The sequence below is a fragment of the Shinella zoogloeoides genome, assembly GCF_003574625.1.
GTDB lineage: Bacteria > Pseudomonadota > Alphaproteobacteria > Rhizobiales > Rhizobiaceae > Shinella > Shinella zoogloeoides_A.
In genome coordinates this window covers 1-54,171 of sequence record NZ_QNUJ01000013.1, presented here as the reverse complement: position 1 = coordinate 54,171, position 54,171 = coordinate 1, and the positions used below count along the sequence as shown (strand labels likewise).

At 64.2% G+C, this 54,171-nt stretch carries 57 protein-coding genes, 3 tRNA genes and 2 pseudogenes (1 of these 62 only partly in view); 27 read left to right on the top strand and 35 right to left on the bottom strand.

The genetic code is table 11. The features are described from left to right. The 3 genes in view from DSD28_RS22560 to topA are tightly spaced (at most 29 nt apart) and all read right to left on the bottom strand, a layout consistent with a single transcriptional unit that may run on beyond the window. Positions 1-425 carry the 5' portion of a DUF983 domain-containing protein gene (locus DSD28_RS22560; RefSeq protein WP_119258682.1) on the bottom strand. 46 nt of this gene lie to the left of the window's left edge, so the window shows 425 of its 471 coding nt (coding positions 1-425); its start codon is at positions 423-425; its stop codon lies off the left edge, out of view. Between the two features lie 29 nt (positions 426-454). After that, the gene (rnr, locus tag DSD28_RS22555) at positions 455-2,806 is read right to left on the bottom strand and encodes a ribonuclease R (protein WP_119258681.1); all 2,352 of its coding nucleotides are present in this window, start codon (positions 2,804-2,806) and stop codon (positions 455-457) included. A gap of 4 nt (positions 2,807-2,810) precedes the next feature. Then, positions 2,811-5,468, bottom strand: a complete 2,658-nt coding sequence (topA, locus tag DSD28_RS22550) for a type I DNA topoisomerase (RefSeq protein WP_119258680.1) — start codon at positions 5,466-5,468, stop codon at positions 2,811-2,813. Between the two features lie 259 nt (positions 5,469-5,727). Between topA and DSD28_RS22545 the strand changes: the two genes are divergently transcribed. Beyond that, a complete protein-coding gene (locus tag DSD28_RS22545; RefSeq protein ID WP_119258679.1) occupies positions 5,728-5,982 on the top strand; it encodes a hypothetical protein in 255 nt (84 codons plus the stop codon). On the opposite strand, the pseudogene DSD28_RS22540 reads toward DSD28_RS22545, so the two are convergent. Further along, a pseudogene (locus tag DSD28_RS22540) lies at positions 5,914-6,516 on the bottom strand (DNA-processing protein DprA); the annotation flags it as partial. The gene DSD28_RS22545 and the pseudogene DSD28_RS22540 sit on opposite strands and share 69 nt — an antisense overlap. Positions 6,517-6,707: 191 nt before the next feature. Here DSD28_RS22540 and DSD28_RS22535 point away from each other — a divergent pair. The 6 genes from DSD28_RS22535 (at position 6,708) to DSD28_RS22510 (ending at position 11,989) form a co-directional block, all read left to right on the top strand. Then, positions 6,708-8,117, top strand: a complete 1,410-nt coding sequence (locus DSD28_RS22535; protein WP_432430876.1) for a recombinase family protein — start codon at positions 6,708-6,710, stop codon at positions 8,115-8,117. Between the two features lie 892 nt (positions 8,118-9,009). Further along, on the top strand, positions 9,010-9,438 hold the full coding sequence (locus tag DSD28_RS22530) for a hypothetical protein (RefSeq protein ID WP_205536229.1): 429 nt from the start codon (positions 9,010-9,012) through the stop codon (positions 9,436-9,438). Positions 9,439-9,440: 2 nt separating this feature from the next. Continuing rightward, complete coding sequence (locus DSD28_RS22525) at positions 9,441-9,941, top strand: hypothetical protein (protein ID WP_119258676.1); 501 nt, start codon at positions 9,441-9,443, stop codon at positions 9,939-9,941. Further along, positions 9,917-10,426 (top strand): virion core protein, T7 gp14 family, encoded by a 510-nt coding sequence (locus DSD28_RS22520; protein ID WP_119258675.1) that lies wholly within the window; start codon positions 9,917-9,919, stop codon positions 10,424-10,426. Before DSD28_RS22525 ends, DSD28_RS22520 begins: the two co-directional genes overlap by 25 nt. Positions 10,427-10,480: 54 nt before the next feature. After that, positions 10,481-11,161: a hypothetical protein gene (locus DSD28_RS22515; protein WP_119258674.1), complete on the top strand. Its 681-nt coding sequence runs from the start codon at positions 10,481-10,483 to the stop codon at positions 11,159-11,161. A gap of 210 nt (positions 11,162-11,371) precedes the next feature. Beyond that, positions 11,372-11,989, top strand: coding sequence for a hypothetical protein (locus tag DSD28_RS22510; RefSeq protein ID WP_119258673.1), 618 nt, complete (start codon positions 11,372-11,374; stop codon positions 11,987-11,989). A gap of 123 nt (positions 11,990-12,112) precedes the next feature. Here the strand turns inward: DSD28_RS22510 and DSD28_RS22505 are convergent, their stop codons facing one another. From DSD28_RS22505 to DSD28_RS22485, 5 genes and pseudogenes are all read right to left on the bottom strand, one after another. Next, entirely contained in the window at positions 12,113-13,807 is a 1,695-nt protein-coding gene (locus tag DSD28_RS22505) for an AAA family ATPase (protein ID WP_119258672.1), read from the bottom strand. Between the two features lie 170 nt (positions 13,808-13,977). Beyond that, positions 13,978-14,532, bottom strand: a pseudogene (locus DSD28_RS22500) (DNA-processing protein DprA); the annotation flags it as partial. 2 nt (positions 14,533-14,534) lie between these two features. Continuing rightward, entirely contained in the window at positions 14,535-15,179 is a 645-nt protein-coding gene (plsY, locus tag DSD28_RS22495; RefSeq protein WP_119258670.1) for a glycerol-3-phosphate 1-O-acyltransferase PlsY, read from the bottom strand. A 133-nt stretch (positions 15,180-15,312) separates the two neighbouring features. Next, entirely contained in the window at positions 15,313-16,605 is a 1,293-nt protein-coding gene (locus tag DSD28_RS22490) for a dihydroorotase (protein WP_119258669.1), read from the bottom strand. Then, positions 16,602-17,543 carry an aspartate carbamoyltransferase catalytic subunit gene (locus tag DSD28_RS22485; protein ID WP_119258668.1) on the bottom strand — a complete coding sequence of 314 codons (942 nt, stop codon included), beginning with the start codon at positions 17,541-17,543 and terminating at the stop codon, positions 16,602-16,604. Before DSD28_RS22485 ends, DSD28_RS22490 begins: the two co-directional genes overlap by 4 nt. A gap of 172 nt (positions 17,544-17,715) precedes the next feature. Here DSD28_RS22485 and DSD28_RS22480 point away from each other — a divergent pair, with 172 nt between their 5' ends. Further along, on the top strand, positions 17,716-19,362 hold the full coding sequence (locus tag DSD28_RS22480) for an acyl-CoA dehydrogenase family protein (protein ID WP_119258667.1): 1,647 nt from the start codon (positions 17,716-17,718) through the stop codon (positions 19,360-19,362). Here the strand turns inward: DSD28_RS22480 and DSD28_RS22475 are convergent. Further along, complete coding sequence (locus DSD28_RS22475) at positions 19,344-20,279, bottom strand: AEC family transporter (protein WP_119258666.1); 936 nt, start codon at positions 20,277-20,279, stop codon at positions 19,344-19,346. The genes DSD28_RS22480 and DSD28_RS22475 overlap by 19 nt on opposite strands. Positions 20,280-20,461: 182 nt before the next feature. Between DSD28_RS22475 and DSD28_RS26065 the strand changes: the two genes are divergently transcribed. Next, positions 20,462-20,620, top strand: a complete 159-nt coding sequence (locus DSD28_RS26065) for a hypothetical protein (protein ID WP_162911518.1) — start codon at positions 20,462-20,464, stop codon at positions 20,618-20,620. Next, complete coding sequence (locus DSD28_RS22470) at positions 20,617-20,940, top strand: DUF6105 family protein (RefSeq protein WP_119258665.1); 324 nt, start codon at positions 20,617-20,619, stop codon at positions 20,938-20,940. The genes DSD28_RS26065 and DSD28_RS22470 overlap by 4 nt, the downstream gene beginning before the upstream one ends. Here DSD28_RS22470 and ruvX read toward each other — a convergent pair. Together ruvX and DSD28_RS22460 are read right to left on the bottom strand one after the other, a co-directional pair. Further along, positions 20,889-21,371 carry a Holliday junction resolvase RuvX gene (gene ruvX / locus DSD28_RS22465; protein ID WP_119258664.1) on the bottom strand — a complete coding sequence of 161 codons (483 nt, stop codon included), beginning with the start codon at positions 21,369-21,371 and terminating at the stop codon, positions 20,889-20,891. The two genes, DSD28_RS22470 and ruvX, sit on opposite strands and share 52 nt — an antisense overlap. Before the next feature lie 8 nt (positions 21,372-21,379). Continuing rightward, the gene (locus tag DSD28_RS22460) at positions 21,380-21,676 is read right to left on the bottom strand and encodes an alkylphosphonate utilization protein (RefSeq protein WP_119258663.1); all 297 of its coding nucleotides are present in this window, start codon (positions 21,674-21,676) and stop codon (positions 21,380-21,382) included. Positions 21,677-21,808: 132 nt separating this feature from the next. Here DSD28_RS22460 and DSD28_RS22455 point away from each other — a divergent pair, with 132 nt between their 5' ends. The 4 genes from DSD28_RS22455 to DSD28_RS22440 all read left to right on the top strand — a co-directional run bounded on the left by DSD28_RS22455 (position 21,809) and on the right by DSD28_RS22440 (position 25,058). Then, positions 21,809-22,513: a metal-dependent hydrolase gene (locus DSD28_RS22455; RefSeq protein WP_119258662.1), complete on the top strand. Its 705-nt coding sequence runs from the start codon at positions 21,809-21,811 to the stop codon at positions 22,511-22,513. Positions 22,514-22,617: 104 nt separating this feature from the next. Further along, a complete protein-coding gene (gene gatC, locus DSD28_RS22450) occupies positions 22,618-22,905 on the top strand; it encodes an Asp-tRNA(Asn)/Glu-tRNA(Gln) amidotransferase subunit GatC (protein ID WP_119258661.1) in 288 nt (95 codons plus the stop codon). 45 nt (positions 22,906-22,950) lie between these two features. Then, positions 22,951-24,432, top strand: a complete 1,482-nt coding sequence (gene gatA, locus DSD28_RS22445; protein WP_119258660.1) for an Asp-tRNA(Asn)/Glu-tRNA(Gln) amidotransferase subunit GatA — start codon at positions 22,951-22,953, stop codon at positions 24,430-24,432. A 113-nt stretch (positions 24,433-24,545) separates the two neighbouring features. Further along, the gene (locus DSD28_RS22440) at positions 24,546-25,058 is read left to right on the top strand and encodes a GNAT family N-acetyltransferase (RefSeq protein WP_119258659.1); all 513 of its coding nucleotides are present in this window, start codon (positions 24,546-24,548) and stop codon (positions 25,056-25,058) included. Positions 25,059-25,090: 32 nt separating this feature from the next. Here the strand turns inward: DSD28_RS22440 and DSD28_RS22435 are convergent, their stop codons facing one another. The 4 genes from DSD28_RS22435 to DSD28_RS22420 all read right to left on the bottom strand — a co-directional run bounded on the left by DSD28_RS22435 (position 25,091) and on the right by DSD28_RS22420 (position 27,333). Continuing rightward, entirely contained in the window at positions 25,091-25,351 is a 261-nt protein-coding gene (locus DSD28_RS22435; protein WP_119258658.1) for a YjhX family toxin, read from the bottom strand. A gap of 188 nt (positions 25,352-25,539) precedes the next feature. Then, a complete protein-coding gene (locus tag DSD28_RS22430; RefSeq protein ID WP_119258657.1) occupies positions 25,540-26,442 on the bottom strand; it encodes an NAD(P)/FAD-dependent oxidoreductase in 903 nt (300 codons plus the stop codon). Positions 26,443-26,526: 84 nt separating this feature from the next. After that, complete coding sequence (locus tag DSD28_RS22425; protein ID WP_119258656.1) at positions 26,527-26,970, bottom strand: Rrf2 family transcriptional regulator; 444 nt, start codon at positions 26,968-26,970, stop codon at positions 26,527-26,529. A 57-nt stretch (positions 26,971-27,027) separates the two neighbouring features. Then, complete coding sequence (locus DSD28_RS22420; protein ID WP_119258655.1) at positions 27,028-27,333, bottom strand: DUF1294 domain-containing protein; 306 nt, start codon at positions 27,331-27,333, stop codon at positions 27,028-27,030. A gap of 129 nt (positions 27,334-27,462) precedes the next feature. Between DSD28_RS22420 and gatB the strand changes: the two genes are divergently transcribed. Together gatB and DSD28_RS22410 are read left to right on the top strand one after the other, a co-directional pair. Beyond that, positions 27,463-28,965 carry an Asp-tRNA(Asn)/Glu-tRNA(Gln) amidotransferase subunit GatB gene (gene gatB / locus DSD28_RS22415; RefSeq protein WP_119258654.1) on the top strand — a complete coding sequence of 501 codons (1,503 nt, stop codon included), beginning with the start codon at positions 27,463-27,465 and terminating at the stop codon, positions 28,963-28,965. 4 nt (positions 28,966-28,969) lie between these two features. Then, positions 28,970-29,464: a GNAT family N-acetyltransferase gene (locus DSD28_RS22410; protein ID WP_119258653.1), complete on the top strand. Its 495-nt coding sequence runs from the start codon at positions 28,970-28,972 to the stop codon at positions 29,462-29,464. Between the two features lie 119 nt (positions 29,465-29,583). Here DSD28_RS22410 and DSD28_RS22405 read toward each other — a convergent pair whose 3' ends face one another. Genes DSD28_RS22405 through DSD28_RS22395 form a run of 3 tightly spaced genes read right to left on the bottom strand, consistent with a single transcriptional unit; the run spans position 29,584 to position 30,397 of the window. After that, the gene (locus tag DSD28_RS22405; RefSeq protein WP_119258652.1) at positions 29,584-29,829 is read right to left on the bottom strand and encodes a hypothetical protein; all 246 of its coding nucleotides are present in this window, start codon (positions 29,827-29,829) and stop codon (positions 29,584-29,586) included. A gap of 38 nt (positions 29,830-29,867) precedes the next feature. Then, a complete protein-coding gene (locus DSD28_RS22400; protein WP_119258651.1) occupies positions 29,868-30,113 on the bottom strand; it encodes a hypothetical protein in 246 nt (81 codons plus the stop codon). Positions 30,114-30,151: 38 nt separating this feature from the next. Next, positions 30,152-30,397, bottom strand: a complete 246-nt coding sequence (locus DSD28_RS22395; protein WP_119258650.1) for a hypothetical protein — start codon at positions 30,395-30,397, stop codon at positions 30,152-30,154. Positions 30,398-30,773: 376 nt separating this feature from the next. Here DSD28_RS22395 and DSD28_RS22390 point away from each other — a divergent pair, with 376 nt between their 5' ends. Both DSD28_RS22390 and DSD28_RS22385 read left to right on the top strand, forming a co-directional pair. Further along, the gene (locus tag DSD28_RS22390) at positions 30,774-31,169 is read left to right on the top strand and encodes an NADH:ubiquinone oxidoreductase subunit NDUFA12 (protein WP_119258796.1); all 396 of its coding nucleotides are present in this window, start codon (positions 30,774-30,776) and stop codon (positions 31,167-31,169) included. 76 nt (positions 31,170-31,245) lie between these two features. After that, positions 31,246-31,686 (top strand): DUF2155 domain-containing protein, encoded by a 441-nt coding sequence (locus DSD28_RS22385; RefSeq protein WP_119258649.1) that lies wholly within the window; start codon positions 31,246-31,248, stop codon positions 31,684-31,686. A gap of 211 nt (positions 31,687-31,897) precedes the next feature. Here DSD28_RS22385 and aat read toward each other — a convergent pair whose 3' ends face one another. The 5 genes from aat to DSD28_RS22360 form a co-directional block, all read right to left on the bottom strand. Beyond that, complete coding sequence (aat, locus tag DSD28_RS22380; protein WP_119258648.1) at positions 31,898-32,512, bottom strand: leucyl/phenylalanyl-tRNA--protein transferase; 615 nt, start codon at positions 32,510-32,512, stop codon at positions 31,898-31,900. A gap of 15 nt (positions 32,513-32,527) precedes the next feature. Then, a complete protein-coding gene (gene accC, locus DSD28_RS22375; protein ID WP_119258647.1) occupies positions 32,528-33,874 on the bottom strand; it encodes an acetyl-CoA carboxylase biotin carboxylase subunit in 1,347 nt (448 codons plus the stop codon). Between the two features lie 10 nt (positions 33,875-33,884). Further along, the gene (gene accB, locus DSD28_RS22370) at positions 33,885-34,349 is read right to left on the bottom strand and encodes an acetyl-CoA carboxylase biotin carboxyl carrier protein (protein ID WP_119258646.1); all 465 of its coding nucleotides are present in this window, start codon (positions 34,347-34,349) and stop codon (positions 33,885-33,887) included. Positions 34,350-34,371: 22 nt separating this feature from the next. Next, positions 34,372-34,809 (bottom strand): type II 3-dehydroquinate dehydratase, encoded by a 438-nt coding sequence (gene aroQ / locus DSD28_RS22365; RefSeq protein WP_119258645.1) that lies wholly within the window; start codon positions 34,807-34,809, stop codon positions 34,372-34,374. Between the two features lie 145 nt (positions 34,810-34,954). Then, positions 34,955-35,716 (bottom strand): DsbA family protein, encoded by a 762-nt coding sequence (locus DSD28_RS22360; protein WP_119258795.1) that lies wholly within the window; start codon positions 35,714-35,716, stop codon positions 34,955-34,957. 208 nt (positions 35,717-35,924) lie between these two features. Between DSD28_RS22360 and DSD28_RS22355 the strand changes: the two genes are divergently transcribed. Then, positions 35,925-37,064 carry a pyridoxal phosphate-dependent aminotransferase gene (locus tag DSD28_RS22355; protein WP_119258644.1) on the top strand — a complete coding sequence of 380 codons (1,140 nt, stop codon included), beginning with the start codon at positions 35,925-35,927 and terminating at the stop codon, positions 37,062-37,064. Positions 37,065-37,138: 74 nt separating this feature from the next. Here the strand turns inward: DSD28_RS22355 and DSD28_RS22350 are convergent, their stop codons facing one another. Continuing rightward, positions 37,139-37,903 carry an SDR family oxidoreductase gene (locus tag DSD28_RS22350; RefSeq protein ID WP_119258643.1) on the bottom strand — a complete coding sequence of 255 codons (765 nt, stop codon included), beginning with the start codon at positions 37,901-37,903 and terminating at the stop codon, positions 37,139-37,141. A gap of 128 nt (positions 37,904-38,031) precedes the next feature. Then, positions 38,032-40,890, bottom strand: a complete 2,859-nt coding sequence (locus DSD28_RS22345; protein WP_162911517.1) for a ribonuclease E/G — start codon at positions 40,888-40,890, stop codon at positions 38,032-38,034. A 652-nt stretch (positions 40,891-41,542) separates the two neighbouring features. On the opposite strand from DSD28_RS22345, the gene DSD28_RS22340 reads away from it, so the two are divergent. The 3 genes from DSD28_RS22340 (at position 41,543) to prfB (ending at position 46,730) form a co-directional block, all read left to right on the top strand. Continuing rightward, positions 41,543-42,763 carry an N-acetylmuramoyl-L-alanine amidase gene (locus DSD28_RS22340; protein WP_245424913.1) on the top strand — a complete coding sequence of 407 codons (1,221 nt, stop codon included), beginning with the start codon at positions 41,543-41,545 and terminating at the stop codon, positions 42,761-42,763. Between the two features lie 284 nt (positions 42,764-43,047). Then, the gene (locus tag DSD28_RS22335) at positions 43,048-45,498 is read left to right on the top strand and encodes a penicillin-binding protein 1A (RefSeq protein WP_119258641.1); all 2,451 of its coding nucleotides are present in this window, start codon (positions 43,048-43,050) and stop codon (positions 45,496-45,498) included. A 100-nt stretch (positions 45,499-45,598) separates the two neighbouring features. Continuing rightward, positions 45,599-46,730 (top strand): peptide chain release factor 2 gene (gene prfB / locus DSD28_RS22330; RefSeq protein ID WP_119258640.1). Its coding sequence is split into 2 segments (ribosomal slippage): positions 45,599-45,667 and positions 45,669-46,730, totalling 1,131 coding nucleotides; the frame shifts between segments, so codons are not numbered across the junction. 46 nt (positions 46,731-46,776) lie between these two features. Here the strand turns inward: prfB and DSD28_RS22325 are convergent. From DSD28_RS22325 to DSD28_RS22300, 8 genes are all read right to left on the bottom strand, one after another. Then, positions 46,777-47,241 (bottom strand): hypothetical protein, encoded by a 465-nt coding sequence (locus DSD28_RS22325; protein ID WP_119258639.1) that lies wholly within the window; start codon positions 47,239-47,241, stop codon positions 46,777-46,779. A 31-nt stretch (positions 47,242-47,272) separates the two neighbouring features. Continuing rightward, on the bottom strand, positions 47,273-48,046 hold the full coding sequence (locus tag DSD28_RS22320) for an NAD kinase (protein ID WP_119258638.1): 774 nt from the start codon (positions 48,044-48,046) through the stop codon (positions 47,273-47,275). Between the two features lie 210 nt (positions 48,047-48,256). Continuing rightward, positions 48,257-48,448 (bottom strand): hypothetical protein, encoded by a 192-nt coding sequence (locus DSD28_RS22315; RefSeq protein WP_119258637.1) that lies wholly within the window; start codon positions 48,446-48,448, stop codon positions 48,257-48,259. Positions 48,449-48,650: 202 nt separating this feature from the next. Continuing rightward, the gene (locus DSD28_RS22310; protein WP_119258636.1) at positions 48,651-48,839 is read right to left on the bottom strand and encodes a hypothetical protein; all 189 of its coding nucleotides are present in this window, start codon (positions 48,837-48,839) and stop codon (positions 48,651-48,653) included. Continuing rightward, entirely contained in the window at positions 48,836-49,003 is a 168-nt protein-coding gene (locus DSD28_RS26060; RefSeq protein ID WP_162911516.1) for a hypothetical protein, read from the bottom strand. The genes DSD28_RS22310 and DSD28_RS26060 overlap by 4 nt, the downstream gene beginning before the upstream one ends. A 92-nt stretch (positions 49,004-49,095) precedes the next feature. Beyond that, positions 49,096-49,221, bottom strand: a complete 126-nt coding sequence (locus DSD28_RS26420; RefSeq protein WP_281048115.1) for a hypothetical protein — start codon at positions 49,219-49,221, stop codon at positions 49,096-49,098. A gap of 794 nt (positions 49,222-50,015) precedes the next feature. Further along, a tRNA-Thr gene (locus DSD28_RS22305) sits at positions 50,016-50,091 on the bottom strand. A gap of 54 nt (positions 50,092-50,145) precedes the next feature. Further along, positions 50,146-51,093 (bottom strand): LysR family transcriptional regulator, encoded by a 948-nt coding sequence (locus tag DSD28_RS22300; RefSeq protein ID WP_119258635.1) that lies wholly within the window; start codon positions 51,091-51,093, stop codon positions 50,146-50,148. Positions 51,094-51,223: 130 nt separating this feature from the next. Here DSD28_RS22300 and DSD28_RS22295 point away from each other — a divergent pair, with 130 nt between their 5' ends. Further along, entirely contained in the window at positions 51,224-51,847 is a 624-nt protein-coding gene (locus DSD28_RS22295) for an FMN-dependent NADH-azoreductase (protein WP_119258634.1), read from the top strand. A 71-nt stretch (positions 51,848-51,918) separates the two neighbouring features. Here the strand turns inward: DSD28_RS22295 and rlmB are convergent, their stop codons facing one another. Continuing rightward, positions 51,919-52,794 (bottom strand): 23S rRNA (guanosine(2251)-2'-O)-methyltransferase RlmB, encoded by an 876-nt coding sequence (gene rlmB / locus DSD28_RS22290; protein WP_119258793.1) that lies wholly within the window; start codon positions 52,792-52,794, stop codon positions 51,919-51,921. Positions 52,795-53,041: 247 nt separating this feature from the next. Between rlmB and DSD28_RS22285 the strand changes: the two genes are divergently transcribed. The 4 genes from DSD28_RS22285 to DSD28_RS22270 form a co-directional block, all read left to right on the top strand. Then, positions 53,042-53,126: transfer RNA gene (locus DSD28_RS22285), tRNA-Tyr, on the top strand. Between the two features lie 26 nt (positions 53,127-53,152). Beyond that, positions 53,153-53,226: transfer RNA gene (locus tag DSD28_RS22280), tRNA-Gly, on the top strand. A gap of 156 nt (positions 53,227-53,382) precedes the next feature. Then, positions 53,383-53,748 carry a hypothetical protein gene (locus DSD28_RS22275; protein WP_162911515.1) on the top strand — a complete coding sequence of 122 codons (366 nt, stop codon included), beginning with the start codon at positions 53,383-53,385 and terminating at the stop codon, positions 53,746-53,748. Positions 53,749-54,052: 304 nt separating this feature from the next. Then, a partial coding sequence (locus DSD28_RS22270) for a GTP-binding protein (protein ID WP_162911514.1) occupies positions 54,053-54,171 on the top strand: 119 nt, incomplete at its 3' end.

The following is a 54,171-nucleotide window of genomic DNA, read 5'->3' as shown; positions in this document are numbered from 1 at the left end:
CGCTTGTCGCCGAAGCCGTGCATCTTCAGCGCCCATTGCAGGCCGATGGCGCCGCCCTTGATGGGCTGCAGCAGGAGGAGGGACAGGATGAGCGTGATCGGTGTCCAGATCGCGAGGTGCTGCCAGGTGCTGAGCGGCCAGATGAGGTCCGTCGCCATGTAGCCGCCGACGACGATATGGCCGACGATGGTGATGACGAGATAGGGCGGCAGGTCGTCGGCGCGCTGGTGTGTGTAGTCCTCGCCGCAGGCGGCGCAATGATCGACCGGCTTGACGTAGGAGCGGAAAAGCTTGCCGGTGCCGCAGGCCGGGCAGCGGTTCAGCATGCCGCGCTTGATGGCGCGCCCGAGCGGGCGCTCGGCGGGGGCAGTGGCCGGCATGTCGCCGAAATGCTGTGTGCTGCCGTCGGTTTCGTTCGTCTGCATGTCGTGTCTCCTGCCGGCCGCTGTATGGCCTAGCGTTTGCCGCGGGGCGGGCGCGTGCCCGGCTGGCGTCTCGGCGCGCCAGCCTTGCGCCGGCCCGACTTGTGGAAGGAGCGCACCGCCGTCGGCATCTTGCGTCCCTCGCTGATCACGTCGAACCGGAGCGAACCGGCGAGCGGCACCGCTTCCGCGAGCCTCACACGCACTTCATCCCCGAGACGGTAGCCGAGCCCGGTCTTTTCGCCGGAAAGCGCCTGATGGGCCTCGTCGTAGATGTAGTAGTCGCGTCCGAGCAGGGATATAGGCACGAAACCGTCGGCGCCATACTCCGGCAGGGTGACAAAAAGTCCCGCCTTGGTGACGCCGGAAACGCGGCCGTCGAATTCCTCGCCGATGCGGCCGGCAAGGTGATGGGCGATCAGCCGGTCGACCGTATCGCGCTCGGCCGCCATGGCGCGGCGCTCGAAGGTGGAGATTTCCGCCGCGATATCGTCGAGCACGGCTTCTTCGTCCGGCGTGATGCCGCCTTCGCCGAGGCCGAGCGAGCCGACCAGCGCCCGGTGCACAATCAGGTCCGCATAGCGGCGGATCGGCGAGGTGAAATGGGCGTATTTCATGAGGTTCAGGCCGAAATGGCCGATATTCTCCGGGCTGTAGATCGCCTGGCTCTGCGAGCGCAGCACCATTTCATTGACCATCTGCTCGAACGGCTTGTCCTTGGCCTTGGCGAGGATGCCGTTGAAATGGTTGGAGCGCATGTTGCCGCCCTTGACCAGCGAGATGTCGAGCGTCTGCAGGAACTCGCGCAGCACCTCCTGCTTGGCGAGCGAGGGGGCGTCGTGCACGCGGTAGACGAGGGCCTGTTTCTTCTTCTCCAGCGTCTCGGCAGCCGCGACGTTGGCCTGGATCATCATCTCCTCGATGAGCTTGTGCGCATCGAGCCGCGGCGGCACGACGACCCGGTCCACGGTGCCGTCCTCCTTCAGGAGGATCTTGCGCTCCGGCATGTCGAGTTCGAGCGGCTGGCGACGGTTCCGGCCGACCGTCATGATGCGGTAGGCCTGCCAGAGCGGCTTCAGGATCGTTTCGAGGATCGGGCCGGTCTTGTCGTCCGGCGCGCCGTCGATGGCGGCCTGCGCCTGCTGGTAGGAGAGCTTGGCCGCGCTCTTCATCATGATGCGGTGGAAGGTGTGGCTCGCCTTCCGCCCCTCATGCGAGAAGACCATGCGCACGGCGAGCGCCGGGCGGTCGACGCCTTCCTTCAGCGAGCAGAGGTCGTTCGAGATGCGCTCCGGCAGCATCGGCACCACGCGGTCCGGGAAATAGACCGAGTTGCCGCGCTTCAGCGCCTCGCGGTCGAGCGCCGATTTCGGGCGGACATAGTAGCTGACATCGGCAATGGCGACCGTGACGATCACGCCGCCCGGATTGTCGGGCGAGGTGTCCGGCTCGGCGAAGACCGCGTCGTCATGGTCCTTGGCGTCGGCGGGGTCGATGGTGATGAGCGGCAGGCTCCGCCAGTCCTCGCGATGCGACATGGTGGCGGGACCGGCAGCCTCCGCCTCGCGGATGACGGCATCGGGAAAGATATAGGGAATGCCGTGGGCGTGGATGGCGATCATCGAGATCGCCTTTTCCGAGGCGACGGAGCCGACCACGCCCTTGATCTGCGCGCGCGGCAGGCCATAGCGGCCCATGCGCACGACATCGATCTCCACGAGGTCGCCGTCCTTGGCGCCCGCCGTAAACTCGGCGTCGACCTCCATCTCCTCGCCGCGCCGGTCGATGGGCATGATGCGCCCGCCGCCGCCCGTCATGGAGCGGAAGACGCCCATGCCGGAATTCTTCTTCTTGTCGAGGACCTTGATGACACGGCCCGTATAGGCCGGCCCGCCGCGTTCCTTGGCGGGGAAGATCTTCGCCAGCACCCGGTCGCCGAGGCCGGCCACCGGCGCCTTGTCCTTGCGCGGTCCGCTCGACTGGCGGATCAGCACGGCAGGCGCAACGCCCGCATCGTCGAGCCATTCGGCCGGGCGGCCGATCAGCTCGCCGTCGACGTCGCGCGTGGTAATGTCGAGAACGGTGACGGGGGGCAGGGCGCCCGGCCGCACCAGCGACTTGCGGCGCTTTTCCAAGAGGCCGTCTTCCTCGAAGGATTTCAGCAGCGCCTTCAGTTCCACACGCGCCTCGCCCTTCAGGCCGAAGGCCTTGGCGAGTTCACGCTTGGAGGCCTGCTCTGGGTGCTCGGCAATGAAGCGCAGCAGCACGTCGCGCGGCGGGACGGCGCCGTGGATGATCGGGGCATTGTCGGCAGGCGGCAGGTCACGGCCCGCGCGGCCGGGCCGTCTTTCGTGTCCTGCCCGGCTGCGTGGTTCCTTCGTCATGGCCTCACGCCTTCTTTGCCTTCGCGGCCGCCTTGGGCTTGGCCGCAGCCTTCGCCTTCGGCTTCGCCGTCTTGGTTTCGCCGGCCTTGGCCGTTTTCGTGGTCTTGACCTTCGCCGGGGCTTTCTTGCCCTTGGCCGGCATCTTGCCCGCCTTGTCGGCAATCAGCACCAGGGCCTCTTCCAGCGTGACGCTATCGGCGGCCTTGCCCTTGGGCAGGGTGGCGTTGACCTTGCCCCAGTTGACATAGGGACCGTACTTGCCGTCGCGAACGGTGATCGCGCCGCCATCCGGGTGGTCGCCCAGCGTCTTCAGCGCGGCCGGTGCGGAGCGGCCGCGGCCCGGGCCCTTCGACTGCTTGTCGGCGATCACGGTCACGGCGCGGTTGAGGCCGATGGAGAACACGTCCTCGACGGTCTCGAGATTGGCATAGCTGCCGTCATGCAGCAGGAACGGGCCGTAGCGGCCGATGCCGGCCGAGATCATCTTGCCGGTCTCAGGATGCTGGCCGATGTCGCGCGGCAGCGAGAGCAGGGCGAGCGCCTTCTCGTGGTCGATGCTCGCCGGCGTCCAGCCCTTCGGCAGGCTGGCGCGCTTGGCCTCCTTGCCGTCGCCGCGCTGGACATAGGGCCCGAAGCGGCCGTTGCGCAGCGTGATCTCCTCGCCGGTATGCGGGTCCTTGCCGAGGCTCTGCGGCTCGTTGGAGGCGGCCGCCTCCGCATCCGCGCCGCCATCGGCGGAAAGCTGGCGGGTATAGTTGCATTCCGGATAGTTCGAGCAGCCGACGAAGGCGCCGAACTTGCCGAGCTTGAGCGAGAGCTTGCCGGTGCCGCAGACCTGGCAGATACGCGGATCGCTGCCGTCCTCGCGCTTGGGGAAGACGAGCGGCGCCAGTTCCTCGTTCAGCGCGTCGAGAACGTTGGTGACGCGCAGCTCCTTGGTATCCTCGATCTGGGCGAAGAAGTCCTTCCAGAAGTCGCGGAGAACCTGCTTCCAGTCGAGCTCGCCGGCCGAAATCTTGTCGAGCTTCTCTTCGAGGTCCGCCGTGAAGTCATATTCGACATAGCGGGTGAAGAAGCTTTCGAGGAAGGCGGTGACGAGCCGGCCCTTGGCCTCCGGGATCAGCTTGCGCTTGTCGATGATGATATATTCGCGGTCGCGCAGCGTGGCCAGCGTCGCGGCATAGGTCGACGGGCGGCCGATGCCGAGCTCTTCCATCTTCTTGATGAGGGAGGCTTCGGAATAGCGCGGCGGCGGTTCGGTGAAGTGCTGCGTGGCGTTCACCTTCTGCTTGTCGAGCTTTTCCTGGGCGTTGATCTCCGGCAGGCGGCCGTCCTCGTCGCCCTCGTCCGGCTGCTCGCCGTCTTCCTTCTGGTCCGTATAGGCGGCGATGAAGCCGTCGAAGCGGATGACCGAGCCGGTGGCGCGCAGGCCCGCCTTGCGGCCGCCATTGTCGGCCTCGATCTCGACGGTGGTGCGCTCGATCTCGGCGGAGGCCATCTGGCTCGCGATGCCGCGCTTCCAGACGAGGTCGTAGAGGCGAAGCTGGTCGGGATCGAGATAGCGGCGCACCTGGTCCGGCGTGCGGTCGAAGGAGGTGGGACGGATCGCCTCGTGGGCTTCCTGCGCGTTCTTCGCCTTGGTGGAGTAGAAGCGGGGCTTTTCCGGCACGTAGCGCGCACCGAACTGCTCGCCGACGGCCTTGCGGGCCGCGTCGATCGCCTCCGGCGCCATCTGCACGCCGTCGGTACGCATATAGGTGATGAGACCGACCGTCTCGCCGCCGATGTCGATGCCTTCATAGAGCCGCTGCGCGACCTGCATGGTGCGCGAGGCCGAGAAGCCGAGCTTGGAGGAGGCGGCCTGCTGGAGCGTGGAAGTGGTGAAGGGCGGGGCCGGGTTGCGCTTCGTCGGCTTGGCCTCGACGCTCTCGACGCGGTAGGCCGCGCCGTCGAGCAGGGCCTTGAGGCGGTTCGCCTCCTCGCCGTTGCCGATGGATTTCGCCTGCAGGCGCTTGCCTTCGGCCGAGACGAGGCGCGCCTCGAACTCGTCGCCGCGCGGGGTCTTCAGGAGCGCGGAGAGGTTCCAGTATTCTTCCGAGACGAAGCGCTCGATCTCGGACTCGCGGTCGCAGACGAGACGCAATGCGACCGACTGCACGCGGCCGGCCGAGCGCGCGCCCGGCAGCTTGCGCCAGAGCACCGGCGACAGGTTGAAGCCGACGAGATAATCGAGCGCGCGGCGGGCGAGATAGGCATCCACCAGCGAGATGTCGATGTCGCGCGGGTTGCGCATGGCATCGAGCACGGCCGATTTGGTGATGGCGTTGAAGACGACGCGCTTGACCGGCTTGTCGCCGATCACCTTCTTCTTCTTGAGTACGTCCAGAACGTGCCAGGAAATGGCTTCTCCCTCGCGATCCGGGTCGGTCGCGAGAATGAGGCCGTCGGAGGACTTCATCGCGTCGGCGATGTCCTTGATGCGCTTGGCGGATGCGCTGTCGACTTCCCAGGACATTTCGAAGTCCTCGTCCGGGCGCACGGAGCCGTCCTTGGCCGGCAGGTCGCGCACATGGCCGAAGGAGGCGAGCACCTTGTAGCCGGGGCCGAGATACTTGTTGATCGTCTTGGCCTTGGCGGGCGATTCCACAACTACAACATTCATCGTCATTTTCTCTGATACCGGGCGCCGCAGGGTTGGATGCGCGGCGAAAGGGCGTTTATCCGCCGGAAAGTCGTGTCTCGACATGAACAGGGAAAGCGTTCGGGTCAAGAGGTAGGGTTGAAATTAGTCGAATGCAACGAGATGCAACCAATACGAGATTATTGTGGTGTTGCAATTATAAATAATCGTTGTATCGTTTCCTAGGGAGAGGAATTGCAACCTTTCGGTGATTCCGAAACGTAGGCACAACGGGAAAGCCATGAACTCGAAACCCACCAGACCTGCGCTTCCGCCGCATACGGCAGAGGAGAACATCGCCTACAGCCGCCAGATGCTGGGCGAGTTGCGCACCGTCGTGAACAACGAGGGTGCGGACGTCCTGCGCTATTTCATCGAGATGGCCTATATGGAGGCGGGCGATATCCTGGCGGGGTTGCGCCCGCTGTCATTCAAGGTTCAGCGAGACGCCGCCGCCGACATGCCGCTGAAGCCGGCCGGCAAGGTCAAGTTCTAGAAGGACGAGATAGACCGTCGCGGCCGGAATGCCGGTGTGGCGGATGATCTCGTCGATCTCGGCGGGCACTTGGCTCAGCGCATCCGCGATACGGTCACGCTCCCCGTCGCTCGGCGGCAGCCGCAGGCCGGGCGCGGCGTCCTCCGCCGGCTCGCCGGCGCCGGGGCGGGGGGTGAAGAGGTCCGGCTCCGACAGCGGCCGCAGGGCCTCCAGCACATCCTCCGGCGTCGTGGTGATGGTCGCGCCGTCCTTGAGCAGGCCGTTGGTGCCTTCGCAGCGCGGATCGAGCGGCGAGCCGGGCACCGCGAAGACCAGCCGGCCGAAATCGGCCGCGTTGCGCGCCGTGATCAGCGAGCCGGAGCGCACCGCCGCCTCCACGACCACCAGCCCGAGCGCCATGCCGGCGATCAGCCGGTTGCGGCGGGGAAAGTCCCGCGCCCGCGGCTCCCAGCCGAAGGGCATTTCGCTGACGGCAAGGCCCTGTCCGTCCGTCAGTTCCTCCAGCAGGCCGATGTTTTCCGGCGGATACGGCTTGCCTTGAAAGACAGTACACAAAGCGCTATCGCTGAGGTCTCAGTGCTTCGCGAGGTGACCTCATGCATATCTCAGAGCTATCCGGCAAAACCGCCGTGTCCTATGCCCGGTGGTCCTCAGGGCGTCAATCGCGTGGGAGTTCGTCCGCTCGCCAGACCAAGATTGCCACCGAGTATGCGGCAAAGGCCGGGATGGTGCTTGATCGCCAGATTGTCGATGAGGGTGTTAGCGCGTTTTCCGGGAGCAACCTTGAGGCCGGTCTTGGGGCGTTCCTGAACGGCATCCGCTCCGGCGCTCTCTCCGCCGATCTCGTGCTTCTCATTGAGAACATGGACCGCTTCTCCCGGTTGAACCCGATGGACGTCTTGCCGATTTTCCTGGAGGTTCTCAAGACAGGCCTGATCATCGTCACCCTCCAGGACGAGGCGATCCACACTGACGCGAAGTACCGCGAAAACCCGATGCTCCTGGTCCCCTCACTTGTCAGCATGCAACTTGCGCATGACGAGAGCCGGAAGAAGAGTGTCCGGCTGAAAGAGTCCTGGAGCAACAGAATTAGCCGCATTGCCTCCGGCGAACGTGTGCCGATAAGCAAGGTGCCGTTCTGGATCGACAGGGACACCCAGGAGTTCAACGCCCGTGCCGATGATGCCCGTGAGATTTTCAGGCTTGCGGCGGCGGGGTATGGCGCTAGTGCAATCACCCGCCTTATCAACGAGAAGGGCATCCCGAGTTCTCGCGGGGGCACCTGGGGACGGAGCATGGTTCAAGATGTCCTCAAATCCAAGGAAGCCTACGGAACCTTGGTGATCAAGGGTCATGAGCAACCGAACTATTTCCCGGCTCTGATTTCAGAGACCACCTCGCTTGCCATCAGCAATCGGGCGCGGCGGCAGAGGCGGAACCCCCAGGCATCAACGGATGCCAATCTCTTTCCTCGGCTCCTCATCTGTGGCGGGTGTGGTGGGCCGATGAACGTCACGACCACGAGCAGCGGATGGAAGCGGTACAGGTATGCGGTTTGCTCCCATAGGGCGACAGCCCGGAACGAGTGCACCGCTCGAAACTGGCCTTATGACTTCTTCGAAGAGAAGTTCGTCGGGGGACTCGGGGGCATCCTGGCGAGGTCCGTTGAGGCACCTGGGAGCAGCCCCGAGCCAAGCGAGCGGGACGCCCTGGTGGAGCGCCTGGAGGCGCTGAACGCTAGACGAGAGAACGCCATCCAGATGTCCATTGAGGCGGAAACGCCGGAGAACCAGCGTTCGTTTCGGATGGCCGCTGACAAGCTCTCCAAGGACGCTGACGCCCTGAGGGCGCGTCTGGTTGAATTGTCCGAAGATGCCGCTGCGGAGAGCGAGGCGGCTTCCCAGGTGGCGGGTATCGCGACGGCGTTGAAGGGGGCTCAGGCCATGCGGATGAACGATAGGCCAGCCCTAAGGAATCTGATTGCTTCCGTTGTCGACAAGATCGTGATGGAACCGTACATCGATGGTGACATAAACGGTGCCCACGTACACCTCAGGGGGCGGCGGCTTCCTCACAATCTTGTCTTCGACTACAGCGGCGATAGCGATTTTGAGCGGAGCGACGATACTACCTGAGCCTACAACCGCAGTCCCGGAATTAAGTGCTCATATAGAGAACATCCACGGGTCTGTGGGAATTACCCCTGCATATAGTACACGCCGAGCCACCTTTCGGCCCCCGCCGGTTCACCCACGGGGCCACCTTCCGTCTCCACCAGACCCGCGTTCGTTCTGTTGCGGTGACGGCGTTTCAGCGGGGTTCGGCAGGTGGCCGGTAGATTGCCCTCCGAGACCGGCGATGATGCTCAGTGATCCTAAAGACGACAGGCATTACCCCCTCAATACTGCACATACGAACGAAAAACTTCGAACAACCGATGGGGTTTGGATGGCAGAGAAGACAGGGTATTTGCTTCGCTGGAGACAAAATCCTCTTGACCTGAGTTTAGTATTCAGTCTACCCTATCTAACTCTAAGTTACACTTAGGGTTTCTTTTGGTTTTTAATGAAGGTTATGAAGAAGTATTCTTCTTAGGGTGTCACTGAGTACCTCCCGGTTCCCTTCAGTGAACCTTCCATCTCCTTCTTCATAGTCGCCCTCCCACGACATACGGTCCAAGGATGCTGCCTTGTAGATCGCTCAGGCCTCCCGGCGGTGTGCTTTGCTTGATCTCGGCGGCATCCTTGGTGTCCCTCCCAATCTTGCATCCTCCAGCGCCACCAGACCTACGCCCTTTCTGTTGCGGTAGGAGCGATTTATCGCGTTCGTCGTCTTCCGTGACCGATGACACCCGAGAGGCCCTCGCGGCTCTCCACGGCTGACTTTTCCAGCCGACCAATCCACCGCCATCTCATCACCCCATCCGCCCCGGCTTCACCCCCGGGCGTCCCATCGCGTCACCGTGCCTTCGGCACCACGCGCACTTTCGCCGGGCAACCGCCCGACCACTGGCAAAGGTATCCAGATTTGAACACCGCCACCACCATCACAATCGAACTCATCGGCTCGTATGCCGCTCGCCATGTTAAAGGCGACACCACCGCAGGGCATTCCGACTTGCACAAGAAGGGGACCACCAAGAGTCCTATCCCGGTAATCTGCCGAAAGCTGATCGAGCAAGGCCACGACCCGCAGGAGCGCGTCCACATCATCCGCAAGGCGTTGGACCGGGAAGGCTTCATCCCTGTCTTCCGTCGCGACCGGACTCTGGCGGCATGGGCCGGGACCAACGTGGTCGAAAGCGAGACCCGCTCCCTTCATCCCGTCCGATATAAGGCATTCCCTGACTCCGTAGGCGTCAAGGACGCGCAAGACGGGGGCGAGGTAGGCAAGGGTAGCTCCGAACCCAAACGCCTCTCCACGGCCTCCACCGCAACAATGGGAGTAGCCGCATAAACATGGCCCCCCATTACCTCATCCGCGAACTCCAGCCGGATGACCTCGACTACATCGCCGCCAATCTCCGCGCTGCCGACGCGAGGGAGCTCCGGGCGGCTTCCGGCCACTCGAACTACCGCGACCGCCTCACCATGGCCGTAGCCGAGTCCTCTGAGGTCCGCATCGTGGAACACGACGGGCGACCTATACTGGTCTTCGGCTTCGCTCCGCTGGACGAGACGACGGCAGGAGTATGGGCTGTTGGCACCTCGACTGTCTCCCGGTTCCGCGCACCGCTGGTGCGAGAGACCCGCAATGTCATCCGCCGTTGGTTCGCGGAGAACTCACAGCTTCGATACCTCGTCAACTTCACCCATGCCAGCAACCGCCTTTATCTCCGCTGGCTCCGCGCAATCGGCGCGACGGTCTTCCCGAAGAAGCCCTTGGGGCCTCGCGGGGAACTATTCCGCCCATTTATGATCGAAAGGAGCGCTGAGTGTGCGATCCCGGCTTCATTCTAGGCATCGCCTCAGGTGCCGCCTCCGCGATTGGCGAAGCTGAAGCCGCCGACGCCAACATGGACCAGTCCATTCGGCAAGCGAAGCTGGAGCATGCTGCTCAGGAGCAAGAGCGGCTGATCCAGATCGATGGCGCAAACAAGGAGGGCTATCAGGCTCAGCTTGAGGGCGACCGCACCGCCTCCGCCGTCCGCGCCATGGGCGAGGGGATGGGCGGTGCCACCGCAGGACAGCGGGTTGCCGAGCAATCCCGTCAGACCGCCTTGTCCATCGAGAACGCGAAGGACCGCAAGTCATCTGCCAATGCCAACTACGTGATGGCCGGAAAGAGCAGCCAGATCACGGCGCAGAACGACATCAACCGGCAGGCGATTAGCCCGATGTCGACCTTCTTCAACATCGCCGGAACCGGCGTGTCCGGTTACGGCACGTTGGGCGACTTCCCGTCCGGTAACACCGCCAAGACACCGGCAGGACGCTTCAATTGATCTCTCAGGGGGGCCTTCGGGCCTATTCTCCTGAAGTGCAATTCAAGGAAAACCATGAAGAACTTCATCCGACAGCCGGATGGGACTCACCTCCCATCCGCTGAGACCCTCGCGCGTGTCCGCGCTAACCCCCACAAGTACCCCGATGCGGTCAAGGACTTCGCCCGGTTGTCCGGCAAGCCCGAAGACCTCGTGCAGCAGATGATCGACAACCCAGGCTCCTCGGGCTTCTGGGGGACCGCTGGCGGCATCGCCGTGGACATCGGGCAGGGCGCTATGAACGCCGGAGCGATCGCTGCCGAGAACCTGCTTCCCGAGAGCATCCTCGGTGACGGCGCGAACCTCGTCCGCGACTACGCCGAACGCCTCGATCCGAAGTTCGATACGGATAAGAGTGTTGGGGAAGTGATTGCGGAGGGGGCCGGTCAGGCTCTCCCCGCCGTCGCCGCCACCATCGGCACAGGCGGTTGGGCCGGTGTCGCCATCGGTGCCGGTGTGGGCTCGCTCACGTTTGCCGATGAGGACAACTTCGCCAACGCCCTCAACGAGATCGCCCCGGGTGTCGTCCCTGACATCCTGGTGGTCCAGCCGGACGACGATGAATTCACCTCGACTGCTAAGGCCCTGGTGTCGAACATCGTCACCGACGCGCTCTTCCTCGGCACGGTCGATGTCGCCGGGAACGGGTGTCTCCACGTCCACGCTGGCGAGACTGGCGAAGAGGATCAAGGATGAGGCCGCGTAGCGGCAAAGCCGGACTGTGTCCCTTCCCACATTTTTCGACCCCGGTAGTCCCCTGGGGAAAATCTTGGATTATTCTGTGTCAGGAGTGTGTGAACAATGGATACCTTCAAGCAAATGGGAGAGTTTGCACTATGGCTTTGGTGGGCGGGTCGGTCCTGGGGATGACCGTGGTTCCGCTTTCGCTGTTCTGGGAGAAGCACTTTGGCGGAACGAGAAGTGGTAGATAGTCAGAACTCTGAGCACAAAACGACGGCACAAGTCACTCCTATACCAGCAGACGAACAGGTGGGTGCGAGCGTAGAGGCATCGCCTGATGAGCAAGAAACCGCACGCCTCCTCGAACACTGGAAGAGCACGCTGGAGCTTCGAAACGACCAGTACCGGACATTTGACAGGTCCGTGCTCGCAGTGAGCGGTGGGGCACTGGCGATATCAATAGCAAATGTGGACAAGATTAGTGCCGGGTCATCTGGATTTACCCAGTTGCTAGTGCTCAGCTGGCTTGCATTCGGCCTCTCTATTGTGTCGAATATTTCGTCATATTGGACGGGAACGAAGGACGCTGAGAGGGAACTGGAGAAGATTGCGGATCGCGTCGAAAAAGGTGCCCCTTATGAAATCGGCAATCGGTATCGGACGGCGACCTACAGCTTAAACTTCTTGGCTTTATCGCTGTTTTGCGCGGGAGTAGTGCTCTTATCGATACACGCCTACTACAATATGGAAGGTGCCAATGAACGAAAAGACACAGATGCCACAGTCATGGGAACAGAAGGGCCTGCCGACGCACAAGCCAGCCCCGAGACTACCAGTGAATAGCGCGAACCGGCCTACGCCGGGCGGCGGCGTTCCATCTGCGCCCCCTCAGCCAGCGCCGCCTGTCCGTCCCCCTGGAGGACGCTAGGGGTCTGCCTATACCCGCAGTGAAAGTCGGGCGGAATGCTAGCCCTTCAACGGTCTCAAGTGATTTGCTTCGCGAATGAAGTTCACGAGCGCGGTAGCGCGTTCCCTGAGGTCCAGCACGTCCAGCGATAGCTCTCCCTCGCACAACTTGCGAGCAACCGCCACCTTGTCCACGCTGGTCTCCAGGAGAGTTTCCGGTTCACTGGTTTCCTTGCGGCGCTTCTTGGGTTGGTTCCTGAGGAAGTAGAGGGCGTGATCGTATGGGCCACCATCCGACGGCTTATCGTAGGCGTCCGCGTTTAGTTCCTGTACCGCCGTCTGGAGTGCCGTGTGATCAACGTAGTTCTCAATCTCGCGGCCCTTGGTGATCCAGGCGAGGCCGCTGTCCTTCGAGAACTCCTCCTGCAAGCGCTCCTTGGTGGAATTGATGGCGGCTTTAGGCCCTGTCTTGTCGCTGTCTATGACTATAGCTGAGTTTCTGTTGAGCGAGCGTAACTGGATGAAATCCTCCAGGGCTTCCGGTTCCCCGCTGAGGTGACTGAGGAGGCGACCGCCGTAGAACATGATTGAGTAGTGGACCCCTTCGATGAGGTCAGCATCCAGTGTCGCAATCCACTTTTTTAGGTAAATGCGATCAGACGGCCCTTCTACCCATACAACAGCGTTCGACTGAAGGATATCCGAGGCCTTATATCCAAGATCGGCGCAAACCTGATATTTCTCGGAACGCAATTGCGTCCCGCGAATGTAGGTCTGGGAACCATCATTGCTTACGTGGAAGACCGCCGCCCCTGGGGTGTCGATGAAAGCGGCCGAGTGTGTGGCGATGAAGTATTGGTTGCTTGTGTTCTCCTGAAGATATCGCACGAGTTTTCGCTGGAGGATCGGATGCAGGTGTATCTCCGGCTCCTCAATGCACATGATGCAGTTTTCGTGAATTGTAGAGAACGCCGCGATCATAACCACTTCATGGATGCCCGTTCCCAGAGACTCTAAGGGGAGAACCTTGTTGTCCATGTGGACCAGGATGGCGCTCCGATTATGAGGAATTTCGATCCGAGCGTCGGGGCGATCCGTAACGCTTTGCAGAAACCGATTGATTTTGGCGAACTGCTCCCGGTCGTGCTCGTAACTGTGATGATCGGGGCTTTGGATTTCTACCAGCCGATCTATCAAGCCTCGCCCACTTAGGTCTTCAAACTTCTCGTCTTTCGGGCCGATCACGCGCTTTGCCGGGATGAGCCGTATTTCTGGTAACTGAATCTTTTGAGGCCGCATCAGGCTCCCTAGAGTCCCCGGTATGCAATCCCCTTCAAGGCTGCCGCCGCTTTGCCGTGTTAGTAATCTCCAGATTGCTCGCCATTCACGCTCGTGAAATAGGTCAAGGACGTCGGTGGTATCAGCATACTCAAGGTGACCACGACCTTCGGCAGTCGCAACCCAAACGTGGTCGTTCTTGCTAATTCTGCTAACAATCTTTTCCACCAAGCCTCGCGTGAACTCGTCACGATGGCCTTGCGGCAGTTGATCAGTTGCGACGGTAAAAAATGTCGCTTTGGGAATGCCTATCGAATAGGCCATCGAGCCTGTAGTACGCCCCCTGTAACTCTCGACCGAGTTTGCATCGAGGCCTTTGCGGCCTTGCGCTACGCGGTGCGCAAGAAAGTTCAAGACAATCGATTTTCCCGCATTGTTCGCGCCGATGAAGAAGTTGAAGTCCTGAAAGCCAGCCATTCGCTGCTCTTGCGGTCCTATACCGCGATAAAATTGAAGCGACAGCGCGTGAAGAAACTTAGCCAAAATCGTGTCCCTATGTGATCCTTTGGAGATATCTCAGGGGCAGATTTAAAACTCAAGGGTGTGGGAAGAAACTCCACGTCTAAGATTTTGTGTACTGTATGTCACGGCTTGTCGAGCCCGCCGGCCATGGCGGCGATGGTGCCGGTGGAAAGGCTGGCGCGGTGGGCCGCCGTATCGATGCCGCGCGCAAGGCCCGACACGATGACATAGCCGGTGCGGCCGACCTCCCGCGCGACGAGGCTGGCGAACTTGATGCCGGAGATCGAGGCGTTGCGCGCGCCGACGATGCCGACGGCCGGCGCCGCCGTGACCTTGCGGTTGCCCTTGACGGCGAGAAGCGGCGGCGCGCCGTCGATCTGGCGCAGGAGCGGCGGATAGTCCGGCTCGCCGATGCCGACGAAGCCGGCGCCGTGCCGCTCGGCGATCTCCAGCTCCCGTTCCGCCTCGGCCCGGCCGGCGACGCGGATGCTGCGCGAGGCCCCGCCGCGGCGGGAGAGTTCCGGCAGCATTTCCAGCGCCGTCTCGGCGCTGCCGAAATGATTGATGAGTTCGCGGAAGGTGACCGGCCCGACATTGTCGCTGCGGATCAGCCGCAGCCAGGCGATCCTCTGTCGTTCCGTCAGCGCAATTCCTCTTGTCCTTGCGCTGCGGTCGTCCATGGCTATCCCTTGCTGCCGATCCTGCTTTCGGTGCCGTTCATCAGGCGGCCGATATTGGCCCGATGCTTCCACCAGGTGATCACGGTGAGAACGGCGAAGAGCAGCGCCACCTTCTCGTGACCGAGGAACCACAATACAACCGGAGATACGGCAGTTGCAACCAGGGCCGAGAGCGACGAATAGCGGGTGAGATAGGCCATGCCGATCCAGACCGCGGCGAAGACCGCGACCATGACCGGCACGAGGCCGAGCAGCACGCCGACATAGGTCGCGACGCCCTTGCCGCCCTTGAAGCCGAGCCAGACGGGAAAGAGATGGCCGAGAAAGGCGGCAAGGCCCGCCGCGATGCCGGCATCGAGCCCCCAGCGCGAGGCGACGGCCGCCGCCGCCGTGCCTTTCAGCGCGTCGAGCAGCAGCGTTGCGGCGGCGAGTTTCTTGTTGCCGGTGCGCAGGACGTTCGTCGCGCCGATATTGCCGGAGCCGATGGCGCGCACGTCGCCGAGCCCGGCCATGCGGGTGAGGATCAGGCCGAAGGGGATGGAGCCGAGAAGATAGCCGAAGGCGAGGGCGGCCAGCGTCGGCAAGGCGCCGAGCTGCCAGGTGAAGATGTCGGACACTGTGTTCTCCCCCGAGACGTCTCTTTCCATGGAACCGCTCTGCCCCTGACCCCCTCCTCACAAGCGGGGAGGCGAATGGAAGCGTTGCGGCAAGTCTCCTTCTCCCCGCCTGCGGGGAGAAGGTGCCCGGCAGGGCGGATGAGGGGCAATTCGCCGCGTTCCGTCAGCCGAGCGAATGCACCCGTTCGCCGGCAACATAGGTGCTAACGGCGCGCCCCGTAAAGCGGGCATCTTCGAACGGCGTGTTCTTCGAGCGCGAAACGAAGCCGTCCTTGACGGCGAGCCACGGCTCGTCCGGATCGATCAGCACGATGTCGGCGCGGGCGCCCGGCGCCAGCGTGCCGGCGTCGAGGCCGAAGATCTTTGCCGGGCGTGTCGAGAGCGCATCGATGAGGCGCATCAGCGGAACCTCGCCGCTGTGGTGGAGGCGGAGCGCCGCAGCCAGCATGGTTTCGAGGCCGATGGCGCCGTCCGCGGCATCGGCGAAGGGCAGGCGCTTGGTATCGACGTCCTGCGGATCGTGCGAGGAGACGATGATGTCGATCTCGCCCCGGGCCAGCGCATCCACCATCGCCTTGCGGTCGTCCTCGCCGCGCAGCGGCGGGGAAAGCTTGAAGAAGGTGCGGTATTCGCCGATGTCGTTCTCGTTCAGCGTCAGGTGGTTGATCGAGGCGGCGCAGGTGACGTTCGCGCCGCGCTCGCGGGCGATCTTCACGGCCTCCGCCGATTCCGGCACCGAAATCTGCGCGGCATGGTATTTCGCGCGGGTGAGGCCGGCGATGCGCAGGTCCCGTTCCAGCGGGATGAGTTCGGCCTCGCGCGGCGTGCCGGAAAGGCCGAGCCAGCTCGCCAGAAGCCCCTCGTTCATGACGCCGCCGGCGCCCAGATGCTTGTCGCGCGTCTCCAGCGAAATGACGCTGCCGAATTCGCGGGCATAGGTCATGGCGCGGCGCAGCACCTGCGCATTGTGCATCGGGTTGCGGCCATTGGTGAAGGCGACGGCGCCGGCCGCCTTGAGCAGGCCGAATTCCGTCATCTCCTCGCCGGCGAGATGCTTGGTGAGCGCGGCCGCCGCGTGGATGTTCACCACGGCCTTGTCGCGCGCCGTCTTCAGCACGAATTCGACGAGCGCGATGTCGTCGATCACCGGATCGGTGTCCGGCATCATGATGAAGGTGGTGACGCCGCCGGCCGCCGCCGCGCGGGAGGCCGATTCGATGGTCTCGCGGTGCTCCGCGCCGGGCTCGCCGACGAAGACCCGGGCATCGACGAGGCCGGGAGCGGCGATCATGCCGCGCCCGTCGACGATCTCGGCGCCCTCGGGCGCGCCCTGGTTCTGCGCGCCGCTGCCGACGGCGGCGATCCTGCCGTTCTCTATGACGATGGAGCCGTTTTCATCGAGATTGCGGGAAGGATCGAGAATGCGGAGGTTCTTGAGGACGGTGGTGCGGGTCATGCGCGGGCACCCTGGTTCTGCGAGAGGAGAAGCGTTTCCATCACGGCCATGCGGACGGCGACACCCATCTCGACCTGCTGCTCGATCACGCTCTGAGGCCCGTCGGCGATCTCCGAGGCGATCTCGACGCCGCGGTTCATCGGGCCGGGATGCATGACGAGCGCATCCTCCTTCGCCGCCTTCAGCTTCTCGGCATCGAGGCCGAAATAGTGGAAATATTCGCGCACCGAGGGCACGAAGGCGCCGGACATGCGCTCGCGCTGGAGGCGCAGCATCATCACGACGTCGGCGTCCTTCAGGCCCTCTTCCATGGAGTGGTAGACCTCCGCGCCCATCTCCGCGATGCCGGAGGGCAGCAGCGTCGCCGGCGCGACGACGCGCACCCGCGCGCCCATGGCGTTGAGCAGCAGGATGTTGGAGCGCGCGACGCGCGAATGCAGCACGTCGCCGCAGATGGCGACGATGATGCGCGAGAGCTTGCCCTTGGCGCGGCGGATGGTCAGCGCGTCGAGCAGGGCCTGCGTCGGATGCTCGTGCTGGCCATCACCGGCATTGACCACCGAGCAGGAGACCTTCTGCGCCAGCAGCGCGGCGGCGCCGGCCGAGGAATGGCGCACCACCAGCACGTCGGGATGCATGGCGTTCAGCGTCATTGCCGTGTCGATGAGCGTCTCGCCCTTCTTCACCGAGGAATTGCCGACCGACATGTTCATCACGTCGGCGCCGAGGCGTTTGCCGGCAAGCTCGAAGGAGGATTGCGTGCGGGTGGAGGCCTCGAAGAAGAGATTGATCTGCGTCAGGCCCCGAAGGGTCGACGTCTTCTTCTCCCGCTGGCGGGAGATCTTCACGGCCTCGTCGGCGCGGTCGAGCAGGAGGGTGATTTCCTGCTCGGTCAAACCCTTGATGCCGAGAAGGTGGCGATGCGGAAAGAAGTCCATGGGGGCTCCGCCTCAACTGTCGTGGATACGCGGGGTCTATAGAGCCTCGATCCGGCCCCGGCAAGGCGAAGGGATCAATGCTTTGCGCATTCCCACGCTTTTGTGCGCGCAACCGCGCCTGCGGCCGCAAGGCCCCGTTTCGCACCGCCCCGACTTGGGATAGAACCCGCTCATGACTCGCGACACCGAACAGAAACTTGCCGATCTCAACCAGCCGCCGCTCTGGTCGGGCATCAACGCCTATCGCTCCGACCCGCTGCTGGTCGATGCCACCGATGCCATGCCCAAGGCCCTGCGCGACGAGTTCGACGCGATCGGCCGCTACGTGACCGCGCCGGAGGCGCAGGAGCTCGCCCGCATGGCGAACGAAGGCGTGCCGCAGCTTCGCACGCACGGTCCGCGCGGCGAGCGGCTCGATGTCGTGGATTTCCATCCGGCCTGGCACGCGCTGATGCGCCGCTCCATGGCGAACGGGCTGCATTCCTCGCTCTGGGAGAACGTGCCCGATGAGCAGGGCAGGGCGCACAAGGCGCGCGCCGTGCGCTTCTACCTGACGGCGCAGCTCGAATGCGGCCATCTCTGCCCGCTGACGATGACGAGCGCTTCGGTCGCAGCGCTTTCCGCCTCGCCGCAGGTGCAGCGCGAATGGGGCCGCAAGATCCTGTCGCGCAAATACGATTCCACCAACAAGCCCGCCATGCAGAAGAGCGCCGTCACCATCGGCATGGGCATGACGGAAAAGCAGGGCGGCACGGATGTGCGCGCCAACACCTCGCGCGCCGAGCGTGTCGGCGAGGGCATCTACCGGCTGACCGGCCACAAGTGGTTCATGTCCGCGCCGATGAGCGACGGCTTCGTCATGCTGGCGCAGACCCGCGAGGGCATCGGCTGCTTCCTCGTGCCGCGCCTGCTGGAGGACGGCTCCAGCAACGGCCTGCGCTTCCAGCGGCTGAAGGACAAGCTCGGCAACCGCTCGAACGCTTCTTCGGAGGTCGAGTTCTCCGAGACCTTCGGCTTCCTGCTCGGCGCGCCCGATGCCGGCATCCGCACCATCCTCGACATGGTGACGCTGACGCGGCTCGACTGCGCGCTGGCCTCCTCCGGCATCATGCGCGCCTCGCTGGCCGAGGCCGTGCACCACACCCGCGGCCGCCATGTCTTCGGCAAGCCGCTCGTCGCCCAGCCGATCATGACGCGGGTCCTCGCCGACATGGCACTCGACGTCGCCGCCGCGACCGCGCTTTCCCTGCGTCTTGCCGAAGCCTTCGACAAGGCGCGCGACAGCGCGGAAGACGCCGCCTATGCCCGCATCATGACGCCGGTCACCAAATACTGGTGCTGCAAGATCGCACCCGCCCTCATCTACGAGGCGATGGAATGCATCGGCGGCAGCGGCTATGTCGAGGAGCGGCCCATTGCCCGGCATTACCGCGAGGCGCCGGTCAACGCGATCTGGGAGGGCTCCGGCAATGTCATGGCGCTCGACCTGATGCGCGTCATCGGCCGGGGCAAGGATCTCTTCGAGATGCTCTTCGCCGGCCTTGCGCGCGATCTCGGCCCGGCCGGCCGCAAGACGGTGGAGGTGCTGCGCGCCTGCCTGTCGCTCTGCGAGCGCGACGAGGGCGCGGCCCGCATGCTCATCGAGCAGCTGGCGCTCGCCGCCGCCGCCGCCGAACTCTACCGCGCCGGTGCCGGCCGCATTGCCGATGCGTTCCTCGAAACGCGCCTCGCCTCCGGCTGGCGCTCGACCTACGGCATGCTCGATTCGCGCTTCGATTCGGCCTATATCGTCGACCTGCTCTATCCGCCGGCGAGATAAGCCGTCGTCGCCAGCACCATCGGAATGGTGAAGAAGGAGGCGATCGTCTGGAGCGTCGCCACGGCGGCGTAGAAAGGCGCGTCGCCGCCCATCTGCTTGGCCAGCACATAGCCATTCATCGCGGTCGGCACGCTCGCGCCCATGGCGATGGTGAGAAGCTGCTCGCCGCGCATGCCGAGCGCATAGGCCGCGCCCGTCATGACCAGCGGCATGAAGAGCAGCTTGAGCACGACGGGAAGAAAGACCAGCGGCCGGGGCCGCAGGGCATCCGCGAGCTTCAGCCCGGCCCCCACCATGATGAGCCCGAGGCTGAGCGAGGTATCCGCCACTAGCCCTGCCGTCTGCATCAGCGGCGCATAGATGCGGATGCCGAGGAGGTTCACCGCGACGCCGAGCACTGAGCCGATGATCATCGGATTGGTCAGGATTTTCCGCGCGAAGGCTCCAAGGCTTCGCGTACCGCCGCCGAAGAGCACCAGCACGCCGATATTGTAGAGGTTGATCGGGATGATGATCAGCGTCGCCACCAGCGCGACGAGCGCGAGGCTCTGCGCGCCGTAGAGCTTTTCGGCGATCGCCAGCGCGATGAAGGCGTTCCACCGCGTCGAGGTCTGGAAGACCGAGGTATAGGTCGGCGGCGAAATGCCCGCCGCCCGGAACAGTGGCCAGCAAAGGCCCAGGAGGAGCGCGATGAGGCTGAGCGACCCGATGGAGCCGAGGGCGACGTCGCCCGCCGCCATGCCGGCAAATTCCGCCTTGGCGAGCGTGGTGAAGAGCAGGGAGGGGAACAGCACGAAGAAGCCGAGCTGTTCGAGCCCGGTCCACATGTCGCGGTCGATCAGCCGCCAGCGCTTGAGTAGGGCGCCGAGGACCACGAGCAGGAAGACGGGCAGGATGCTTTCGAAGATGGCGGGCATGGCACCGGATCGGCAGGGAAGGGACCGCTGCTCATTCCACGCCGCGGCCGGCCTTGCAAGGGGCAGGGCCGGGAAGCGCCGTGTGGAAATTAACCTTAATGCAGGGTTTCCGTTGCGCGGGGAAGGTTAACGGGCAAAGGTGCTGTTTACCTGGTGTTAACCATGTGAAGCGAGTGCCTGCCATGGCCAGAACGGCCCGCATATCGGTCATGACGACCCTGTTTTCCTTCGCGGCGGTGGATATCGTCGTGCCGCTCCTCGTGCTCGTTGCGGGCGTGGCGGTCAGCGAGATGATCTTTGCAGCCGGCGACCTCTTCGCGATGCGGAGGAGGGCGGCATGAAGTGGTTCCTGATTCTGTGGGCCGGTCCCATCGCGCTGCTCGGAAGCTGGTACGGGCTTTCCTATTACGACATGAATTTCGGCATCTTCATGCTGACGCGGGATGCGCATGACCTCGTCTTCCGCATCTACGGCCATATCCTCGGCATTCCGCCGGAAGACCTGCCGCCGCTCGTGCTGCGCGCCATCGTCTTCGACAGTTTCCTGGTATTCGGCCTCATCGCCTTCCGCCGGCGCCGGCAGATCGCCGCCTGGTGGCGGGCGCGCCGTCAGGCGTCGGCAGCCCTTGCCAGCGACGAGAGCCTGTCCAGCGCGCCTTGAAGGATGAAGGAGGCGGCGGCCGAATCGATCCGCTCGGCCCGCTTCTTGCGCGACACGTCCATCTCGATCAGCGTGCGCTCCGCCGCGACCGTCGACAGCCGTTCGTCCCAGAAGACGAAGGGGATGTCGGTCTTGTCGGCCATCGAGCGCACGAAGGCGCGAGTCGCCTGCACGCGCGGGCCGGCGCTGCCGTCCATGTTCATCGGCAGGCCGATGACGAAGGCGACGACCTTCTCCTTCTCGGCGAAGGCGAGCAGCACCTCGGCATCCTGCGTGAACTTCACCCGTTTCAGCACCGGCCGAGGCGTCGCCAGCCGCCGGCCGAGGTCCGAGACGGAAAGGCCGATGGTCTTGGTGCCGAGGTCGAGGCCGGCGATCGGCTGGCCGGGGCCGAGGATCGCCGCCAGTTCTTCGAGGGTGAGCGTCGCCATGAAAAGCCTCAGCGCTTGCGGACGAATTCGGTGCGCAGCACCAGCCCCTTGATGGCGTCGTGCCGGCAGTCGATTTCTTCCGGGTTGTCGGTGAGGCGGATCGACTTGATCACGGTGCCCTGTTTCAGCGTCTGGCCGGCGCCCTTCACCTTCAGGTCCTTGATCAGCACGACCGAATCGCCGTCCGCGAGCACATTCCCGCCGGCGTCGTGCACCACGCTCGCGGCGGCTTTTTCGGCTGCGATTTCCGAGGCCGGGCGCCATTCGCCGGTGGCTTCGTCATAGATGTAGTCGTCGTCGCTCATGGCGGGGTTCCTTCATTATGGTGTAAGCCACGCTTATAAGGTTTAAATCACGCTTATAGCGTTCGCGCCGCGGATGGAAACAGCCCTCGCGGTTTCTATATTGCGGGCAGGCACTCAATCGGGAGAACACGCATGAAAATCACCTGGCTCGGCCACTCCGCCTTCCGGATCGAAACGGCGAAGGCCAGAATCCTCATCGACCCGTTCTTCACCGGCAATCCCGCCTTCGACGAATCGACCCGCAAGGACGCCGTCGCGGGCCTCACCCATGTCCTCTTGACCCACGGCCACGGCGACCATGTCGGCGATACGATCAAGATCGCGGCGGAAACCGGCGCGACGGTTCTCGCCAATGCGGATCTTGCCGCCTGGCTCGGCGCGAAGGGCGTGGAGAAGGTCGACATGGGCAATACCGGCGGCACCGTGCATTTCGACGGCTTCTCGACCACCTTCGTCAATGCGCTCCATTCCTCCGCACAGATCACCGAGGACGGCGTTTCCCATTCGCTCGGCAATGCCAACGGCCTCGTCCTCCATTTCGAGGATGAGCCGACGCTCTACCACATGGGCGACACCGACATCTTCTCCGACATGGCGCTGGTCAATGAGCTGCACCAGCCGGAAATCGGCCTCGTGCCGATCGGCGACCGCTTCACCATGGGCGGTGCCGTGGCGGCGCTCGCCTGCCAACGCTTCTTCAAGTTCGACACCGTTCTGCCCTGTCACTACGGCTCCTTCGGCATCATCGACCAGACGGCCGACCTCTTCGTGCAGGCGATGGACGGCGCGTCGGCGAAGATCGAGGTGCCGAAGGTCGGCGGTTCGGTCTCGCGCTGAGCAGCCGGAAAAGCGGCGAGGGGCTGCAAAGGGGGCATTCCCCCGTTGCGCCCCTTGGGCTTGGTCAGTATAGCGGGTAGGAAATTTCCTGTCGGAGACCACCCATGTCCGTAGATCTAGCCACCGTGAAGCGCGTCGCGCGCCTTGCCCGCATCGCCGTCAGCGAGGAAGAGGCAAGCCGCATGATGGGCGAGCTGAACGGCATCCTCGGCTTCGTCGAGCAGCTTTCCGAGGTGAATGTCGAGGGCGTCGAGCCGATGACATCCGTCACGCCCATGGAGATGCGCAAGCGCGAAGACGTCGTCAACGACGGCAGCAAGGCGGACGATATCGTCGCCAATGCGCCGGCGTCCGACCGCAACTTCTTCCAGGTGCCCAAGGTCGTCGAATAACGCCCTTCGCCGCCAGAGCCGTCCGCTTCCGAAAGTAGTCCTTCCATGACCGAACTCACCCGCCTCACCATTGCCGAAGCCCGCGAAAAGCTCGGCGCCAAGGAGATCACCGCCGTCGAGCTGACGGACGCCTATCTCGGCGCGATCGAGGCCGCGAACGGCGCGCTCAACGCCTATGTCACCGTCACGCCCGAAAAGGCGCGCGAGATGGCGAAGGCCTCCGACGCCCGCATCGCCGAAGGCAAGGCCGGTGCGCTGGAAGGCATCCCCCTCGGCATCAAGGACCTCTTCGCGACCGAGGGCGTGCACACGCAGGCCTGCAGCCACATTCTCGACGGCTTCAAGCCGAAATACGAATCGACCGTCACGCAGAACCTGTGGAACGACGGCGCCGTCATGCTCGGCAAGCTGAACATGGACGAGTTCGCCATGGGCTCCTCCAACGAGTCCTCCTATTACGGCCCGGTGAAGAACCCGTGGCGCGCGGCCGGCTCCAATGCCGATCTCGTGCCGGGCGGCTCCTCGGGCGGTTCGGCGGCAGCCGTCGCCGCGTTCCTGTGCGCCGGCGCGACCGCCACGGATACCGGCGGCTCCATCCGCCAGCCCGCCGCCTTCACCGGCACGGTCGGCATCAAGCCGACCTATGGCCGCTGCTCGCGCTGGGGCATCGTCGCCTTCGCCTCCTCGCTCGACCAAGCCGGCCCCATCGCCCGCGACGTCCGCGACGCCGCGATCCTCCTCAAATCCATGGCCAGCGTAGACGCCAAGGACACGACCTCGGTCGACCTGCCGGTGCCGGATTATGAAGCCTCGCTCGGCCAGTCGCTGAAGGGCATGCGCATCGGCATTCCGCGCGAATACCGTGTCGACGGCATGCCGGAGGAGATCGAGGCGCTCTGGCAGCAGGGCATCGCCTGGCTGAAGGATGCCGGCGCCGATGTCATCGACATCTCCCTGCCGCACACCAAATACGCCCTGCCGGCCTATTACATCGTCGCCCCGGCGGAAGCCTCCTCGAACCTTGCCCGCTACGACGGCGTGCGCTACGGCCTGCGCGTCGACGGCAAGGATATCGTCGACATGTACGAGAAGACCCGTGCGGCCGGCTTCGGCACCGAGGTCAAGCGCCGCATCATGATCGGCACCTATGTGCTGTCGGCCGGCTATTACGACGCCTATTACCTGCAGGCCCAGAAGGTGCGCACGCTCATCAAGCGCGACTTCGAGCTGGCCTTCCATGCCGGCGTCGATGCCATCCTGACGCCCGCCACCCCGTCGTCGGCCTTCGGCATCGCCGACGAGGACCTCGCCTCCGATCCGGTGAAGATGTATCTCAACGACATCTTCACGGTGACGGTGAACATGGCGGGCCTGCCGGGCCTTTCCGTTCCCGCCGGTCTCGATCACAAGGGCCTGCCGCTCGGCCTCCAGCTCATCGGCAAGCCCTTCGAGGAGGAAACCCTCTTCAAGACGGCCCATGTCATCGAAAAGGCCGCCGGCCGCTTCGCGCCGACGCGCTGGTGGTAAGGGGGCGTCCGGCCCCTTACCGGCCTCCGCCTCTTCATCATCTCCGTGGATAGCGGTCGGCGTCTCTCGCCAACCGCGCCGCGCGGTGCTTTGATGGTGGCGGAGAGAGCCGCATGATCACCGTTCGCAATGCCCTCGAGGAAGATGTACCGGCGCTGATCGATATCGGCGTCCGGGCCTGGGAACAGGCCGTCACCGGCGTGGCCGACCTCCAGGTGCGGCGCGATCATGCCCGCAATGCCTTCCAGCAATTCCTTGCCGCCCATTGGCTGCGCGCGAGCGTCGCCGAATTCGGCGGCGTCCTTGCGGGCTGGGCCTCGCGCGAGGCGCTGGACGACGAGATCACCGATCTCTGGATCGACCCGCCGCAGCAGAGGAAGGGGCTCGGCTCCGCCCTGCTTGCCGCCATGGAAAACGAGATCGTCGCGGCCGGATTGGAGGCAGTGCGCCTCCAGACGCATGCGCGCAACACCGCGGCCGTCGGCTTCTTCCAGAAGCATGGCTATTCGGTGAGCTGGCTGTCGGTGGATTATTCGCCGCGGCTCGACCGCAACGTCGAATCGATCGGCCTGCGCCGGCAGCTCGTCGCGGACGAGCCGATCGGCTACGGGCCGGGCGGTTTTTGAGGGAGGCGGGCTTTCGCCACGCCTCCCGTCGGTCACTGGTTATCCTGCTGCGCGCGCACCAGCTCCAGGCCCCGCTGCGTGATGCGGTAGGGCCTGCCGCCGGAAGACGCGATGCAGCGCCGGCGTTTCAGCTTGCGAAAGAGTTCGAGGTCGAGGCCGCTCGCCCGCCAGCCGTCCCGCGTGATGCAGGCGACCGTTACGATCTTCCGGGTGTCGTCGTCTTTTTCGATATCGATCCTGCCGCCCTGGGCGAGCAGGTGGAGGATGCGCTGTTCGGCGCGTGAAATGTCCATTGTCCTGAGAATCCGTCCGGCGTTCGAATGAACGCGAAAAAACGTTCCGCCACCGAGGGGTGGCAGGGCTCATCGTTTTTCCGACCCTGCGCGCAAGCTTTCGCGGGCAGGGTCCTCAGCGGGCCTCAGAGCTAGACATCAAAACTCCATTGCGGATGCCCCGGAAATAGCCGGGGCATCCATAAAGGTCAATGCGCGGGCCAGATCAGCGAGTGGTGCAGGAAGACGCCGGTCTTCACGCCATTGGCCGAGGCGAGCGAGATATTGGCCGCGCCGAGCGCGATGTCGCCGGCGGCATAGAGGCCGGGCAGGGAGGTCTGGCCGGTGTCGTCGGTGTCGAGGATGGCGCCGACGGGCGTCTCCTTCAGCCTCAGGCCGTGGTCGGCCGGAATGGCGCTGCGCACCCGCGCCTCCGGCATGACGAAGAGCGCCTTGACCAGCGTCGGAATGCCGGGGCCGGTCTCGACGGCGAGCATGCCGTCCGGTCCATCCGAAATGGCCGTGACGCGGCCCGGCCGCAGCTTCACATTGCGTTTCGCGAGAACGGCAAGGGCCTCCTCGTCCGGCTCCGGCACCTGATTGGTGAAGAGCGTGACATCGCCCCAGTCGGCGACCACCGCCGCGAAGCGCGCGGCCTCCGCCGTGCGTGCGAGTACCCCGACCGGCCCGCCGCCCACTTCATAGCCATGGCAATAGGGGCAATGCAGCACCGTCTTGCCCCAGCGCTCCGCAAGGCCCGGAATGGCGGGCAGCCGGTCCTCGAAACCCGTCGCGAGCAGCACGCGCCGCGCCGCGATCCGCCCGCCGTCGCCGGTGACCACGCAGAAGGCGTCCCTTTCCCCCTCCAGCCCCTCGGCCGGCGCATCGCGGAAGGTCACGGTCTCGTAGGCGGCAAGCTGGCGGCGGGCATCGGCAAGAATCTCGCTGCCCGGCCTTCCGTCCTGCGCGAGGAAGCCGTGCGAATGGGCGGCGAAGCGATTGCGCGGCTCGCCGGTGTCGACAATGGTGATGCGGCGGCGGGCGCGGGCGAGCTGCATGGCGGCGGAAAGGCCGGCAAAGCCCCCGCCGATGATGATGGCATCTTCGGTCATGGTTCATCCTTTCTATGGAGCGAGCGGCATCGTTCGGCCGGCCGGTGCTGCCCGTTCGATGCAGGTCTTGGGAATTGGTTGCCTTCAGCCGGTGTCGGCCCGGCAGTGTTTCGCCGCCATCCGGAAATCGGCCGCGAGATCGGCCAGCGTCGTGCCGGCGAAGCGCGCCATCAGGATCGCCTCGGCATCCTTCAGCGCGTCGCCGATCACCCGGTTGACGGATTGCTCGACCACACAGCCCGGCATTTCCGTCGCCGGGCCGATCTGGAAGAGGATCGGCTCGCCGAGGGCATTGTAGATGTCGAGCAGCGAGATTTCGGCGAGCGGCCGGGCGAAATGCCAGCCACCGCCATGGCCGCGGCCGGACTGCACGATGCCGGCCTCGCGCAGCCCGGCCATGGTGCGCCGGACGACGACGGCATTGGTGTCGAGGCAGAGCGCGAGATCGTCCGAGGTCATCGGCTCCTCGCGCTCGGCCATGTGCATGAGTGCATGGAGCACGGCGGAAAGGCGGCTGTTTCTTTTCATGTAACAATAATAGTTACGAATCCTGCCACATGTCAACACATGCCGGCGACGGGGGTATCAGCCGGCACGCAGCATATCGAGGAGACTAGGGCCGAAGATCAGCGCCGCCGGCACGAGCGCCACATGCAGCACGAGGATCGCCATGAGCTGCGTGCGGAACGGCTCCTTGCGCGTCTTGTGCCGCAGCAGCCGCTGGGCGGCGACGGCGCCGAGACTGCCGCCGAGGAAGGCGAACTGCAGCAGCCGCGCTTCGGAAACGCGCCAATGGCCGTCCCGCGCCGCTCTCTTGTCCCACCAGTAGAGGCAGAACGTGATGATGTTGAAGAGAAGGAAGATGACGAAAAGCGTTGTTGTCGTGCCCATGGCATGCTTTTAGCCGATCATCCTTGCGGCTTGGCTAACGAGGGTGAACGGCACCCGCTGAAAACCTTGCGCCGCCTGCCCATATGTTCTACCGAGACAGCACCGAAGACACCACAAAAAGAGCCTGCAATGACCCTCGTCGACGTCCGCACCCCCGATCCTAAACGCTTGATCCCCGGCGCCACCGGCGACTGGGAAGTCATCATCGGCATGGAGGTGCACGCGCAGGTCCTTTCCAATTCCAAGCTCTTCTCCGGCGCGTCGACCGAATTCGGCAAGGCGCCGAATGCCAACGTCTCGCTGGTCGATGCCGCCATGCCCGGCATGCTGCCGGTCATCAACGAGGAATGCGTCAGGCAGGCGGTGCGCACGGGCCTCGGCCTGAAGGCGCAGATCAACCATCGCTCGATCTTCGACCGCAAGAACTACTTCTATCCGGACCTGCCGCAGGGCTACCAGATCTCGCAGTTCAAGGATCCGATCGTCGGCGAGGGCAAGATCACCATCTCGCTCGGCCCGGACCGCCAGGGCAATTTCGAGGATATCGAGATCGGCATCGAGCGCCTGCATCTCGAGCAGGATGCCGGAAAGTCGATGCATGACCAGCATCCGACCATGTCCTATGTCGACCTCAACCGCTCGGGCGTCGCGCTGATGGAGATCGTCTCCAAGCCGGACATGCGCTCGTCGGACGAAGCCAAGGCCTATATGACGAAGCTGCGCTCCATCGTGCGCTATCTCGGCACCTGCGACGGCAACATGGACGAGGGTTCCATGCGCGCCGACGTCAACGTCTCCGTGCGCCGCCCGGGCGAAGCCTTCGGCACGCGCTGCGAGATCAAGAACGTCAACTCCATCCGCTTCATCGGCCAGGCCATTGAATATGAGGCCCGCCGCCAGATCGGCATTCTGGAGGATGGCGGCAGCATCGACCAGGAAACCCGCCTCTTCGATCCCGGCAAGGGCGAGACGCGCTCCATGCGCTCGAAGGAAGACGCGCACGACTATCGCTATTTCCCCGACCCGGACCTGCTGCCGCTCGAATTCGACAACGAATTCGTCGGCGCGCTGCTTGCCGACCTCCCGGAACTGCCGGACGACAAGAAGATCCGCTTCGTCAAGGATCTCGGCCTTTCCGTCTACGACGCCTCGGTGCTCGTCTCGGAAAAGGCGATCGCCGACTATTACGAGGCCGTGGCCGCCGGCCGCGACGGCAAGATCGCCGCGAACTGGGTCATCAACGACTTGCTGGGCGCCTTGAACAAGGACGGCAAAGCCATTGAAGAGACTCCGGTTTCGCCCGCCCAGCTCGGCGGCATCATCGATCTCATCAAGGACGGCACCATCTCCGGCAAGATCGCCAAGGACCTCTTCGAGATCGTCTGGAACGAGGGCGGCAACCCAGCCGAGATCGTCGAGGCGCGCGGCCTCAAGCAGGTGACCGATACCGGCGCCATCGAGAAGGCCGTTGACGAGATCATCGCCGCGAACCCGGATCAGGTCGAGAAGGTCAAGGCCAAGCCGACGCTCGCCGGCTGGTTCGTCGGCCAGGTGATGAAGGCGACGGGCGGCAAGGCCAATCCGCAGGCCGTGCAGGCGCTGGTCAAGGCCAAGCTCGGCATCGAGGAATAATCCGGTGTTTTTCGTCCGCACGGCCTCCGAGCGCGATCTGGCGAAGGTCAGCGTGCTTCTGGCCGAGACGTGGCATGCGACCTATGACGCGCTCTACGGTGCCGACAAGGTCAGCGAGATCACCGCGCACTGGCATTCCGTGCCGGCGCTCAAGACCAAGCTGGAACGCAAGGACAGCGAGTTCGTCGTCGCAGACAACGGCAAGGAGCTGGCCGGCATGGGCTATGTTGCCATGCTGAAGGACCGGCCGAAGACGGCCTTCCTGCGCCAGCTCTACGTGTTGCCGCGCTATCAGCGCCAGGGCATCGGCCGCGACATGTTCGCCGAGCTCGAAACCTGCTTTCCCGATGCCGAATACATGCGGCTTCATGTCGAGCCGCGCAACGGCGCTGCCATTTCATTCTATGAGCGGCTGGGCTTCGAAAAGATCGGCGAAGCGACGGAAGGCGGCGCGCTGGGACTTCCCACGCTCGTTCTGGAAAAACGGCTCGACTTCTAGGGCGGTTTCGGCAAGGAGGCCGCCGGCTTTCGTCGGATCGTCCGGGCGTCAGATACACGAAGGCCCGCCGTCCTTTCGGGTGGCGGGCCGCTTCTGCAAAGTAGCGATATTCCAAGGTATCAGCGGGTCAGAACGGCGCGGGGCTGGTTGTTGTCCGAGTTGAGCAGGACGCTGACGGACGTGCCGGAAGCGAGGTTCGCCGGAACCGGAACGCTGTTCGGCAGGGTCACGGTCTTGCCGTCCTGGAAGGAGATGACGCCGGTGCGGGCATTGTAGTCCTGCACGATGCCGCTGACGGATGCGGCCGATGCCGAGCCTGCTGCGAGAAGGGCGAGGGCTGCGACGGAGAGAGCGATCGTTTTCATTTTCAGTTTCCTTTTTGCTGTGTTGTGCTTGGGAGGGCTCAGCGGGTCAGTACGGCGCGGGGCTGGTTGTTGTCCGAGTTGAGCAGGACATCGGCGATGGCGCCGGAAGTCAGGTTTGCCGGAACCGGAACGCTGTTCGGCAGGGTGACGGTCTTGCCGTCCTGGAAGGAGATGACGCCGGTGCGGGCATTGTAGTCCTGCACGACGCCGCTGACGGATGCGGCCGATGCCGAGCCTGCTGCGAGGACGGCGAGGGCAGCGACGGAGAGAGCGATCGTTTTCATTTTCAGTTTCCTTTTTGCTGTGTTGTGCTTGGGAGGGCTCAGCGGGTCAGAACGGCGCGGGGCTGGTTGTTGTCCGAGTTGAGCAGGACGCTGACGGACGTGCCGGAAGCGAGGTTTGCCGGGACCGGAACGCTGTTCGGCAGGGTCACGGTCTTGCCGTCCTGGAAGGAGATGACGCCGGTGCGGGCATTGTAGTCCTGCACGATGCCGCTGACGGATGCGGCCGATGCCGAGCCTGCTGCGAGAAGGGCGAGGGCGGCGACGGAAAGAGCGATCTTTTTCATGTTAATCACCTTGTTTGCTTCGTTGAGCTTGCCGAAGCGACATGATGTCCGCTTCGATGATTAACATGTAGGGCCCTCATTAAATGGTTACTAGTGCAAAAATTATGACCGCTGTGTTCATAAAAAAAGAACGGCATTTCAATTGTTTATCACGAAAACGCGATTGCCCTTGAAAAGCGCTGCAGGCATTCCGACATCTTTCGGCTGCCTGTAAACGACCCGAGGGACGGGCGTCGGTTGCGACGGCGGGCGTGTCGAAAAGGCAGGTGGGAAGCCGTCGGAATCGCTGGACATTTCGGCTATGGCGCGCCATAAGCTGAGGAAATATCAGTCGCGGGCCGCGCTTCCGGCATGGCCCTGCCAAGGACGCCAGCCCATGAACCTTCTCAAGCAGATTTTCACCTGGTGGAACGGTCAGACGATCGGCACCCGTTTCCATACCTGGCGCTTCGGCACCCGGGTCGGCCAGGACGAATTCGGCAATGTCTACTATCAGGGCGGCAAGGATTCCGAAGGCCGCACGCGCCGCTGGGTGATCTATAACGGCTATGCCGACGCCTCCGCCATCCCGGCCGGCTGGCACGGCTGGATGCACCACCGCACCGACGTTTCCCCGGCTGACGAGGAATACAAGGCGCGCGAATGGCAGAAGTTGCACCGCCCGAACCCGACCGGCACCTCGCAGGCCTATCGTCCGCCGGGCTCACTTGCCGCTGCCGGCGAGCGTCCGCGCGTGACGGGCGACTACGACGCCTGGACGCCGGGCAACTGATACCGATTTGGCCACATTTCGCCGGTAGCTCGAAGCGACCGGCGACGGCCGGTTCGGATCGCAGGAGACGGCATCGATGACAGCAGGGTTTTCACGGGCAGGCGCCGCAGGGCGGTTCCTTTCGGTCGCGCTTGCAGCGGCGACCGCAGGTCTCGTCATGGCGCCCGTCGCGGCCAGCGCCGCGCGTATCGAAAACCCCGTCGCCACATTTTCCGGCATCGACAAGATCACCGGCCGCATCACCAGCTTCGACGTCTATATCGGCGAGACCGTGCAGTTCGGCGCGCTGCAGGTGACGCCGAAGGTCTGCTACAGCCGCGACGATACGGAAGCGCAGAAGATCACCTCCTTCGTCGAGGTCGACGAGATCACCCTCGACCGCAAGATTCGCCGCATCTTCACCGGCTGGATGTTCGCCGACAGCCCCGGTCTCAACGCGGTGGAGCACCCCGTCTATGACGTCTGGCTCACCGAGTGCAAGACGAAGTCGGACGTCCCGCCGCCGGATGGCAAGTAGGCCGGGGCCGCTTCGGCCGCATCGCCCCTCATCCGGCCTGCCGGCCACCTTCTCCTTGGCTGCGGGGCGAAGGGATATGCCGCACTGTTTCCAGTTCAACGGACGCTTTCTTGTAGAGCAATGACGGCAATGGAAGTGGGAAACCGGACCCGCAAATTTCCTTCGCCCCGCTTGCGGGGAGAAGGTGGCCGGCAGGCCGGATGAGGGGCGGTCAGAACGGCAGGTGCGGCGAGGCCAGCGCGTTCGCCAGCATGTCCTCATACTCGATCTTCGGCACGTCGATCGCGCCGAATGTCTTGAGGTGCTCGGTGGTGAACTGCGTGTCGAGCAGGCGGAAGCCGTTTGCCTTCAGCCGCTCCACCAGCGCCACGAGGCAAACCTTCGAGGCATCCGTGCGGCGTGAGAACATGCTTTCCCCGAAGAAGGCCGCACCCAGCGAGACGCCGTAGAGGCCGCCGACGAGCTGGTCGCCCTCCCACGCTTCCACGCAATGCGCATGGCCCATGCGGTGCAGGGTGCCGTAGAGCGACTTGATCTTGGCGTTGATCCAGGTGGAGGGCCGGTCGGGCGCGGCCTCCGCACAGGCAGCGACGACAGCGTCGAAGGCGGTATCGAAACGGATGTCGAAGGGGTTCTTGCGGATCGTCTTGGCGAGGCTGCGCGAGACGTGGAATCCGTCGAGGGGGAGGACGCCCCGCATATCCGGCTCGACCCAGAAGAGCTCCGGGTCGTCTGCCGAATCGGCCATCGGGAAAAGCCCGATGGAATAGGCGCGCAGCAGCAGTTCCGGGGTGATCTCCGGGTGCTTTCTGCGACGCCCTGCCATCAGAGCCGACGCCCCTCAGGCGTCGGTCTTGCTGGCCAGGTAGTTTTCCAGCCAGTGGATGTCATAGTCGCCGTTGGCGATGTCCTGATTGCCGATCAGGTCCTGGAAGAGCGGCAGCGTCGTCTTGATGCCGTCGATGACGAACTCGTCCAGAACGCGGCGCAGGCGCATCATGCATTCGACGCGGGTGCGGCCATGCACGATCAGCTTGCCGATCAGGCTGTCGTAGTAGGGCGGGATCTTGTAGCCCTGATAGGCGCCCGAATCGACGCGAACACCCAGACCGCCCGGCGCATGGAAATGCGTGATCGTGCCCGGCGAGGGAACGAAGGTACGCGGGTCTTCGGCATTGATGCGGCACTCGATGGCATGACCCGAGAAGACGATGTCTTCCTGGCTGACCGAAAGACCGGCGCCGGAGGCGACGCGGATCTGCTCGTGCACGAGGTCGATGCCGGTGATCGCCTCGGTGATCGGATGCTCTACCTGAAGACGCGTGTTCATCTCGATGAAATAGAACTCGCCGTTCTCGTAGAGGAACTCGACCGTGCCGGCGCCGCGGTATTTCAGCTTCTTCATGGCGTCGGCGCAGATCTGGCCGATCTTCATGCGCTGCTCGATATTGAGGGCCGGGGAATTGGCTTCTTCCCAGACCTTCTGGTGGCGGCGCTGCAGGGAGCAGTCGCGCTCGCCGAGGTGCACCGCGTTGCCCATGCCGTCGCCGACGACCTGGATTTCGATATGGCGCGGCTTGCCGAGGTACTTTTCCATGTAGACGGCGTCGTTGCCGAAGGCGGCGAGCGCCTCGGAACGCGCGGTCGAGACGGCCTCTTCAAGGTCGGCCTCGGTCTTGGCGACCTTCATGCCGCGTCCGCCGCCGCCGGCGGTGGCCTTGATGAGCACGGGGAAGCCGATCTGACGGGCGACTTCCAGCGCGTTCTCCGGCTTCACCTCGCCGTCGGAGCCGGGAACGACGGGAATGCCGAGTTCCTGCGCCGTCTGCTTGGCGGTGATCTTGTCGCCCATGATGCGGATATGTTCCGCCGTCGGGCCGATGAAGGTGATGCCGTGCGCGTCGAGGATTTCCGCGAACTTGGCGTTCTCCGACAGGAAGCCGTAGCCCGGATGCACGGCGTCTGCGCCGGTGATCTCGCAGGCGGCGACGATCTGGTGGATGTTCAGGTAGCTTTCGCGCGAGGGCGGCGGGCCGATGCACACGCTCTCGTCGGCAAGGCGCACATGCATGGCGTCGGCGTCGGCCGTCGAATGCACGGCGACCGTGGCGATGCCCAGCTCCTTGCACGCCCGAAGGACGCGAAGGGCGATTTCGCCGCGGTTGGCAATGAGGACTTTGGAGATCATGGGATCCGCCTTATTCGATGACGATCAGCGGTTCGCCATATTCGACCGGGCTTGCATCCGAGACGAGGATTTCGGTGACCTTGCCCGAGCGTGGCGCGGGGATCTGGTTCATCGTCTTCATGGCTTCGATGATGAGGATGGTCTGGCCTTCCTTGACGCTCGCGCCGACTTCGATGAAGGGGCGGGCGCCCGGGGCGGGCGAAAGATAGGCGGTGCCCACCATCGGCGCGGTCACGGCGTTCTTGTTGCTGCGGGCATCGGCGGGCGCGGCTGCTGCGGCGACCGGTGCGGGCGCTGCGCTGGCGGCAACGGGGGCGGCGATCGGCGCCTGGACATATTGCGGCGTGCCGGCGCGCGAGACGCGGATGCGCAGGTCGTCCTGCTCCACTTCGATCTCCGTCAGGTCCGTCTCGTTGAGGATGTTGGCGAGATCGCGGATCAGAGCCTGATCGATGCCGTGTTTCTTTTCAGCCATGGAAGTGAGCCTCTGGTTCTTCTTATTTCGTGATGGATGACAGCGCATGGAGCGCGAGGACATAGCTATGCGCACCGAAACCGCAGATGACGCCCTTCACGGCGGGCGCAATCATCGATTTGTGGCGGAATTCCTCGCGGGCATGCACGTTGGAAAGGTGCAGTTCGACGACCGGGACCTTCACGGCGCGGATGGCGTCGTGCAGCGCGATCGAGGTGTGGGTATAGGCACCGGCGTTGATGGCGACGCCGGCAGCGACATCGCCGGCCTCATGGATCCAGTCGACCAGATCGCCTTCATGGTTGGACTGGCGGAAATCGACGGCAAAGCCCAGCGTCTCGCCCTCGGCCTTGCAGAGAGCCTCGATATCGGCGAGCGTCTGGCCGCCATAGATACCGGGCTCGCGTTTGCCGAGTGCGTTCAGGTTGGGGCCGTTGAGCACGAAAAGGGGTAAAGCCATTCGCAATTCCGCATGCTGGATAGAGATTTACCTATAGACCGGCGGTTTGCGTGAGGAAAGCCCCAAGGGAAGGGGCTTTGCCGGTCGAAAGGGCGTGTCCACAAGCCAAAGGCTCAACACGGCCAGCATGGCGAGAAAATGGCGCTTACGAGCAGTTCGCCTTGCCGCAGGCGCGGACATTGGCGATCTTTTCCTTCAGGTCGTCCACGCCGACCGCGCCGAACACCATTTCCTGGCCGAGCACGTAGGAGGGCGTGCCGGTGATGCCGAGGTCGTTGGCCAGCGAATAGGCCTGGCGCACCGCGTCGTCATGCGGCTTTTCGGTCATGGTCTTGCGGATATCGGCTTCCAGAACGCCCATGCTGGCGGCAAGCGCAATGGCGCTCTCCTCCGTCGCGCGGCCTTCGCCGCCGAGCAAGGCACGGTGGAATTCGCCGTACTTTTCCGGCGCGAGATCGCGGAAGGCGGCGCTCACCTTGTGGGCGGCAAGCGAATCGGGGCCGAGGATCGGCAGTTCCTTGAGAACGAAGCGGATGTTCTTGTCCTCCTTCAGCAGCTCGTCCATGTCGGAAAGGGCCCGCTTGCAGTAGCCGCAATTGTAGTCGAAGAACTCGACGATGGTGACGTCGCCCTTCGGATTGCCGAGCGCGATGTCGTAGGGCGAGGAGAAGATCGCCTTTTCGTTGTCGGTGATGGCGGACTGGGCCTTGGCCTGCTGCTGCGCTTCCTGCTTCTTCTGCAGGGCTTCCTGCACGTCGAGCAGGATTTCCGGATTCTCGACGAGATATTCCTTGATGAACTCGCCCATCTCCTTCTTCTGCGCGTCGTCGAGGGCGAGAGCGGGAAGGGGGGCTGCGACCGCGATGGTGAGAGCGACGGTGGCCGCGAGCTTCGTCTGGAATGTCATGTCTGTCCTGTCCTCGTCCTTGATGCGCCGGAGAAGTGCCATTGGCGGCACCCGCGCGTCAATGCGCTGCGCAGCGCTTTCAACGACCTTATGGCGGGCGGCATGCAAACGATAGGGCAAAAGCGGCGGATTTTCGGCCCTCGCGGGATTGTGAAGGCCGGCATCTTGCGGCAGGAAGGCCGCATCCCACCAACCGGAAGCAAAACCCATGAAACTCTCCCGCCGCGGTGCAGTCGAACCCTTTCACGCCATGGACGTGCTCGCCGAGGCGACGAAGCGCCGCGCGGCCGGCCGGCCGGTGATCTCGATGGCCGTCGGCCAGCCCGTCCATCCCGCGCCGCAGGCCGCCCGAGAGGCTGCGCGCCGGGCGCTGGAGATCGGCCGCATCGGTTATACGGATGCGCTGGGCCTTCTTTCGCTGCGGCAGGCCATTGCGGATTTCTACCGGACCCGCCACGGCGTTACGGTCGATCCCGGCCGCATCGCCATCACCACGGGCTCCTCCGCCGGCTTCAACCTCGCCTTCCTCGCGCTGTTCGATGCGGGCGACCGCGTCGCCATCGCGCGGCCCGGCTATCCGGCCTACCGCAACATCCTCGCCGCGCTCGGCATCGAGACGGTGGAGATCGAGGTGAGCGCCGAGAACGGCTTCACGCTGACGCCTGAGGCGCTGTCGGCGGCGGGCCGCATCGACGGCGTTCTGCTGGCCAGCCCGGCCAATCCGACAGGCACGGTGACCGGCCGCGCCAATCTCGCGGCTTTGTCCGCCTATTGCCGGGACAACGGCATCGCCTTCATCTCGGACGAGATCTATCACGGCCTCACCTTCGTCGGCGAAGAAGCGACGGCGCTGGAATTCGGCGAGGAGGCGGTGATCATCAACTCCTTCTCGAAATACTATTGCATGACCGGCTGGCGGATCGGCTGGATGGTGCTGCCGGAAAAGCTGGTGCGCCCGGTCGAGCGCATCGCGCAGAGCCTCTACATCTCCGCGCCGGAACTGTCGCAGATCGCGGCGGAAGCCGCGCTCGGCGCGGAGGCGGAACTGAACGTCTATCGCGATGCCTACCGCGTGAACCGCGATTTCCTCGTCGAGCGCCTGCCGCAACTCGGCTTCTCCATCGCCTCGCCGATGGACGGCGCCTTCTATGCCTATGTCGATGTCAGCCGCTTCACCAATGACAGCATGGCCTTCGCCCGCCGCATGCTGGCCGAGACGGATGTGGCCGCGACGCCCGGCATCGATTTCGATCCGCGCGACGGCCACCACACCATGCGCTTTTCCTATGCCGGCTCCTTCGAGGAGATGAGCGAGGCGGTCGACCGCCTCGCGCGCTGGCTCGCGTGAGGCTGAAAGCGATTCCGCTTCAATGGCTTGCGCCCGCAAGCGGATTCGATCTTTCAGGCACCTGAATCACTTTCTCAGACGCGGTTGATCGACACGCCGCCGTCGACGAGCATCGCCGTGCCGGTCGTGAAGCTGGAGGCCGGCGAGCAGAGGAACAGCGCCGCTTCCGCGATTTCTTCCGGCGCGGCAATGCGCTTGAAGGCGTTGAGGCCGGCGACGAATTGCAGCGCCTCGGGCGTATTGGCCACTTCGCGGCCCATGGGCGTATCCGTCGCGCCGGGCAGCAGCGCATTCACGCGGATACCCTTGCGGCCATATTCCGAGGCGAGCACCTGCACGAGGCCGATGAGGCCGGACTTCGAGGCGGCATAGGCCGCCAGCCCCGGAAAGCCGGCCGTATAGCCGACGAAGGTGGAGGTGAAGACGAGGCTGCCGCCGCCGCGCGCCTCCAGGGCGGGAAGCTGGTACTTCGCGGCCAGGAAGCCGCTCGTCAGGTTGACGTCGAGCACCTTCTGCCATTCCGTCATGGAAAGCGCGGGCAGGGCGCCGACCGGCCCCGTCGTGCCGGCATTGTTGAAGGCGATGTCGAGCCCGCCGAATTCCGTCTGCGCGGCTTCGACCAGCGCTTCGTGATGCGCTTCCTCGCTCACATCGCCGGCAATGGCTGCAACCGAACCGCCGGCCGCGCGGATTTCGTCGGCGACCGCTTCCAGCCGTTCGCGTCCGCGCGCCGAAAGCACGACCTTCGCACCCTGCCGGGTAAAAAGCAGCGCGGCGGCCCGGCCGATGCCGGAGCTTGCGCCGGTGATGATGGCGACCTTGTCGTCGAGGCGTGTCATGGGGAACTCCTGTTGGTTCTGACGACAGCGATGTCGCAGAAGGAGGAGGGCGCAACCACCCGATTCCCGCGCAAGAAAAAGGCCCGGTTTTCACCGGGCCTCTTCAATTCCGTAATGCAGACAGCCTCTTAGAAGAAGCCGCGGCGTTGCCACCAGCCGCCCTTCTTGGGTTTTTCGGCCTCGTCTTCCTGCGCGCCTTCCTTGGCGGTTGAAGACTTCACCACCGGTTCGGAGGCGATGTTGCTGATGTCGCGGTTCGCGCGGACCGGCTTCGCCGGCTCGGCAAGATCGGCGGCGGCCGTCTCGACTTCCGGTTCGACCGGCGTCGCTTCGGCTGCCGGCTCGGCCGGAACCGGCGCGGGCTGTGCCTCGACCTCGCTACGGGCAGCTTCGTCGGCCGGCGTTTCGGCTGCGGCCTTGGCACGGCTGCGGCGCGCGCGCTTCGGCTTGGCGGGCGCCTCTTCGGCAACCGGCTCGGCCGGCGCTTCCTCGGCGGCGACGTCTACCTCGGCCTCGACAGCGACGGCATCTTCCGACGCGTCCTCGTCGCTTTCGCCATCACCTTCGGCGTCGTCGCCATCGGCTGCTGCTTCCACGCCGTCTTCGGGGCGGTTGCGGCGGCCACCGCGCTTGCCGCGGCGGCGGCGCTTGCGGCGCGTCTCGGACGAATCGTCGGCATCGGCCTGTGCGGTTTCCTGGCCGTCGTCGCCTTCCGCCTCGTCATCGTCGAGGACGTCCTCGTCGCCGGCCTGTTCGCCGCCGAAGGAGGCCGTATCGGTGCCTTCGCCATTCTCGCGGCCGCGGCCGCGACGGCGGCGGCGGCGCTTGCGCTTGTTGCGGCCGTTCTCGTCGGAGGAGGCGGACGGCGAAGCCTGGCCCGCAGCGGCGGGACGTGCGTCTTCTTCCTCTTCGTCGATCTCGTCCTCGATCACGACGTCGTCTTCTTCCGGCTCCGGCTCGAAATGCAGGAGCTGTTCGATCTTGACCGGGTTCTCGACGGGCTCGCCGCGGTCGATCGCGAAGTGCTGCGCGCCGACATGGGCATCGGCCTCGATGATGATGGCGACGCCGAAGCGGGCCTCATAGTCGATGATCGTGCCGCGCTTGTGATTGAGCAGGTAGAGCGCGATGTCCGGCGTGGTACGGACGGTGATGTCGTGCGTCGTGTTCTTGAGGAGATATTCCTCGATGCCGCGCAGGACATGCAGCGCGACCGACGACTGCGAGCGGATATGGCCCGTGCCGTTGCAGTGCGGGCAGGTCTGCATGGTCGATTCGAGGACCGAGGCGCGGATGCGCTGGCGCGACATTTCGAGCAGGCCGAAATGCGAGATGCGGCCGACCTGGATGCGCGCGCGGTCGTTCTTGAGATGGTCCTTCAGACGCTTCTCGACGGCCCGGTTGTTGCGCTTCTCCTCCATGTCGATGAAGTCGATGACGACGAGGCCGGCAAGGTCGCGCAGGCGGAGCTGGCGCGCCACTTCTTCCGCCGCTTCCAGGTTCGTCTGGAGCGCGGTCTCCTCGATGGAGTGCTCGCGCGTCGAACGGCCGGAGTTGACGTCGATCGAGACGAGCGCCTCGGTCTGGTTGATGATGATGTAGCCACCGGACTTCAGCGTCACCTGCGGCTGCAGCATGCGGTCGAGCTGGGCTTCGATGCCCGAGCGCGAGAAGATCGGATGCACGTCGCGGTAGGGCTGGACGACCTTCGCGTGGCTCGGCATCAGCATCTTCATGAAGGCTTTCGCCTCGCGGTAGCCTTCTTCGCCGGCAACGACGATCTCGCTGATGTCCTTGTTGTAGAGGTCGCGGATCGAGCGCTTGATGAGCGAGCCTTCCTCATAGACGAGGCAGGGCGCGGTGGAGGCGAGCGTCAGCGTGCGGACGTTCTCCCAAAGACGCATCAGGTATTCGAAGTCGCGCTTGACCTCGACGCGGGTGCGGTTCGCGCCGGCGGTGCGCAGGATCACGCCCATGCCCTGCGGAACCTCGAGGTCGCGGGCGATTTCCTTCAGGCGCTTGCGGTCCTGCAGGTTGGTGATCTTGCGGGAAATGCCGCCGCCGCGCGCCGTGTTCGGCATCAGGACGGAGTAGCGGCCGGCGAGCGACAGGTACGTGGTGAGAGCCGCGCCCTTGTTGCCGCGCTCTTCCTTGGCGACCTGCACGAGCAGGATCTGGCGACGCTTGATGACTTCCTGGATGCGGTACTGCTTGCGCGGCTTGCGCTGCACACGGTCCGGCACCTCTTCCATGGCGTCTTCGGCGCCGACGGATTCGATGACTTCCTTTTCCTCACCGTTGTGATCGTCGTCATCGTCGTCATCGCGGCGGCGACGGCCACGCTTGCGCTCGGCCGGCTCGGAGATCTCGTCGGTATCGACGGCCATGGCCATCGCGCCGCCGGGCGTCTCGTCGTCGCTGCCCTCGCTGGGAGCGGCGGCTTCCGCGGCGGCCGGTGCTTCTTCTTCGGTCTTCGTCTTGGCCTTGCGGGTGCGGCGGGGCTTCTTCGGCTTTTCGGCCGGCGCTTCCTCGGCGGCAAGATCGGCGGAGGCTTCGGCGACTTCCGGCTCGGCCGGGGCTTCGGCTACGGTCTCTTCGACGGCCGCGGCGGCCTCAACCTCGACCGCGGCCGGTGCTTCGCTCTCCTCGGAGGCGCGCGTGCCCGTCTCGATCGGCTCGATATCGTCGTCGCGGCGATGTTCCTCGGCCTCGGCCTTCAGGAGAGCCTGACGATCGGCGAGGGGGATCTGGTAGTAATCCGGGTGGATTTCGGCGAAGGCCAGGAAGCCGTGGCGGTTGCCGCCGTAATCGACGAAGGCCGCCTGGAGCGACGGTTCGACGCGCGTGACCTTGGCAAGGTAGATATTGCCGCGGATCTGCTTCTTGTGTTCGGATTCGAAGTCGAATTCTTCTATGCGGTTCCCGCGTACGACGACAACCCGCGTCTCCTCAGCGTGAGACGCGTCGATAAGCATTTTCTCTGCCATGTAATTTGAGCTCCTCGGCGCAGCCGCAATCCTGGCGGCGAGCCGATCCCTGAAAGGGATGGGCCGGGGGAGGAGAGGGATGCGCCGGATAAGTAAGTTCCCGTCGGGCCCCGGTGAGGGGTAAGCGGACGGAGGGAGGCCGGAACGCATGCGCCCCGATGCTGGTTACCCTCTGATAAAATCCGCCGTGACAACATCAACGTCCAACGAGAATGCCAGTGCCATAGACCTGTTCGGTCCGATGAAATGCCCTTTGGTAAGGGCGTGCGGTGGAAATCCACCTTGACTGTTCCGGCCACCGCCGGTTTACGCGATCTAATCGGCCGGGAAAAAGCAGCGCGACGGCGGATGAAGGCCCGGTTCGGCGCCAAGATCCCGAAGGAGTGGCTGCCTGCTCTAAGCGATTCTATCCCGTCAATTCTTTTTCCCTGATTTTGCTTTTATGGCGGATATGTCACAATGGCAAGGGAAAAGCCAAAAGCGTCATAATCTTGATCGATTTGCCGTGATCTGTGCGTGAACCCGCCGACGGGTGCGCGCGGCAAGCTTCGGTTAACCATATGGGGGCATCTATAGGCCTTGTCCAGCGCCGCATCGCGCGGTTTCCACGCGTTTGAACGGACTGCAGGTGGTGATGCCGAACCTTCCGACAATGAGTTTTTTCCGCCGTGCGGCGGGCGCGCTTGCCGCTGCCCTCTGCCTTGCGATCCTGTCGCCGGCACTTGCCGCACCGGCCTCTGCCGCGCCGCTGCTGGCTTTCGGCGCCCGCATCGCCGGCGATGACGCCCGCACGCGCCTCATCATCGATTTCGATCGCAAGCCGGACTTCAAGGTCCACTATGTCGCCAATCCCTACCGTGTCCTGATCGACCTGCCGGAGACCGATTTCGGCATCAAGGCGGACGAGCTGGAGGCGCGCGGCATCTTCTCCGACATCCGCTACGGCACCATGGCAGAGGGCCGCTCCCGCATCGTGCTGACCGCCTCGCGCCCCGTCGGCGTGGTGCTGGCGGAAGTGCAGGAAGAGCAGGGGGCCGCGAGCTACCGGCTCGTCATCGACACGGCGATCGTCACCGGGGAGGTCTTCCAGGGCCAGATGGAAAAGCAGAGCTGGCAGCAGGCTTCCGCCCCCGCCGGCGAGCAGCCTTCGGTCATTCTGCCGGGCGGCAAGGCGGATGGCCCCTTCGTCATCGCGGTCGATGCCGGCCACGGCGGCATCGACAACGGCGCGCGCGGGGCCAACACAAAGACGGAGGAGAAGAACGTCACGCTGGCCTTCGCCCATCAGCTTGCCGAGGCGCTGAACAAGCTGCCCGGCACACGCGCCATCCTGACGCGCGACAAGGACGAGTTCCTGTCGCTCTCCCAGCGCGTGCAGCTTGCCCGCAGCGAGGGCGCGAATCTCCTCATCTCCATCCATGCCGATACGCTGAAGCAGAAGGACATCCGCGGCGCGACGGTCTACACGATCTCCGACAAGGCCTCCGACAGCCTCGCCGCAAGCCTTGCCGAGCGCGAGAACCTTTCCGACCAGATCGCCGGCATCGCCTTCGTGGACGAGCCGGCCGAGGTGGCCGACATCCTGCTGGACCTCACCCGCCGCGAGACGCAGGCCTTCTCCATCAATCTCGCCGAGAGTGTCGTCGGCAAGTTCAAGGACGAGGTGCTGCTGATCAACAATCCGCACCGCCATGCCGGCTTCCGCGTGCTGACCGCGCCGGACGTGCCCTCGATCTTGCTGGAGCTCGGCTTCCTGTCGAACAAGGAGGACGAGCAATTGCTGGTCGATCCGGCCTGGCAGAAGAAGGTGGCGGGTCTTATCGCCAACGCGGTGGAGGAATACCGGGCGACCGTCGTCGCGAACGGCGGTTAAGCCTGGCCGGCGGATGGCCGAGACGCGGGCGGGCAGGCATGCTACTTTCGCCCGCATCGGCCTGTGCCGGAAAAGTGACAGCGGCCGCCATTGTGCGGTGGCGAAGGCCCTGCGCATGCTGTAAGCCCTATTTTCCTCACATTCCGATCGCTAGACGGGATCGGGAAAAATGGGGACGACTCGTCTTCGACAGGCAAGGCGCGGCACAAGAGGCCGGGGCGGCTCGGCCGGGCGGCAGGATCGCCCGATGACATTATAAGACATAAGGCATCGGTAACTGGCTCATGATCAGACTGATTGGATATTTCTTCGGGATTGGCGCCGTGTTCTTTCTCGGCGTGGCGGGGGCGGTCGCCCTCTATCTCGCAAGTGTGGCCAAGGATCTTCCCGATTATGAGGTCTTGAACAATTACGCCCCGCCGGTGACGACCCGTGTGCATGCCGGCAACGGCGCGCTGATGGCCGAATATGCCCGCGAGCGCCGCCTCTACCTGCCGATCCAGGCGATCCCCGACCGCGTGAAGGCTGCCTTCCTCTCGGCGGAAGACAAGAACTTCTACCAGCATCCCGGCGTCGACGTGACCGGCCTCTTCCGCGCGATCGTGGTCAACGTGCAGAACATGGGCTCTGGCCGCCGTCCGGTCGGCGCCTCCACCATCACGCAGCAGGTCGCCAAGAACTTCCTCCTGTCCTCCGACCAGACCATGGACCGCAAGGTCAAGGAAGCGATCCTCTCCTTCCGCATCGAGCAGGCCTATTCCAAGGATCGCATTCTCGAGCTTTACCTCAACGAGATTTTCTTCGGCCTGAATTCCTACGGCATCGCCGGCGCGGCGCTTACCTATTTCGACAAATCCGTCACCGAGCTGACCATCGCCGAGAGCGCCTATCTTGCCTCCCTGCCGAAGGGCCCGTCGAACTACCATCCCTTCCGCCATCCAGACGCCGCGCTGGAGCGCCGCAACTGGGTGATCGACCGCATGGTCGAGAACGGCTACGTCACGCAGAGCGACGGCGCGGAAGCGAAGGCCCAGCCGCTCGGCGTCACGCCGCGCCACCGCGGCACCTATCTCTTCGCCTCCGACTATTTCTCGGAGGAAGTCCGCCGCCAGATCATCGATCGCTACGGCGACAACGCCCTTTACGAAGGCGGCCTATCGGTCCGCACCTCGCTCGACCCGCGCATCCAGGTCGCGGCGCGCAAGGCGCTGCAGCACGGCCTCCTGAGCTATGACGAGCGCCGCGGCTTCCACGGTCCCGTCAAGACCATCGAGGTCGGCGGCGACTGGGGGCCGGCGCTCGCCAAGGTCGACGCCTTCTCCGACGTGCCGGAATGGAAGCTCGCGGTGGTCCTCGCCGTCGACGACGGCGGCGCCGATATCGGCCTGCAGCCGAGCAAGGAGGCGTCCGGCAAGGTCGTCGCCGAGCGCGTGACCGGCCGCATAGAGGCCAAGAACATGAGCTGGGCCTATCGCTCCGCCAAGGGCGACCGCAAGACGGCGAAGTCCCCGACAGGGGTCCTCGAGGTCGGCGACGTCGTCTATGTCGAGCCGACCGAGACCGGCAATTCGTACCGCCTGCGCCAGCCGCCGAAGGTTCAGGGCGGCCTCGTCGCCATGGATCCGCATACCGGCCGCGTGCTCGCCATGGTCGGCGGCTTCTCCTACGGCCAGTCGGAATTCAACCGCGCGACGCAGGCGATGCGCCAGCCGGGCTCGTCCTTCAAGCCCTTCGTCTACGCCGCCGCGCTCGACAACGGCTATACGCCGGCCTCGGTGATTCTCGACGCGCCCTTCGAGATGGTCTCGGGCGGCCAGGTCTGGCGCCCGCAGAACTACGGCGGCGGCTCGGCCGGTCCCTCGACGCTGCGCCTCGGCATCGAGCGCTCGCGCAACCTGATGACCGTTCGCCTCGCAAACGACATGGGCATGAACCTCGTCGCCGAATATGCCGAGCGCTTCGGCATCTACGACAAGATGCTCCCCGTTCTCGCCATGTCGCTCGGCTCGGGCGAGACGACTGTGATGCGCATGGTCTCGGCCTATGCCGTGCTCGCCAACGGCGGCAAGCAGATCAAGCCCTCGCTGATCGACCGTATCCAGGACCGCTACGGCAAGACGATCTTCCGCCACGAGGAGCGCACCTGCGAGAACTGCAACGCCAATGACTGGGAAAACCAGGCCGAGCCGGAACTGGTCGACAACCGCGAGCAGGTGCTCGACCCGATGACCGCCTACCAGATCACCTCCATGATGGAAGGCGTCGTCACGCGCGGCACCGCAGCCGGCAAGATCAAGCTCGACCGCCCGACGGCCGGCAAGACCGGCACGACCAACGACGAGAAGGACGCCTGGTTCGTCGGCTATACGCCGGACCTCGTGGCCGGCCTCTATATCGGCTTCGACAGCCCGGCTCCGCTCGGCCGCGGCGGCACCGGCGGATCGCTCTCCGCGCCGATCTTCAACGAATTCATGCAGGCTGCCGTCCAGGGCACCCGTCCGACGAAGTTCATCGTGCCGGAGGGCATGAAGTTCATCGCCGTCAACCGCAAGACCGGCATGCAGGCCTATGAGGGCGACCCGGACACGATCATGGAAGCCTTCAAGCCCGGCACTGGCCCGGCCGACGTCTTCTCCGTCATCGGCGGCGACGAATATGCGACGCCCGACGAGATCCTGAAGAGCTCGCCGCAGGCCAACCAGGCGGTGACGGGCGGCAGCGGCGGCCTGTTCTGATCCAGCCGATCCAATTGCGAGGGCGGGCGCGGGGCTTTACATCCGCGCCCGCCCTCTCTATTTCGGGGCCACCGAAACCTGAAGCATCGAAGAAACGGACATGCGCGCGGAAATCGAGAATATCGTCGACGAAATCAAGCAGGCCATAAGCCTGCTGAGGAGGCATCTTTGACTGGGATCAGGCGGTAAGACGACTGGACTGGTTGAACAACAAGGCAGAGGATCCCAGCCTCTGGAACGATGCCCAGGAAGCCCAGAAGCTGATGCGCGAGCGCCAGCAGCTTGACGAGGGCATCAACGCCGTGAAGGCCATCGAGCAGCAGCTCCGGGACAATGTCGAGCTGATCGAACTCGGCGAGGAAGAGGGCGACGCTTCGATCGTCAAGGACGCCGAGGATGCGCTGAAGGTGCTGAAGACCGAGGCCGCGCGCAAGCAGGTCGAGGCCATGCTTTCGGGCGAGGCCGACGGCAACGACACCTATCTCGAAGTGCATTCGGGCGCCGGCGGCACGGAAAGCCAGGACTGGGCGAACATGCTCCTGCGCATGTACACCCGCTGGGCGGAACGCTCCGGCTACAAGGTCGAGCTGCTGGAAATCCACGACGGCGAAGAGGCCGGCATCAAGTCCGCGACGATGCTCGTCAAGGGCCACAATGCCTATGGCTGGCTCAAGACCGAATCGGGCGTGCACCGCCTGGTGCGTATCTCGCCCTATGACAGCAATGCGCGGCGCCACACCTCGTTCTCGTCGATCTGGGTCTACCCGGTCGTCGACGACACGATCAACATCGAGGTGAACGAAAGCGACTGCCGCATCGACACCTACCGTTCGTCGGGCGCTGGCGGCCAGCACGTCAACACGACCGACTCGGCCGTGCGCATCACGCATATCCCGACCGGCATCGTGGTGGCCTGCCAGCAGGAACGCTCGCAGCACAAGAACCGCGCCAAGGCGTGGGACATGCTGCGCGCCCGTCTCTATGAGGCAGAGCTGAAGAAGCGCGAGGACGCCGCCAACGCCGAATCCGCCTCCAAGACGGATATCGGCTGGGGCCACCAGATCCGCTCCTACGTCCTGCAGCCCTACCAGCTCGTCAAGGACCTCAGGACCGGCGTCGAAAGTTCAGCTCCGTCGGATGTGCTCGACGGCAAGATCGACGAGTTCATGGAAGCCGCGCTCGCCCACCGCGTCAATGGCGGTGCGGACGCGGTCGTCGACGACCTGAACTGATATCTGCCGGACATGACATGGAAAACGGGCGCTTCGGCGCCCGTTTTCAGTTCGTCGCGCGCTCGACCTTGATCTCGCCGAGATCGTCGATCAGCACGGTCCAGCTTTCGGGCTCGGCGGCCTTGGGATCGGTCTTCAGGTAGACAGTGGCGAAGAGGCCGGGCTCGGCGGTGATGCCGGAGGAGTTCTCCGGGCGGATGTCGGTCACGTAAGGCTTCAGCGCCGAGAATTCCTCGAGGACCGTCGAGGAGGCGATCTTCGGGCCGTCATCGGTCGCCTCGATCTGCTGGAGATGGACCTGCGCCGTGCCGTCCGGCTGGCGCACGGCGGCGAGTTTGTAATAGCCGCGGCGCATCGCACTCTCCGCAGCATCCTCGCCGGGCTCCTCCCAGAAGCCGGTGCTCACGACGAAGGTGACGGTTTCCGGAACGGGCGTCTCGTCCGCGGCGAAGGCGGCGGAGCCGGTGAGGAGGAGGAAGGCGAGGGCGCTGGCGAGCCGGTGCCGTCTCATGGCGAACTCCTGTCCTGATGCTGTCGCACCGTCAGTAATCGAATTGTTCGGCGAGAATCCGGTCGGACCAGGAATGATCCGGATCGGAGAGGATGCGCGCGGAAAGGCCGATCGATTCGGCGATGCGCACTGTCGTCACGGATTTGACCTCGGTATTGTCGGCGACCGCATTGACCGGGCGCTTTTCCGCCTCCAGTACCTCGATATCCACCGTCACCTTGTTGGGCAGCAGCGCACCGCGCCAGCGGCGGGGCCGAAAGGCGCTGACGGGCGTCATGGCGAGGAGCGGCGCTTCCAGCGGCAGGATCGGGCCGTGGGCGGAAAGGTTGTAGGCCGTCGAGCCCGCCGGCGTCGCCAGAAGGAGGCCGTCGCAGATCAGCTCCTCCAGCCGCACGCGCCCGTCGATGCTGACGCGCAGCTTGGCGGCCTGGTAGGACTGGCGGAAGAGATAGACCTCGTTGATGGCGAGCGCCCGGCGCTCCTGGCCGCTCGCATCGCCGGTCGTCATTTCCAGCGGGCGGAAGGCGTTCTCCACCGCGCCGTCGATACGCCCCGCAAGGTCCTTCGTGTCGAAGCGGTTCATCAGGAACCCGACCGAGCCGCGGTTCATGCCGTAGACGGGCTTGCCGGAATTCATCGTCGTGTGCAGCGTCTGCAGCATGAAGCCGTCGCCGCCGAGCGCCACGATCACGTCGGCCTCTTCCGGGTCCGTATTGCCGTAGATGGCGATCAGCTCGTCGCGCGCTTCCTGTGCTTCGGGGGCCTGCGAGGCCACGAAGGAGAAGGAGGTGAAATTACGCGTCATGCCCTGATCCGCATCCTCGCTGCAAAGCCTCGTCCGGGCGCCGCCCGCTTTCCAAGCCACAGTTCCCTGTGCCCGCGCGATCCTCCCGCAGACGCGCCTCGCACGCCTGCCGGAATTGCCCGGGCCGGCCTTTGTCGCATGCCTTTACGGTATGCGCATCTGAAAAATATGACAGGGATACCAGGGAAGGGTGCCGCCGGCAGGCCGCACTCAGGATTTTCCGCCCGCCTGCGCCTCGAGACGCTTTAGCATGGTCTGTCCAGCAGCAGCGGCCTGGAGCGGATTGGCGAAGGGACCGTTCACCGGATAGGTGACGCCGCGAAAGGTCAACGCGAAGAAATAACGCCCCTTGGTGTCCTTCTCCACAGTGACCTTGGAAACCGGTTCCTTGTCTGCCGCCACGTCCGTTCCTCCGTATGATCGCTCTGCTTCATGCCGCCAGCGGCAGCGATTGCAGGGCAGACGCCCCAAGGCGCCGAGTTCAAGCTACAGACGCCTATAGGACAGGTGAGGGCGCACGGCAATGCGCCGCTGCCGGCGGAGCTGCCTGCCGGACGCGCGATCTGCGGCAGGGATCGCCCGTTCGCGGCATGTCCCGGAAATCCTAGCCACCCCGGCCGTGTCGCGGGCTGTCGCAACGGCGCGTCATGATCATCGTCGCAATGGCCAGTCGCTCCTCGACGGCGTCGCGCTCGGCGATCATCGTGCGCAGCGCTTCCAGCGCGTTTCCGTTGTGAAGCGCGAGGATTTCGGCCGCCTCCTCGCGCCCGGCGGGTGATTGCCGCACGGTCATTGCAGCCGCAGCTCCAACTGCTTCTTGCTCTTCAGCACATAAAGCGGCTTGGCGACGGCCGCGGCCTTGCGCTGGAGTTCGAGACGGTTCTGCATCTGTCGCTCCCGCAGCGACCGGCAGGCTTCCAGGATGGCATTTCCACGTTCGAGCGTATCGTTCCGCATCGTCGTATCCTCCGAATGTTCTTGTTATGTTCTATCTTTCGACAAAGGTCAAGAGACGAGGACGGCAGGGCGATCGGAAGAGAAGGGGAGCCTCAAAGCGTGGTGCGAACGAAATGGGCGGCGTCCTGCACGACCTGCTGTGTATAGGCGCCACGATTTTGCGTGAAGTCCCAGACGAGGACGCAGGCGAAGACGAAGATGGCGATGACGTATCTCATGGGCACCCCGGGAACGGGAGGAATGCGCTGACGAAACGGTCTGTCCGGACTATGTGGCCGACCCGTGGCGCATGGTGGGGCCTCCCGCGCGCGAAGTCCATTTAATTTTAGATTTTGCTCATGAATGGGATGGAAAATGCTTAACGGAAGGAAAACAATCGACCGTGGAGGCATCGAGCGGAAATTGATGCAGCCCGGAGGTCGCTACCGTTTCCAGCCCGGAATGCCTGCTGATCCCTTCTGGCCAGCAGCGAGCCGGAAACTGTGCTGATAGTGCTAGAGGGTGTGAGCTCCGCAAAGGTTGAAATCCGCTCGGCTTTGGCTACGCTCGGGAGGGTTGTCAGCGGAGTTGTTCACGCAGTGCCGATCCTTGTTGGAATAGACCGGGATACCCTTCCAGTCTTGATTGTCTCAACGGTTGGTTCGGCTGTCCTTTTTGCCGGCTTTGCAGGGGCATATTTTTGGCGTGTGAAGCACGCGGAGCATGTCGTTGCGACGATAGAGGACGTTTGGGAAGAAGCGAGGTCTCGCGGTTCCACCGTGAGCGTCGCGGAACTTTCATTCACGCGACGGACACCCAAGGGAACGAGCGTGGTATGTCGGGTCGTCGTTGGTATTGGCGCACCGAGTTATGGTTACAAGATCGGAGACAAGCTCGATGTTGTTCCCCGGACCGGTACCTGTTCACGGCCCTTCGTTATCGGGCGTGCGGAGTAGGGAATCGCGGACATATATTTGAATGCCGCATCGCGAACTGCGGAATTACCTCTAAAATATTGATTTGGAGAAACAAGTGGTGCCCCCACCAGGACTCGAACCCGGGACCCCCTGATTACAAATCAGGTGCTCTACCAACTGAGCTATAAGGGCACTCTGCGAGGGAGTTAGCATATTCTCCGCCGCTGTAAAGGGCAAAGGGCCGTTTCAGATCGACCAGTCGCCGCCGGAGGCGGCCTGGGGCACGATTTCCTGGCAGCGCTGCATGGAGCGCGGCAGGTTTTCGGCGAGGTGGTCGATGAGGGCGCGCACGGCGGGCAGCATGCCGTGGCGCGAGGTGAAGACGGCGTGGACGGCCGATTCCGCGCTCGTCCAGTCCGGCAGCACCGGCGTCAGCAGGCCCGTGCGAAAACCGCGCTCGACGATCATGTCCGGCAACAGCCCGAGGCCGATCCCCTCGATCGTCGCCCGTTCCAGCACGCTGAAATCCGAGCAGGTCAGCACCGGCGAGTGGGAGACGTCGTGCACCTCGCCGTTTGTGTGGAACAGCGTCCAGATGGCGCGCGGATTGTTCTCCTGCATGGAAAGGGTCGGCACGCGGCCGATCGTGTCGAGGTCGATGGGGCCATGGCGCTCCAGGAAGCGCGGGCTTGCCGCGAGATAACGGCGCGTGCCGCCGAAGCGCCGCACGATCAGCGACTGGTCGGTGTCGTAGCTGTCGCGCACGCGCAGCGCCACGTCGATCCGCTCCTCGATGAGATCGACCGGCCGCCCCGTCGTCAGGATCGAAAGGCGCACCAGCGGATAGCGCTTCATGAAGCCCGGCAGGATATCGGCGACGACGGGCGCAAAGCCGGGCGGCATCGACAGGCGCACCGTGCCCGCAGGCTCGGCCTTCGCGACGGCGACCACGGCCTCGGCCGCCTCGACGCCGGACAGCACCGCCTCGCAGCGCTCGTAGAAGGACTGGCCTATATCGGTGATGGAGAGTTTTCGCGTGGAACGCTCGATGAGCCGCACGCCGAGCTGCTCCTCCAGCGCGGCGATGCGCTTGCTGATCTTCGATTTCGGCACCGACAGGGCATTGGCCGCCGCCGTGAAGCCCTTGTGCCGCACCACGGCGGCGTAAAGCGCGAGATCATTCAGGTCCTGCATGGCGTTTCTCCGGTCATTGCCCGATTATTGTTTCTCATTTGAAACAGTCAATTGGATTTTTGCTGTCTAATCGCGTGATTGTTTTCGGGGCATATGGGTTGCATCGAATTTCAAGCAAAGGTGCTGACTCATGAACGTCCTCCATATCGACTCCGGCATTCTCGGAGACCATTCCGTATCCCGCCGCCTGACCGCTGCCGTCGCCGCTCAGATCGAGGCCGACCAGCCCGGCGCGACCGTCACCTATCGCGACCTCGTCGCCAATCCGCTGCCGCATCTTTCCGGCGCCCACCTGATGGCCGCCAACGCCAAACCGGAAGAGGTCGACGCGCAGGTCGCCGCGGAGGTCGAGGAGAGCAAGGTCGTGCTGGACGAGTTCCTCGCCGCCGATACCATCGTCCTCGGCGTGCCGATGTATAATTTCTCCCTGCCGAGCCAGCTCAAGGCCTGGATCGACCGCGTCGCCGTTGCCGGCAAGACGTTCCGCTACACGGCGGAAGGCCCGGAAGGCCTTGCCAAGGGCAAGAAGGTCATCATCGTTTCCACCCGCGGCGGTCACTACAGCGCCGGTCCGGCTGCGGTCATGGACCATCAGGAAAGCTACCTGAAGACCGTGCTCGGCTTCTTCGGTATCACGGATATCGAAATCGTTCGCGCCGAGGGCTTGAACCTCAGTGCCGATTCGAAGGTCGAAGCCATTTCGGAAGCCGAGCGCGTCATTTCCGGCCGCGGTAACCTGAGGCTCGCAAGCTAAGAGATACCGGTTTCAACGCAAAGGCCCGCCGGCTTTCACCGGCGGGCCTTTGTGCATTCAGGAATACCGGTTCAGCCGAACAGGTGGCGATGCGAAGCGTAGAGCGCGATGGCGGCCGCATTCGACACGTTGAGCGACTTGATGGCGCCGGGCATGTCGAGGCGGGCGAGGGCCTTGCAGGTCGCGCGCGTCTTCTGCCGCAGGCCCTTGCCCTCCGAGCCCATGACGAGCGCGATGCGCTGACCGGAAAGCGTGCCCTCCAGCGGGGCGGGGCCTTCCGAATCGAGGCCGACGGTCAGGAAGCCGAGCTTGTGCAGCTCTTCCAGCGCATCCGAGAGATTGGTGATCTGGATATAGGGAATGAGCTCCAGCGCGCCGGAGGCGGTTTTCGCCAGCACGCCGGATTCCGTCGGGGAGTGGCGCTGCGTGGTGATGACGGCGCCGGCATTGAAGGCGACGGCCGAGCGCATGATGGCGCCGACATTGTGCGGATCGGTGACCTGGTCGAGCACGAGGAGAAGCGGCGAATCCTTCAGCGCCTCGAGGCGGCGCACGGGAAGCGGCCGCGTTTCCAGCATCACGCCCTGGTGGATGGCTTCCGGCCCGAGCACCTTGTCGAGATCGGACGGAAGCACCGTCTCGACGGGATAGGGCAGGGTGGAGAGGTCCGGCAGCTCCAGCCGCTGGGCGGCGTTCTGGCTGACGGAAAGCTTGATGATCCGGCGCTCGGGATTGTCGAGCGCCGCGCGCACCGTGTGCAGGCCATAGAGGAGGACCTGATCCGGTGCGACGGCCGGCGGCTTCCAGCCTTCCGCCTGCCGGCGGCGGCGGTCGTCCTTCGGCGTCGGGATCTCGCCGCGCTCGCGCCGCTGGTCGCGATGCGCCCGGCGGAGCTTGGCATAATGGGTGTCTTTTGCGGACTTGCCGCCGGTATCGTCTTTGCTCATGCCGCTTCTATAATGCATGTCGCGCAAAAGTGTGCAGCGGTTTTGCAAGGCGCGCGAAAAATCGGGCAGGAAGCAATTGCGGGCGCCTGGACGCCCCGCATGGGGACGACGACATTTTTCGCAATTTTTTCCGTGACGTCGTGTTGACAGGATGAATTGTGCCCGTCATATACCGCGCCAGATCGAAGGCGCCGCCGCAAGGCACTGCCGAACGGTCGATACTGGTCGCTTGATCCCGACGGAATATGGAGGGATGCCCGAGTGGTTAAAGGGGACGGACTGTAAATCCGTTGGCTCAGCCTACGTTGGTTCAAATCCAACTCCCTCCACCATTCCGTTGCTTCGGATCAAGACCCCCGCGGGTATAGCTCAATGGTAGAGCAGCAGCCTTCCAAGCTGAATACGCGGGTTCGATTCCCGCTACCCGCTCCAGATTTTCAGGCATTTGCAGGTTGAGGGCGTCTTTCGGGCACCTCCTGTTGCCCATTCCCTTCTTCCTCCTTCCGGCCGCAAATTCAGGCGTGCAGGATCGACTCGACTCTTTCCCCGATTGGGCTCATGATCCTTGCGAGCGATGGGGGAAGCATCATGAATGTGAAATCCTATGTTGTTGTCGCCGTGGCGGCAGCCCTTGCGGGCTGCGGCCAGACCGCCCAAAAGGAAACGGCGCCCTCGGCGAGCGCCTACACGCTGACGCAGGCGGACGTGAAGGTCGTCGAGACGGGTGTGCGAAGTTCTCTCAAGGATCTGGCATCGGCCAAACTCGACCGGATGAAGGCGACGCGCCGCCCCGATGGCGTGATCAATGTGTGCGGCTATGTCGGCGCCTTCCCCTTCATGGGCGTCCTGACCGTCTCGCCGAAGTCGTCCTTCGCCGTGACCGGGGTCGGCAGCGATGAAGGAAAAGCCGCGCTGACGATGAATTTCTGCCGGAAAGCCGGGATCGAGATCTAGCGGCGGCGATAAGGCCGACTTGAAGGCAGGGTTACGGGTACCTTGCCGGCCGAAGGGAGGCGGGGTGCGTCGTCCATTATGTCCTGCCTCATGTCCGAGACGCCGCGCGCCGGCGTTTCGGCATAACGCTTTGCCTTGAAAAAGCGATTCGGCATGCCGATCTAAGGCAAATCCGGTTTTCCCAAGCTCCTTTCCCGCAGTTTTCGCTGTGCATTTAAGGCTTGCGCATTCGTTGCGAAAGCCTTAAACGCCTGCCAAACCGGACGGGCCGGTTAGCCCAACTTTCGTTCAGTAGGAAAAAGACATGGCAAAAGGTAAGTTTGAGCGCAACAAGCCTCACGTAAACATCGGCACGATCGGCCACGTTGACCATGGCAAGACGTCGACGACTGCAGCGATCACGAAGTACTTCGGCGAGTTCAA

Bases quoted from the DNA above. Each gene is read 5' to 3' on its own strand.
- rnr (WP_119258681.1), bottom strand. From the start codon at position 2,806: ATGACGAAGGAACCACGCAGCCGGGCAGGACACGAAAGACGGCCCGGC.
- topA (WP_119258680.1), bottom strand. From the start codon at position 5,468: ATGAATGTTGTAGTTGTGGAATCGCCCGCCAAGGCCAAGACGATCAAC.
- DSD28_RS22545 (WP_119258679.1), top strand. From the start codon at position 5,728: ATGAACTCGAAACCCACCAGACCTGCGCTTCCGCCGCATACGGCAGAG.
- DSD28_RS22535 (WP_432430876.1), top strand. From the start codon at position 6,708: ATGGTGCTTGATCGCCAGATTGTCGATGAGGGTGTTAGCGCGTTTTCC.
- DSD28_RS22525 (WP_119258676.1), top strand. From the start codon at position 9,441: ATGGCCCCCCATTACCTCATCCGCGAACTCCAGCCGGATGACCTCGAC.
- DSD28_RS22515 (WP_119258674.1), top strand. From the start codon at position 10,481: ATGAAGAACTTCATCCGACAGCCGGATGGGACTCACCTCCCATCCGCT.
- DSD28_RS22505 (WP_119258672.1), bottom strand. From the start codon at position 13,807: ATGGCTGGCTTTCAGGACTTCAACTTCTTCATCGGCGCGAACAATGCG.
- plsY (WP_119258670.1), bottom strand. From the start codon at position 15,179: ATGGAAAGAGACGTCTCGGGGGAGAACACAGTGTCCGACATCTTCACC.
- DSD28_RS22490 (WP_119258669.1), bottom strand. From the start codon at position 16,605: ATGACCCGCACCACCGTCCTCAAGAACCTCCGCATTCTCGATCCTTCC.
- DSD28_RS22485 (WP_119258668.1), bottom strand. From the start codon at position 17,543: ATGGACTTCTTTCCGCATCGCCACCTTCTCGGCATCAAGGGTTTGACC.
- DSD28_RS22480 (WP_119258667.1), top strand. From the start codon at position 17,716: ATGACTCGCGACACCGAACAGAAACTTGCCGATCTCAACCAGCCGCCG.
- DSD28_RS22475 (WP_119258666.1), bottom strand. From the start codon at position 20,279: ATGCCCGCCATCTTCGAAAGCATCCTGCCCGTCTTCCTGCTCGTGGTC.
- DSD28_RS26065 (WP_162911518.1), top strand. From the start codon at position 20,462: ATGGCCAGAACGGCCCGCATATCGGTCATGACGACCCTGTTTTCCTTC.
- DSD28_RS22470 (WP_119258665.1), top strand. From the start codon at position 20,617: ATGAAGTGGTTCCTGATTCTGTGGGCCGGTCCCATCGCGCTGCTCGGA.
- ruvX (WP_119258664.1), bottom strand. From the start codon at position 21,371: ATGGCGACGCTCACCCTCGAAGAACTGGCGGCGATCCTCGGCCCCGGC.
- DSD28_RS22460 (WP_119258663.1), bottom strand. From the start codon at position 21,676: ATGAGCGACGACGACTACATCTATGACGAAGCCACCGGCGAATGGCGC.
- DSD28_RS22455 (WP_119258662.1), top strand. From the start codon at position 21,809: ATGAAAATCACCTGGCTCGGCCACTCCGCCTTCCGGATCGAAACGGCG.
- gatC (WP_119258661.1), top strand. From the start codon at position 22,618: ATGTCCGTAGATCTAGCCACCGTGAAGCGCGTCGCGCGCCTTGCCCGC.
- gatA (WP_119258660.1), top strand. From the start codon at position 22,951: ATGACCGAACTCACCCGCCTCACCATTGCCGAAGCCCGCGAAAAGCTC.
- DSD28_RS22440 (WP_119258659.1), top strand. From the start codon at position 24,546: ATGATCACCGTTCGCAATGCCCTCGAGGAAGATGTACCGGCGCTGATC.
- DSD28_RS22435 (WP_119258658.1), bottom strand. From the start codon at position 25,351: ATGGACATTTCACGCGCCGAACAGCGCATCCTCCACCTGCTCGCCCAG.
- DSD28_RS22430 (WP_119258657.1), bottom strand. From the start codon at position 26,442: ATGACCGAAGATGCCATCATCATCGGCGGGGGCTTTGCCGGCCTTTCC.
- DSD28_RS22425 (WP_119258656.1), bottom strand. From the start codon at position 26,970: ATGAAAAGAAACAGCCGCCTTTCCGCCGTGCTCCATGCACTCATGCAC.
- DSD28_RS22420 (WP_119258655.1), bottom strand. From the start codon at position 27,333: ATGGGCACGACAACAACGCTTTTCGTCATCTTCCTTCTCTTCAACATC.
- gatB (WP_119258654.1), top strand. From the start codon at position 27,463: ATGACCCTCGTCGACGTCCGCACCCCCGATCCTAAACGCTTGATCCCC.
- DSD28_RS22405 (WP_119258652.1), bottom strand. From the start codon at position 29,829: ATGAAAACGATCGCTCTCTCCGTCGCAGCCCTCGCCCTTCTCGCAGCA.
- DSD28_RS22400 (WP_119258651.1), bottom strand. From the start codon at position 30,113: ATGAAAACGATCGCTCTCTCCGTCGCTGCCCTCGCCGTCCTCGCAGCA.
- DSD28_RS22395 (WP_119258650.1), bottom strand. From the start codon at position 30,397: ATGAAAAAGATCGCTCTTTCCGTCGCCGCCCTCGCCCTTCTCGCAGCA.
- DSD28_RS22390 (WP_119258796.1), top strand. From the start codon at position 30,774: ATGAACCTTCTCAAGCAGATTTTCACCTGGTGGAACGGTCAGACGATC.
- DSD28_RS22385 (WP_119258649.1), top strand. From the start codon at position 31,246: ATGACAGCAGGGTTTTCACGGGCAGGCGCCGCAGGGCGGTTCCTTTCG.
- aat (WP_119258648.1), bottom strand. From the start codon at position 32,512: ATGGCAGGGCGTCGCAGAAAGCACCCGGAGATCACCCCGGAACTGCTG.
- accC (WP_119258647.1), bottom strand. From the start codon at position 33,874: ATGATCTCCAAAGTCCTCATTGCCAACCGCGGCGAAATCGCCCTTCGC.
- accB (WP_119258646.1), bottom strand. From the start codon at position 34,349: ATGGCTGAAAAGAAACACGGCATCGATCAGGCTCTGATCCGCGATCTC.
- aroQ (WP_119258645.1), bottom strand. From the start codon at position 34,809: ATGGCTTTACCCCTTTTCGTGCTCAACGGCCCCAACCTGAACGCACTC.
- DSD28_RS22360 (WP_119258795.1), bottom strand. From the start codon at position 35,716: ATGACATTCCAGACGAAGCTCGCGGCCACCGTCGCTCTCACCATCGCG.
- DSD28_RS22355 (WP_119258644.1), top strand. From the start codon at position 35,925: ATGAAACTCTCCCGCCGCGGTGCAGTCGAACCCTTTCACGCCATGGAC.
- DSD28_RS22350 (WP_119258643.1), bottom strand. From the start codon at position 37,903: ATGACACGCCTCGACGACAAGGTCGCCATCATCACCGGCGCAAGCTCC.
- DSD28_RS22345 (WP_162911517.1), bottom strand. From the start codon at position 40,890: ATGGCAGAGAAAATGCTTATCGACGCGTCTCACGCTGAGGAGACGCGG.
- DSD28_RS22340 (WP_245424913.1), top strand. From the start codon at position 41,543: ATGAGTTTTTTCCGCCGTGCGGCGGGCGCGCTTGCCGCTGCCCTCTGC.
- DSD28_RS22335 (WP_119258641.1), top strand. From the start codon at position 43,048: ATGATCAGACTGATTGGATATTTCTTCGGGATTGGCGCCGTGTTCTTT.
- DSD28_RS22325 (WP_119258639.1), bottom strand. From the start codon at position 47,241: ATGAGACGGCACCGGCTCGCCAGCGCCCTCGCCTTCCTCCTCCTCACC.
- DSD28_RS22320 (WP_119258638.1), bottom strand. From the start codon at position 48,046: ATGACGCGTAATTTCACCTCCTTCTCCTTCGTGGCCTCGCAGGCCCCC.
- DSD28_RS22310 (WP_119258636.1), bottom strand. From the start codon at position 48,839: ATGACCGTGCGGCAATCACCCGCCGGGCGCGAGGAGGCGGCCGAAATC.
- DSD28_RS26060 (WP_162911516.1), bottom strand. From the start codon at position 49,003: ATGCGGAACGATACGCTCGAACGTGGAAATGCCATCCTGGAAGCCTGC.
- DSD28_RS26420 (WP_281048115.1), bottom strand. From the start codon at position 49,221: ATGAGATACGTCATCGCCATCTTCGTCTTCGCCTGCGTCCTCGTCTGG.
- DSD28_RS22300 (WP_119258635.1), bottom strand. From the start codon at position 51,093: ATGCAGGACCTGAATGATCTCGCGCTTTACGCCGCCGTGGTGCGGCAC.
- DSD28_RS22295 (WP_119258634.1), top strand. From the start codon at position 51,224: ATGAACGTCCTCCATATCGACTCCGGCATTCTCGGAGACCATTCCGTA.
- rlmB (WP_119258793.1), bottom strand. From the start codon at position 52,794: ATGAGCAAAGACGATACCGGCGGCAAGTCCGCAAAAGACACCCATTAT.
- DSD28_RS22275 (WP_162911515.1), top strand. From the start codon at position 53,383: ATGAATGTGAAATCCTATGTTGTTGTCGCCGTGGCGGCAGCCCTTGCG.